The organism is Enterocloster citroniae (assembly GCF_040545455.1).
GTDB classification, from domain to species: domain Bacteria; phylum Bacillota; class Clostridia; order Lachnospirales; family Lachnospiraceae; genus Enterocloster; species Enterocloster citroniae.
In genome coordinates this window covers 1-57,671 of sequence record NZ_JBEPLZ010000026.1, presented here as the reverse complement: position 1 = coordinate 57,671, position 57,671 = coordinate 1, and the positions used below count along the sequence as shown (strand labels likewise).

Genomic DNA, 57,671 nt, shown 5'->3' with positions numbered 1-57,671 from the left:
TTCGGGACACACCAGTGTATGCTGGCTATCCGGGAGAGCGTGCTGCGGCAGTTCGGCAAAGTGCTGGACAACGCCACCATTGAGCGCGTCCTTCGCCACGGCAAGGCGGACATTGCCGACCGCTACCTGACTGCCATCCGGGAAACCGCAACGGAATATGTGTCCGGCATCTTTCGCAGGCTGCGGGAGCATGAGTACGACTCGGAGCCGATGAAGCTCTATGTGGTAGGCGGCGGGAGCTGCCTTGTGAAGAATTTCGGGGACTACGAAAAGGGGCGTGTCATCTTCAACGATGATATCTGCGCCACCGCCAAGGGCTACGAGCTGCTGGCAGAGCGCCGCATGAGAAAGGCTGGAGGCATCGTATGAGCAGGAATATCTACACGACCACGCTGCGGCTGAATCTGGACAACGCCGCAGACCGGGAAGCGTGGGAGCATCTGCAAAGACTGGACAAAAAGACGCATCGTTCTGTAAGCTGCGCTGTAATAGCCGATGTCAATGCTTACTTCGGTAGGCAGGAACAGCTTGCCGCCGATCCGTATCTGGAAACGAGAGAGAAAGAGGGCGCTTTTCTTCAGGAAATCCAAGAAACCATCCGGGAGAGCTTGCAAACAGCCGCACCCATGAACTTTGCTCCATGGATGCAGCTTATGCAGGGCGCAGTTCCGGCAGATACAGCAGAAAAACCGGAAGAATCCGAGGATATGGACGCCGCGTTGGACTTCGCGGACAGCTTTTGATAGCAGCTTTTCCTATTTTGATAGCAGCAATGACAGCAAAGACGGCTCATTTGATAGCACACACAGGAACCGAAAATATTGTACCACCAAAAACCGGCTGATTGATACCAACCGTAGTATCATTCAGCCGGTTTTCACTATCATGAGGGGAGGATTTGACCTTGACCACAATGACCGCAGAGGAAAAGAAACTGATTCAGGCACAGCATCGGCTGGAGGAAGCACAGATGCGGGCGAAGGAGAAAGCACGGAAAGCACGTACCCGCAGGCTCATTCAGGAGGGCGCGATCTTGGAGAAGGTGCTGCCGGAGGTTCAGGCTGTTGGGCTGTCTGAGCTGGAGGAATACCTGACCGGGAAGCTGGTTTGTTAACACCGGGATAAGTATTATCCAACAGGGCAATCAGGTTTGCTTTTGCGGCAACCTTCTGCTTCATAAAAAAGCTGAATTGAGAGTTTAAAGTTTTTAACTGAGTACGTGTATCGTCCATATCTGAATATTGGCGCAGTTCTGCCCAGTTGTCAAGAGTATAGCGTGCAATCTTGCGGGCATCTGCCGGGTCAGATTTGACCTTGCGCAGGGAGTTGTTGCCGAAGTTTTTGATTAGGTGAGGATTCACAACGGAAACGAATAATCCGGCTTCGTACAGAACCTTAAGCATGGGCTCATGGTATCTGCCCGTACATTCCATAACGATTTTGGATGGGCCCTCTAATGACCCAAGGTAATCTGCAAGTTCATTGAGGTTCTGGGATGTATGGGAAACATCGAAAGGTTTGCGGATTACAGTGCCGCCGGGTTGCAGAACTGCGATGGTGCTCTTGCCTTTTGAGACATCAATCCCTACTGCGTTGTACATTCTACGTACCTCCAAAAGTGAATTTGCATGGATTCCAGCATTCCTCATTGCCGATTCAATCTCCTGGGGTATCAAACGAACGTGGTGTGGTAGTTCAATCTGCATAAATCGAACGGCTGCAATGACAGGCTGGCTGACTGGCTTTCTAACGGACGCTAATGGTCCAAGGAGAACTCTGTCATACCGATGCCTAATCATTATACAGCTTAAACAATGAGAGGATTAAGTCCCAACTGGCTGTTGGGTACTGAAACCATACACTTATATATTAGGAGGAGAGTATCTATGTTTGGGGTATACAAAAAACTGCTATATTATGTACCAAAGCAGCGACCTTTGGCCTATTTTGCAATCGGCCTGACGGTGGTATCCACATTGTTCAATGTAGGTGCTTATTACTACCTCTATGAGTTTTTGAAACGATTGGTGGTAGACGAAGATATGGGGCATGCTCAATATAATGCGTTCCTGATTGCGGGGCTGTTGATTGGCGGTTCGCTCTTGTATTTTGCAGCCGTGCTTTTAACGCATATGTTGGTCTTCCGACTGGAGACCAACTTGCGCAAGCGTGGAATTGACGGCCTGACCAATGCCAGCTTCCGCTACTTTGATCTGAACTCATCGGGAAAGACACGTAAACTCATTGATGACAACGCAGCCCAAACTCATTCTATTGTAGCCCATCTGATTCCTGACAATGTCGGAGCAATTCTGACACCGCTTTTGGCGCTTGTGGTGGGCTTTTTGATCAGTCTGAGGGTAGGCATTGTTCTATTGGTTCTGTTCATGCTGAGTGGCGTGCTCCTTGTCCTGATGACCGGGGAAAAGAAGTTTATGGAAATCTACCAAAAGGCGCTGGAGACAATGAGCAGCGAGGCCGTGGAGTACATACGCGGGATACAGGTGCTCAAGATTTTTGGCATAGACGCTACATCTTTCAAGACGCTGCATCGGGCAATCACGGATTATGCACGACATGCCTTGAACTATTCTATGAGTTGCCGCACGCCATATGTGTTATTCCAGATGATCCTATTTGGCTCTATTGCCATACTCGTTTCAGTGACAGCCTTAACGCTGAATCGGATTCAAGACCCTGCCGTGTTGGCGGTGGAACTCATTATGACATTATTCCTGGGTGGAGTACTGTTTACCGCCTTTATGAAAGTGATGTATGTAGGTATGTATGCATTCATGGGGACTTCGGCGGTTGAGAAACTGGAGCAAGTGTTTTCGGATATGCAAAAGGATCGGCTTACATTTGGAAACAAGAGCACATTCAAAAACTATGACATTGAATTTGAACGGGTATGCTTTGGGTATACAGACCAGATGGTGTTGGAGGATGTTAGCTTCACTCTGAAAGAAGGCCGGAGTTATGCTCTGGTGGGATCTTCTGGAGGAGGAAAGTCCACGATTGCCAAATTGATTTCTGGTTTTTACAAAGTGGATGGAGGAGAGGTCAAGATTGGGGGAGAGCCCATCGAAGCCTATACAGAGGACGCCTTAATCCGCAATATCGCCTTTGTGTTCCAGAATGTCCGTTTGTTTCACATCAGTATTTACGAGAATGTCCGTCTGGCGAACCCAGGCGCTCAAAGAACGGAGGTCATGGAAGCGCTGCATCAGGCAGGTTGTAACAGCATTCTGAATAAGTTCAAAGATCGGGAAAATACGGTGATTGGCTCCAAAGGCGTATACCTGTCGGGCGGTGAGAAGCAGCGGATCGCAATCGCACGGGCAATGCTAAAGAATGCGAAGATCGTGATCCTTGACGAGGCCAGCGCGGCAATCGACCCGGAGAATGAGCATGAGCTGCAAAAGGCGTTTGCCCACTTAATGAAGGGGAAGACTGTCATTATGATTGCACACCGGCTGTCCAGCATTCGAAATGTGGATGAAATTCTGGTTTTGGAGGACGGGAAAATAGCAGAGCGAGGAACGGATGCGGCGTTGATGGCGACCGATACCAAGTACAGAAAATATCAAACGCTCTATGAACAGGCAAATGAATGGAGGGTTGTGAGATGAGAGAACTGTTTAAAAAGCATTTTGCCCTGACCGACAAGGGGGCCAAAGATTTGCAAAAGGCGAGCGCGGCCTCCTTCTTTGTCTATGTGATCAACTTTTTCCCCGCAATGCTGCTGCTTCTCCTGGTGGATGAGTTGCTGTTGAACAATGTCAAGGAAATGGGGCTGTATTTGTGGGGATCCGTTCTGGTTCTGGCCGCGATGTGGATTCTGCTCCGAATTGAATATGATGCACTGTATAACACCACTTACCAGGAGAGCGCGAATCTTCGCACGGAGATTGCAGATGTTCTGACCAAGTTGCCTTTATCTTACTTTTCCAGGCATGACCTTTCGGATCTGGCGCAAACCATCATGGCGGATGTGGCAGCTATTGAGCATGCTATGAGCCACGCTATGGCAAAGGCGGTGGGATTCCTGTTCTTTTTTCCGTTGCTTTCGGTTCTGCTGCTCCTTGGCAATGTTAAATTGGGGCTTGCTATCATTCTACCGATTCTGCTTGGATTCGGGCTTCTTTTATTGTCGAAAAACCTTCAGATTCGGGAGTCATTCAAACATTATCAAAAGCTCCGGGACAACTCTGAGAGTTTTCAGGAGGCCATTGAAAATCAGCAGGAAATCAAGAGTTTTGGCTTGACTCAGAAGATTCGGCAGACTCTTTATCAAAAGATGGAAGAAAGTGAGAAAATCCATCTTCGTGCAGAGATTTCAGCGGGCTTTCCTATGTTGTGTTCGAATGTCATTCTGCAATTTGCCTTTGTGATTGTAATCCTGACCGGTGTTCAAATGCTGCATACAGGAGAGATCGATATCCTGTACTTTTTGGGATATGTACTGGCCTCCATTAAGGTGAGGGAGAGTGTAGAGTCGGTCAATATGAATGTGGAAGAGTTGTATTATCTGGATTCCATGGTCAAGCGTATCCGGGAGATTCGGGAGACAAAGATACAGCAGGGCAAGGATCAGACAATCTCAAGTTATGATATTGAATTTGATAAGGTGTCTTTTTCTTACGATAAGGATACAGAAGTGCTCAAGAACGTCAGTTTCACCGCGAAGCAAAACGAAGTGACTGCCTTAGTGGGTGTGTCCGGTTGTGGGAAAACCAGTATCCTGCGTCTGATGTCAAGACTTTATGATCATGACGGCGGAAGCATCCGGATTGGCGGGCTGGATATCAAAGAGCTCTCTACAAAATCCTTGTTTGAAAAGTTATCCATCGTGTTTCAGGATGTAACGTTGTTTAATACATCTGTTCTGGAAAATATCCGCATTGGGAAAAAGACGGCCACAGACGAGGAAGTCATCCGGGCGGCACGATTGGCCAACTGCGAAGAATTTATCCGGAGGCTTCCGGAGGGGTACAAAACGATGATCGGAGAAAACGGAGCAACACTCTCCGGAGGAGAACGTCAACGGTTATCCATCGCCAGAGCCTTTTTGAAAGATTCACCTATTATCATTCTGGATGAAATTGCAGCCTCTTTGGATGTGGAAAACGAAAAAAAGATCCAGGACAGTTTGAACCGCCTCATTCTGGATAAGACTGTTATCATTATTGCCCACCGTCTCAAATCCGTTGAAAATGCAGATAAAATCGTGGTGATCAACTGCGGGAGAGTGGAAGCGTCCGGTACTCATCTTGAACTGCTCAAAACTTCTCCAACCTATAACAATTTGGTGGAGAAAGCAAAACTGACGGAAGAATTCCAATATTAGCGTAAAGGGGACAGGGTGACTGTTTTTGAACACGGCGCTTATTAGTATTTAGTTCGTTGTGGATACCATCTGCATAGTGAATGGTTTTCTAAACAGGGTGCTGTCCGTTAAAATTCTCATGTTCCTCAGTACTCCGGTTTACATGCGGATGGTTAGCGGGGAAAATAAAAGATTTGTCCTTCTGACCTATAAGACTATCCTTGGTCTCTGCTTCTTTATGTTTGGCAACTGGTTTATTGTCCCGTATTGTATGTTTATCGGGTTACTCAGTGAAACATTTTATGGAAACAGAGGCATTGTCATAATACTAAGAAATTTGATGCAACCTTTGTAGGAGGAGCGAGTAGAGAAGATACGGTTGCTATTAAAGAATATGGGGCTGTACGAATATCACATTGTACATCTGGCTATTTTGTCTGATGCATTGAAAGTGGCTAGTAGAAATGAAAAACTGTGCTCATACATGCTCCGAGGGTTATGGAAGAGCGCTGTAAATATTGTTTTTCATTCTGAGGGAAGAAAACATATCAAACAAAGAGTTAAAACCAATATAGAAAGAGGTGTTTCCATGGATATTGTGTTATGGCGTATGAGAATCAAAGATGGCAAGGAAGAAATGGCCCAGGAGTGGATTGCTTTTCTTCAAGAACATCAGGAGGAAGGAAATAAAACACTAAAAAATGAAAAAGAGCATTTGGAGATTTATTTTTTAAATCAAGAAAATGGGGCCGCATATGCCTATATGTTTGTATTGGCCGATGACTTGGACTATGCCGCTAAGACTGCAGAAAACAGCGGCAATCCATTGGATGCAAAACACATGGAATACATGAGCGTTTGTGTCGATTTGGAGGATTGTACACAATTGAGTCCTGTCTTGGCTTTGGGAGATTTTTCTGTGTTTCATTCGAAAAAATGATAAAAACAACGGATCATCCTTTTTTGCGATGGTCCGTTGTTTAATTATATGCAAAAGCTACTACGGTAATTGATGCGAAAATATCATTTAGAAGAGTTTATACCGTTGCCAGATATCCTCAGAAAAATAAATACACTCTACTCTTTGGAACATTGTAAAAGTACCTTTCAATTGCAGTTGAAGTCTGGAGATGGCATACTCATAATAATTCAAAAAAACAGTCAACAAGTTTAGCGCTCAACTTTTTTGACTCATTTTGGAGTATAGATTATGACAACTACTCATAACAAACGTGTTCTTATGCAGGAACAGATAAAACTTATTAATGAATGCCGCACTGACTGGTGTCATAAAAAAGGCATTGCGCTAAGTACTTTTTACAACTGGGTTAGCAAATGCTGTAAAGAATCCGCTGATATTCTGGAACCTAATTATGGTCATCATGAGACTTCTCTGCCTAAATAGGATGTAGCCTTGATATAGTTTCGGATGTAGTTCTGGAATCGGCTGCAGCACTTCAGTAGCAGACTCCACTGAAATTTGACAATTCACATATGATCGAGGTTATTGTAAATGGTATTATAATCTGGCTCATGAATAATACAGATCCCATTCTCCTTACACATACAATAAAGTTACTGAGGATGCTGCCGTGTTAGGAGATATCTACGGTCTGGAAAGCTCTACATTGTCTGTGTCTGCATCGACATGATGAAGTCCATTGATGGTCTCTGTGCTATTGTGCAAGAGCACAGAAAGCTGGATACAAAAAAGAGAATTGTGCTGTTCTTGGCAACCTATATAATGCTTGGAAAGTCGCATTTTTGTGAGGACCTTCTCGTAGTGCGGTATTTTCCGCTACCACGTCTTCGTACCTTTGGGCTATGAAACACTAACCCTTCTTTTAATAAACGTGGCCGACATTAGCATCGGTAATAAAAAAGCAATTGCCAACATGATTGATGGAAATACCCATATATCAGACATAAGAGACTTGATAGCACAGAGAATGAGCGCTGTGTTTGTCAATGACAGAGCTAACACAGTAAATAGAGAAACTTCAAAGAATCATACAATTGTTGTCAACCACATATAAGCAAAACTACTCGCCAGTATAAGTAAGGAGTTTTTATTGCTGCTCTGGTTTATATATTTTGCGTTGCTGAAATCAATAAAAGTAAGCAATTTTTTATATAATCTGACAACATGATAATTTCCCTTATTGAAATGCCACGTTCTTAAATGTTGCTATCCCGAGTTTTTTGGACGGTTCCAGGATTGTTTGGTAGAATTCATTCGTGCGCCGGTATATTAGATATTTGGTCAAAAACGAAATTAGGTATTGACATTTCTGGATGGAAGTGGTAAGGTCAAAGAAAGTTAGTATAAACTAACCTACGGGGGTTATATTTCGTATTCCAAGTGAGAGACTTTTTTTTAACAGAAAGGTTAGTTTAAACTAACCACTAATTGACAGAAGGAGGACTATAGATGAAAACAAGAGTACTATCTCTGTTATTGGCGTGTGTACTGGGACTATCTCTGTGTGCCTGCTCCGGTGGAGGACAGATGGAAACTTCGACAGCAGAGGATTTGTTCACTCAGACAATTGATAAAGAGGATAGGACCGTGCTAGAGAGTGATAAAATTGTGATCACTGATCAGCTGGGACGCACCATTGAATTTGATGAACCACCCCAGAGACTGGCTACAACGATCATGCCATTCCCTTATATCTTCTACGCTGTAATGGGAAATAATGATTACATGATTGGTTGTAATCCTTCTTCCGTGATTGCCTACGAAGATAGTGCGCTGCGGCATATGTATCCTACTATGGCTAAGGTTGACACAAGTTGGGTGGACACTAGCTTCGTAGTCAATATAGAGGAGTTGCTGAAGCTGGAACCCGATGTGGTTTTTCAGTGGAACTATATGACCGAAGAGATCGAAAAGATGGAAAACGTAGGTCTGAAGGTCATTGCACTCCAATATGGCACTATGGACGATCTGGAAACTTGGATTCGCATTATTTCCTCTCTGTATCAGCAGGAAGAACGCGGAGAAGAGTTGATCGATTATTTCTATGCTCAGGTGGCGGAGGTAAGTGATAGAGTTGCCACTCTGAACACTTCTGAATTCAGAAGCATCCTACAGCTTTCCGACAATCTGAAGGTTGCTGGTCAGGGATTCGGCTACTACTTATGGGACAACAGCGGTGCCATCAATCCTGCGGCAGACCTGTCTGGCGAAGAGCTGAATGTTGATATGGAGCAGATCTATTTGTGGAACCCTGAGATCATATATATCGGTAACTTTACCGATTTGCAGCCCTCCGACTTGTTGGAAAACAAGCTGGAAGGTCAGGACTGGTCCCTTGTTCGGGCTGTCAAGGATGGCGAGGTCTATAAAATTCCTATCGGTGGATACCGCTGGGATCCCCCTGGAGTTGAAACCCCTCTGACGATCAAATGGATGGCCAAAATCCAGCATCCTGAGCTTTTTGCCGATATGGATATGGAGACCGAACTGCGTGACTTTTATCAGGAGATGTACGGATTCACGCTGACAGATGAGATGGTGGCTGAGATTTTGGGTGATACTCAGAATTAAATAAAACTTACTTAAACTTTATGCAGGAAAGTGTGAATTTATGAGAAAGATTGCGTTTTACGGAAAAGGCGGTATTGGGAAGTCCACCCTAACCTCATCCATTGCCGCGGCGATTGCAGGAATGGACAAACGGGTCATGCAGATAGGTTGCGATCCCAAAGCGGATTCCACTTTAAATTTGAGAGCAGGTCAGGAACTTACCTCGGTAATGGACGTGCTGCAGGCATACGGCGGACTTTGCCCCAGTCTTGATGCGATTTCTGTCAAGGGGTATCGGGGGATCGTCTGCGTGGAAGCTGGTGGCCCCACACCTGGAAGTGGTTGTGCTGGTCGCGGCATTATCAAGACCTTTGATACTCTGGACGATTTTAATGCATTTCAGGTTTATGCCCCGGAATATGTGTTCTTCGATGTGCTTGGCGATGTGGTATGCGGTGGGTTTGCAGTTCCCATTCGACAGGGATATGCTGATGAGGTGGTGATTGTGACCTCTGGCGAGAAAATGGCGCTATATGCCGCTGCCAATATCAAGAAGGCCTTGGACAACTTCCAGGAACGCGGTTATGCTAAGCTCCGCGGAATTGTTCTTAACTGTCGAAATGTCCCCGATGAGATTGCCATCGTTGAGGATTTTGTGCAGCGGATCGGAACAGAGATCATTGGTGTTGTCCCGAGAGATTCCGACATTCAGAGAGCCGAGGAGCAAAACATGACCGTGGTCCAGATGGATTCTGAACTTCCTGTTTCTCAAACCATCATCGACATCGCCAAACGCATTATGGTACCTGTGGAGGAACAGAAGGAAGGTGCTGTATGAAAAAAGAACTATATCACCTGACAATAGCGAATCTTGACCCCGCCGCGCCGGAATTGGGCACTAAAGGCAAAGTGGTCAGTGGACCCTGCCTTCATTACAGCGCACCCAGTGCGGGAGGATGGGGAATTGTCCGAACCGCGATGCTGGTACCGGAAAGTGTATTGTTGTTCGTGGCACCGCATGGTTGTGGCCGACATGGCTCCGTTTCCAGCGTACAGCTGGGATTGCGCAGCCGCATTCGTTACATGGATATTACCGAGGAAGATTTGGTCTTGGGTAGCCATATGGACCGCATTCCTGCTGTTGTAGAAGACATTCTGAGTTGTCTACCGAAGCGTCCTCCTGCATTCTTTATCTGTGCCTCTTGTATCGATGATTTATTGGCCTCTGATTACAAAAATCTGTGTCTCCGTCTAACTGAACGGTATGGGTTGCCCTTTGTGGATTGCCACATGAATCCCATCACAGCCAATAGCAGTATGCCACCAGCTCTGAATATACAGCGCAGTCTTTATGATTTTCTCTGTAAGGAGAAGAATACGCGTGTTCCGAAAGACACGCTCAATGTGGTTGGACACTTTTCGCCTATTAATCCGAACAGTGAGTTTTTCTCCCTGATGAATGAGGTGGGGTTCGAAAAGGTGCTTCAGCTCAGCTCTTGCCAGACTTTTGAGCAGTTTATGGAAATGCGACACAGCAGTCACAATTTGCTCATCAAGCCCTTTGGTCGGGTCGCCTGCCAGGAGATGGAGCGTCATCTGGGTATTCCCTGGCATAAAGAGTTCATCCGCTACCATCCGGAAGGAATCCGCCGTGGCTATGAAGGGCTGGAGACCTTCCTGGAACGAAAAATTTCCTGGCAGTCCTGCTACGAGAGTTGCATGGATAGTATCTCTCAGTGGCGGAGGCGTTTGAAAGGCTTGCGGGTAGGCGTTGGAATTGGAGTTAACGGCTCTCCCTTTGAAATCGCCATGGCACTGGCTCTATGTGGAGTGGAGATCAGTTTCCTGCTCAGTGATGCTATTATGGAATATGAATGGGAATCGATCGCTCAGTTGAAGCGGAGTTTTCCCGATGTGCCAGTATATACCAGCTATCATCCGAGTATGTCTATGGCGGAAGCTGTCCCGGAAGAAGCAGATGTTACAATTGGTTTTTCCGCCTCCTATGTGTGCCCGTCTTCAAAATTGTTTATGTTGGACGCTGATGACCAACACTACGGTTTTGAAGCGTTTACTGCTCTCCTCCAGGGCGTGGAGGATGCTTTGAACAGTGATATTTCTGCCCGGGCTTTGCTCTACACCAAGGGACTTGTGGTGTAAAGCCATTTGTTTTCATAAACAATTGTTAGGAGGTTCTCTATGCGAGGTTTTTATTCGATTTTACCCACGCTGTCTCCGGATTTTTCTGGCGTATGTAGCACTCTGTTTGAATTGGGTGGTATTTTAGCTATTCATGATGCGGGTGGATGCACAGGCACTTACACTGGTTATGATGAACCTCGATGGTTTGACCAGCGCAGCCGGGTGTTTACATCTAATTTAGATGACGCCGAGGCAGTATTCGGAGATGATAGCATCTTTTTAAATAAACTTCTTTCTGCAGATGAATGGTTGGACAGCAAGTTTTTTGCACTGCTAGGTAGTCCTTCTCCTGCCGTGCTAGGAACGGATTATCGTGCTCTTGCCAAATTGGTTGAAAACAGAACAGGCAAGAAAGCAATGAGTTTTCCTACCAAAGGGACGGATTTTTACGATCGCGGCGTTTCAATGGCGCTTTTGAGGTTGGCTAAAACCTTTTTGCCTGAACACCGGACAGACGTGCTTCCTCGCTCGGTAAATCTCATTGGAGCCACTCCTTTGGACCTGACCCATCAGCGGAATGTGGATGTCCTTCGCAAGGTTTTGGAAGATGCAGGATTCACTGTTTGCTCTGTATGGGCTATGGGTAGCACTTTGGAGGAGATTAGCGGCAGTGTAAGCGCGGCCTGCAACATTGCTCTTACGGTTTCAGCCTTGCCCGTCTGCCGATACTTGGAGAGCAAGTATGCAATGTCCTGGCTGGCGGGAAGTTTCTCTGGCCGGAAACCCTTGCAACGGTTCCTGATTCAGTTAGAAAATCTCCTATCCGAGGTTCCAGTTCAGGAAGCAGAGGAGAAGACTGTTGAAAAATATGAAGGGCTTTGTGCATTGGTTATCGGTGAACAGCTCATGGCAAACAGTGTGCGGGAATCCCTAGAACTGGATAGAGAATTTACTTCCGTGGACGTTTGCACCCTGTTTGACGCAGACCAGCAGCTGATGCGTTCTGGAGATCAGGCTCATATCAGCGAAGCGCAGCTTGAAGAAAGAATTCGTTCTGGGCGCTATGATTTGGTTATCGGTGATGGCTTTTTCCGAGAATTGGATTGGGTCGACAGCCCCACCGGTTATGTGGAACTTCCTCATGTCGCAGTCTCCAGTCGCCTTGGATGGACCAGTCAGGTCTGCCCCTTTGGTGACAAGTTCCTGGAACTGCTGGATGCCGCTTTACAGGAGGGCGTGTGATGAGAAGTGCGCAACTGAGTCGAGCGAAACAATGTGCTATGGTATTGCTGTTGGCGATGGCATTGACCGGCGTGTTTCTGATTTTGTTATGTGTGGGGCGCTATTCGGTGCCTCCTTTGGAAGCCTTCCGAATTATGGGAGTAGCCCTCTTTCGGGATGGACAGGCATTGGAGGCGTTGAAGGCGGAGAATCCTTTTGGGGTTAGTGTTATTTTGGGCTCACGCCTTCCACGTCTGTTGATGGGGATGATTGTTGGCGCGGGGCTTTCTGTGGCGGGAGCTACATATCAGGCTATTTTCGGGAATCCGCTGGTTAGCCCGGACATTCTGGGGGTCTCCTCCGGCGCGGGTTTTGGAGCTTCTTTAGGTATTCTCCTGTCTACCAGCACCCTCATTATTCAGGGCTCCGCTTTAACGTTTGGACTGCTGGCTGTACTTATGGTTTTTCTGGTTTCAAAAGTAAATGGTCGGACGGAGTTGTTTACTCTGGTACTCTCGGGTGTTATTATTCAGGCATTGTTTGACGCACTGGTTTCCCTTATTAAATATGTTTCGGATCCCCAGGAAAAATTGCCAGCCATTACAGTTTGGTTGATGGGAAGTCTGGCCAGTTCTTCTTATAAAGATATCATCGTTTCGTGCGTGATCATCCTGCCCTGCATTGCAGTCCTTCTGACGCTGCGCTGGAAAATGAATCTTCTGTCTTTGGATGAAGAAGAGGCTCGTTCGTTGGGGGTCAACGTTCATCGTCTGCGCTCTGTTGTTATCGTGCTTTCCACACTGATGACCGGTGTGACGGTTTCTCTGTGCGGTGTGATCGGATGGATCGGTTTGGTTATTCCTCATGTTGGACGGATGCTTGTTGGCAATGACCATCGTGCATTATTGCCAGCCAGCGCGCTTCTTGGTGCGCTCTACCTGCTATTGATTGATACTATTGCCCGTACTGCCACCGCGGCGGAGATCCCGCTTTCCATTCTAACCGCGATCATTGGAGCGCCTTTTTTTGCGTGGATGCTACGAAAGACTTCAGGAGGTTCCACATGATTTTAGAGGTAAAAAACGGCTGCTTTTCCTACAACAGCCGGTCTATATTGTCCGGTATCTCCTTCGAGCTGGAAGAACATAAGGTCATGACGGTTCTGGGCCCAAACGGAGTTGGAAAAACCACGTTGCTCAAATGCATTATGGACTTTCTCCATTGGCAGCAGGGGGAAACCTTTATTGCGGGCCAACCCCTGCGGACTTATAAAGAAAAGGAACTTTGGCAAGTGATCAGCTATGTACCGCAGGCGAAGCGGAGCGTGTTTTCTTACCGTGTGCTCGACATGGTGGTAATGGGCCTGAACGCGAGCCAAAACTTTTTTAAGGTTCCTGATCAATCGCAGTACGATCAGGCAGAGGAGCTTCTGAACTTGCTAGGGTGTCAGAAACTTATTGACCGATACTGCAATCAGCTCTCGGGAGGAGAGCTTCAGATGGTGATGATCGCCAGAGCGCTAATTTCCAGACCTCAGCTTTTGGTGTTAGATGAGCCGGAATCGAATCTGGACATGAAAAACCAACTTCGCATTCTGGATGCCATTGAGCGTGCTTCGCGTGAAATGAACACCGCTTGCCTGATCAACACGCATTTTCCAAATCATGCCCTTAATATATCGGATCAGACTCTAATGCTGGGACTGGGACAGAAAAAACTGTTTGGTGCGACAAAGGATTTGCTTAACGAGGAAAATATTGAGCGATTCTTTTCTGTACGTTCCAAAATCGTTTCTTTTCAAGCAGATGGTCAGGAACACCAGACCATTTTTCCTTACCGTATTGCTTCTCACAGCAGAGGAGGTGGCATAACATGATTCCGTTTAGCTATGATATTATGCAACCAATGTATCCGCTCCTGATCCAGCAATTTCTGGACGATTACAATCTGTCTGCCGGTGTGGCTTTAGATATTGGAACAGGACCTGGAAATCTGGCGGTTGAGCTGGCAAAAGTAACAGCAATGGACCTGATTTTGGTGGACATTGACGGCGAAGCGCTTCGGACCGCACAGAGCCGCCTGTTTGAATTGGGGGTGGATAACCGAATTTCTACCCTGTGCGCTGATGTGGAAAAACTGCCTTTACGGGATAACCTGGCGGATTTTATCATGTGTCGTGGTTCTATCGGCTTTTGGCCGGTTCCCGTCCAGGGAATAACTGAAATTTATCGGGTACTGAAGCCTGGTGGATGTGCCATTGTCGGCGTGGGTGCCGGGCGGTATATGCCGGAAACCATGCGCCGCAGGATCTATGAGTCCATGTCTGCTTCAGATAGAACAACTTCCCCCCGCCAATATACTCTTGAAGATTACGATGCCTTTGCCCGTCAGGCCATGCTGTCGGATTACCGCGTCATTATCGAGGATGATATATCCAAAGGATGTTGGTTGGAAGTAAAAAAATAGAAAATTCCATCGTTTCAGGAGCACTGCCCGACACCGATGGAGTTTTTTATTTTTTTACAAGATAGGAGAGGTTGTATCAAATATCCGCGCTCATGTTCGTCAGGATAAGTGGGAACGCGCGATGGATAAATTTGTGATGACCAGTGCTGAAGATTGGCAACAAGATAAGAATACTACAGGATGTATATCTGTACCGTTAGTGTCTGTTATCAAGGTATCCAATATCATAGAAAGCTCCGTTAGCTATGCTCACACTAAACAGTGATGTTTTGGCTCCTCGTAAAATTGCTTGGAACGGTCGTTTTGTGATCCATTCCCGTAGCGCTGAAGCCACGATTAGCAAGTTCAGAAAAGAGGGAAGAACAATAACCAAAGTGGTGCAGATGAATCCAGGTAATCCTGTTACTGACCGCTTATATATCTGGCAATATTGATCACAATGGAGACGGGAGAGTTTGGCTGAGCACGATCAAATCTATTAACACAGCCTCACTGAACTATCCGTTTCCCATGATCACGTCAGTATGCTCCTTTAAAGGCAAACACTCCGATTTTTAAAATTACACGAATAGTTTCCAATAAATCATATTCTGGGGAAGCTCTGATGTTCATTTTACTTCAAAACGTTATGGCATGAAAATTGATGGAGCTGCATATGTAACGGTGGCTTCGCAGAGCGCGTATGCAATGGCTTCTCTTTGGTATTTTAAGCGAAAAAATAAGAATTAATGCAATTCGCATTGAAAAAACGCTTTTCTCGGGAATCATTTGGAGTAGGTTTTTCTGCGATGCTGATGCAGGTGACGATACTGGTATAGCAAACTGTACTTTATAATCTTGCGGCGCAGCATGGCGGAGATACATGGCAGATTATACTCGGCGTGGCATACCGGGTAGTGCCTTTTGCATTTATTCCTTTATAGGACTTTCTCAGGTATATCAGCCAGCGTTCGGAACCAATTACAATACAAAACAGTGCGACCGGGTAAAGGATATTACGAAAGTATTTGCAATCACAGCAATTTTATTAGTGTTTATTTGCTAACTGACGATTATGTTAGTACCGAAGACAATTCTCTCTATGTTTATTACAACGCCGTCCGTAGTGGAACTGGGTGTAGGGGATTTCCGTCTGTTTCTACTGTAATATATTTTATTGGGAGTCTGAACTGTGATTCTGCCTCTGATGCAGTCTCTTGGCAGAGCTACGCGAGTGTTCTGGTTATTTTTCGCCAAATAGCCATCTACAACCTGCGGCCTATCATCATGCCTTATATTGCCGGATTTGGTGTATATAGCGTATTTTCCATAACGCTTATTATTGATATGACAGTTTTTATTGTTGTGGATGGTATGATGCTAACTGAATTTAGAAGAATGGATGTTTTAAAATCTATTGGAAGATAAAAAAATTTATGGAATCATTTATACAACGTTACGAATTTTTATGGTCGAAACAAGTACATAAAAAGGATGATTGTTTTATGTGCGGAATAAAAGGTTTTAGATGATTTGGAGAGCAAGTGTAGTGCTGGTTTGGTCAATGTACAAGGAGTATTATCCCATAATAGTAGGGAAGGTTATACTGTTTTTCTTGATAATTACCAGGTTGCTCTACAAAAATTATTTTTATCTATGAAGACATTGGTATGAGTAAAAAGGTTGATATATACATAATTTTGAGATTTTATACATTTATATATTGCGCAACAAATATTATTATTAAGTATAATGATTTATAAGCGCCTTGCTTAACAAAATACTATTTTGCCACTCCATAGCCAGAGAAAGTTTCTGGGCTGGAAATGTATCTGGAATGATTCTAAAATAAAAAATTATAATTACGTATTTGCATTTAGCTTTGGGAATGCAGGATAAAATAATCCGTATAATAACTACAGACCTTATCAAATTTTTAAAAGAGCAATTGTTAAATAAAAGACTATCCTCTACAGGGATAATGAAAGGTACACTACCCTCCAATAACCCATTAGATGGTGAGTAGGCATTAAGAAAAGACTTAAAAAGCTCCGTGATAAAACTAAATTTTTGTTATATGAGGTTGTAGGCCCCTTCACTTTTTCCTTTATAGGAGTGAAGGGGCTTGTTTAGTTCCTGTTGTTCCTTGAAAACTTTATATTCAACGATTTCACTACGTTAGCTGTCTAGCGCGAATACGGCAATTGGTATAGAAAAAAAGACTTCTCTGTCAGCTTACAGGAGCTATGGTGTCCTGTTACTCTATTTATATGTGTAGATTGAGACAGAATAATTTCACTACGAAAAGTTATGCCATTTGTTAAAAAGTAATATGAAAATATAGAATTCGTCATCTTATTATGAAGATTATATAGTAGTTTGCAGAGATGCATTATTTGTTAATATTTAGTCTGAGCGATCGTTATACCGTTATTCAAGTTTTATAAATAACAGATTAGAGTAAAAAACAGGTTTTTTAAATGTTAATGAATGTGATTTTGACATATAAAAGAATCGATAATAAGTAGGAAATATAATTAGGTAGGTGGCTTATTTATATAGTAGTTAAAAAAGTTTAATTTGAGCTCCTTACCTTATTTGTAATGATTGGTCATTTTTCATACATTGGATTTAGTAGATAAAAAACATGAAGAACAGGTTTTACTGACATGGTCATAAAGAACAGATCTCCTTGAGTACAGCTGATGTACGGGAAGTTTGATATGTTGGTTTTTCGCTGCTTCTGTTAGATATAGAGATGTCTAATGTTTGAAAATTGAATGTATTTAAAACAGACAAAAGATAAGAAAAAAAGGCAGGAATCCAGGGCTGATAATTTACTCAATCAGCATTTTCTTTGCATTTTTGCTCAAAATACCAGGTGTCGTTCACCTCCGGATTTGTTCTTCATTTCATATTTTAAGAATTGGAGGACAAGCCCTATGGCGGAAGAAAGGAATTATACCATTATTGTACAGAGAGAACGTGTGGAAGTGAGCAGAGAAGTTTATTATGCCTATCATAAAGCCCGTGAGGCGGAACGATATCAGAATCGTGTCATCCGGCAGATCGAGATGTCGCTGGAACGGTTCCAGGAGGAAGGGGTGAACACGGAATACCGTGTGGTCCGTTCGGCTCCGGGAATTGAGGAGGAAATGATCCGGGCCGAAGATAACCGCAGACTGTATCAGGCGCTGGAAGAACTGAACGTAGAAGAACGGCTGTTGATTGATGCTTTGTTCTTTTCTGGGATTACGGAAGGCGAACTGGCAGCCCGTCTCGGAGTTACCCAGCAGGCAGTGAGTAAGCGGAAGAAACGGCTTCTGAGAAAGCTCCGTGAAAAAATAGAATAAATTTTTTGTTTTCTGAGGTTGTGGGCCCCTTCACTTTTTCCTTTATAGGAGTGAAGGGGCTTATTCAGTCCCCGTTGTTCTTTGAAAACTTTATATCCAGCGATTACGATACGTTAGTTGTCCAGCGCGAAAGCGAAAGCGGCATAGAAAGATACGCCACGACCACCTGCAGGATCTCTAGTGTCCTGTTAATCTTATCATATCGAAGGTGCAGAGCGGTTTTTTCTGTTCTTTAAATGGCCCGTGGCCGGGCCATACCGCCATGACCTGGGCAGCCTATGATGATACTTCCGTCTAGTCACAGCCCCTCTTGACCGAGGGATCACGCAATGAGGGCGGCAGCCGGAGATCCCGGCTGAGGCAGCAAAAGAAGCTGTGCCTATGACGGCCTTGCCAGGGCTGGTTGTAATCGACTGCCAGGCTCCGGGGAGGTGTGCCGAATAGGAGCATAAAGTATTTAATAAAAATGAAATGAAGAACAAGTACGTTTTTATATTGTGTGGCGGCAGCTGTATCTTAAGCGCCGCCATCAGATATATTTTTACTGAAACGCTGAATCTTTGTCAGATTGGCAAAGCGTACTTATTAGATATGGTGATAGCTGTTTTATGATAAGCCAGATATGATGTGGTACAGAAAGAATAGACCATCAGAGGAGGAAGCGATCATGAGAAATGATAGCAAAAAGACAGTAGCAATGTATATCCGATTTGGGAGAGCAGAATCGGTCCATCACAACCCTTGCAAGCATGACAGCATCGACTGGAAACAGCAGTGAGAGGATTACCAAAAGGAGCAGGAAAACTATCCCTTGAGTAAAGTCTGGTTTTAAAAGAGAACGGGATAAAACTACATAGAGTTTCATCCCCTTGCTAAATACAAGTGAGGGGATTTTTTGTTTTCAGAAAAACAGACATGAGAGAGGATAACCAAAGTGAATATTTTAAGAGGCGATTTATACTATGCAGACCTGACACCGGTAACCGGCAGCGAACAGGGCGGCATAAGGCCGGTGCTGATGATCCAGAATGACATGGGCAACCGGTTCAGCCCAACCGTGATCGTAGCGGCCGTAACTAGCAGACAGGACAAGCATCCGCTGCCGACTCATGTCCTAATCAGTCCAAGCCACTGCGGCCTGAAAGAACATTCCGTTGTACTGTTAGAGCAGATCCGGACCATTGACCGTGTCCGCCTGAGAGAGTGCATAGGCCGGTTACCGGAAGAGGATATGGAGCAGGTAGATCATGCGCTGCGGATCAGCATCGGCCTTAGTTAGACGGAAAACAACGAAACCACAGAAAGAGCCGAGCCGTATATATATTTAAAGTTCGATTGAACGTTGTAGTCCAGAATAGGAGGGAGAGGATCTTATGAACGAAAAGCAAAAAGCATGGGTATATACCCGGATCGATGCACCGGAGGACCGGTATGGGAGCTTGAAGCGGCAGGACCAGAAGCTAACCGAATATGCCTCCCGCATGGGGTGGGAGGTAGTCGGTCATTCCCAGGACATTGGTTCCTGCCGGGATATGAACCGGCTCGGACTCCAGGCATTGACCGATGCGGTATCACAAGGGGGTGTGAATATCCTGGTGGTGAGCGGTCCCGACCGTCTGAGTCGCAATGCAAAGGACATCATTGTCTATGCAGAGTTTTTACAGAACTTTGGTGTGGAGGCTTATTCGCCGAAACAGGGGAAGATTGAAGTGCTTTGCACTTCTGTGTTAAAGGACTCGGCATTAGCGGTACCGGAAGATAGTCCGAATTTATCCATTCATTAGGAGGCAGGCCATGGAACAGAAGAAAGAAACGAACGAGGTCCGGTATAGTGTGGCCCGGAAATGCTTTGCACTTCTGTGCTAAAGGATTCGGCATTAGCGATACCGGAATACGGTCTGAATTTATCCATTCATTAGGAGGCAGACCCATGGGACAGAAGAAAGAAACAAACGAAGTCCGGTACAGTATAGCACGGAAACTGCTGAATTTGATGCTGGAAAATGGCTTTATTTCAGAGGAGGAATACAAAAAAATCGATGCCTTGAATCGGGAAACATTTTCTCCGGAATTGTCGAAAGTATATGGGTAAAAACACTGGATATATCTGAAAACTTGTGGTATTGTGTGGTGCTAACAGGAGAACAAAGAAAGGAAGGAGAGAAGCCTATGGAGAAGAAGGTTGTAAAGAAAATCATAAAAATCGAGCCTGTTAGCAGCGGTTCCGCCGCCAATGCGGTGGAAGTCAAACGTGTCTGCGCCTACTGCCGCGTCAGTACGAACTCAGCGGACCAAAAGAATTCCTTTGAAGCCCAGGTAGACTATTATACCCGGCTGATTGGAGAGAAGGAGGGCTGGGTGCTGGCCGGTATCTATGCAGACGAAGCCAGGACCGGCACAAAGCTGTACCGGAGAGATGACTTCCAGCAGATGATGGAGGACTGCCGGCAGGGAAAAATTGATTTGATCCTGACAAAATCCGTGACCCGGTTTGCCAGAAACACGTTGGACAGCATCAAAGCTATCCGGGAACTGAAGGCCCTTGGGATAGGCGTTTACTTTGAGAAGGAGAGGGTCAACACCCTTATGGAAAAGAGCGAACAGATGATAACCATCTTGAGCTCTATCGCCCAGGGAGAATCCGAGAGTATTTCCACCAATAATAAGTGGTCGGTAGTACGGAGATTCCGAAATGGTACATTCATTATAAGCAGTCCACCGTATGGTTATGAGAATAATGAGTATGGAGAGCTGGTTATCAAAAAAGAAGAGGCAGAGATCGTGCGCTGGATTTTTGATGAATACCTGGGAGGAAAAGGGTCCTACACCATTGCCGCAGAACTGGAAACAGCAGGGATTCCCACGATCCGTGGAGCAAAGGAATGGCTGGACAGTGTGGTAAAGGGGATTCTTCAGAACTGTGCATATGAAGGGGATCTGCTGCTTCAGAAAACCTATACGACCGATGGAGTCCCATTCACTCGCAAAAACAATCGGGGAGAATTGCCCCAGTATCTGATAGCGGATGACCATGAGCCCATCATTACCAGAGAGGAGGCTGCGGCTATCCGCCAGATTTATGAGTATCGGAGGGAACAGCAGTGTGTGGAGGATACCAGTGTATATCAGAAGCGGTATGCATTCAGCAGCCGGATTCTCTGCGGGGAGTGTGGGACAAAATTTCGCAGGCAGAAAATCTACATCGGAAAGCCATATGAAAAAATCCAGTGGTGTTGCTACCAGCATATTAAAGACAGTAAGAAATGCAGCCAGAAGGCAGTCCGTGAGGACGTCATCCAGGCTGCATTTCTTAGGCTCTGGAACCGGCTAGCCAGCAATTATGAGGAGATCCTGATCCCCATGCTGGCGGCGTTGAAGGCAATCCAGGGCAACCCAGAGCAAGACAGGGAAATGCAGGAGATAGAACAGAATATTCAGGAACTAAAACGGCAGGGCTATAGGCTGGGCAGGGTATTAACCGAAGGCAGCATAAGCTCTGCCATTTTTATTGAGAGACAGAACCAGATTGAGGCACAGCTGGAAGCGGACCGGAGGCGGCTGCGGCAGCTGCAGGGGCAGAAAGCCTTTGAATGGGAGATATCCCAGACCGAATATCTGATAAGCGTCTTCCGCAACCGTCCTGCCATCCTGGAAGCGTATGACGAGGAACTCTTCCTACTGCTGGTGGAACGTATCACAGTGCTGCCCGGACGCCGGCTGGTATTCCGTCTGAAGAATGGTCTGGAACTGGAAGAAAATGAACAGGAGGTGAGCTAAGTATGAGACAACGCCATATGCCGCTGGGGTATCGGATGGCGGAAGGAAAAATAGTAATTGATCCAGAAACGGCAGAGATTATAAATCGAATCTTCCAGGAGTATTCAGAAGGAGCTTCCCTGTACCAGCTTGCGAGAAAACTTACAGAACAGGGGGCACTCAATGCAAACCATAAGCCGGTGTGGAATCATGGGACGGTTGGAAAAATCCTGGAGAATCGAAAGTATCTGGGAGACGAATTTTATCCAACAATGATAGAACTAGAACTGTTCACCCAGGTACAGGAGCGCAGGAAAGAAAAGAGCAGGGAGCTGGGGCGTGTCATGCAGCCTAACAGCTTCGGGAATCGCTCTATGTTCGCAGGCAGTCTGATCTGCGGAGTCTGCGGGCAGCCCTACCGCCGGTACGTGGAGCACTGCGGACAGCCGGGAGAAAAAATCGTCTGGAAATGTAAGCACTACATAAATGAAAACAGGGTGTGCTGCCGGAACATATTCCTGGTAGACAGCCAGATCATCCAAGCATTTATGGAACTGATGAGAGGGGTGAAGGAGGGGAGGTTCCAGATAGAGCCGGAAACCATCGTGCAGGGCCTGCCATATAGCCGTGAGGCGGCAGAACTGACCAGAAAGCTGCAGGAATTGGAGGAAAAGCCGGAGTATCCATCCGAGGAGATGGTACGGCTGATTTATGAGCGGGCCAGATTACAGTACCGGGTGTCCAGAATTCAGGACCAGAATTACCAGACAGAAAAACTGAAAACAGTCCTGGAAGAAAATCCACTCCAAAAAGAATTTAATAGTGAACTTTTTAAGGCAACGATACATCGGATTACCGTTCACAAGGACAGACGGTTCGAATATGAATTAATGAATGGTGTAAAAATTGAGCTTCCTATCCAGGAAGCAGCAGAAGGGAGGAAACCGGATGAGACGGGCCAGAACAGCAACCGTTGTAAAGAAAAACATCTCTGTAATTCCAGCCAATCCGGAATTCAGCCGTGATACAAGGGCTCAATATAAGCGGCTGCGGGTAGCCGCCTACTGCCGGGTCAGTACCTTGCAGGAACAGCAGGAGACCAGCTATGAAGCACAGGTGAATTATTATACAGAAAAAATCAACAGCAACCCGGAATGGGTGTTTGCAGGAATCTATGCAGATGACGGGAAGAGCGCCACCATGACCCGTAAGCGGAATGACTTTCAAGCAATGATTGATGACTGTATGGCAGGGAAAATTGATATGGTCATCACAAAATCCATCAGCCGCTTTGCCAGGAACACGGTAGACTCCCTTACCCATATCCGAAAATTAAAGGCAAAGAATATTGCCGTGTATTTCGAGAAGGAGAACATCAATACCCTGGGGGATGGCGGGGAAATGCTGATTACCATCCTTAGCAGCCAGGCCCAGGAGGAAAGCCGGAACTTAAGTGAAAATGTCCACTGGGGGTATGTGAGGCAGTTTGAAAACGGAGTGGTGTATGTAAATCACAATAAATTTCTGGGATACACCAAGGATGAAGAAGGAAATCTGGTCATCGTGCCGGATGAGGCAAAGCTGGTCCGCAGAATCTTCCGATTATACCTGGAAGGAAACAGCATTAACAAAATTGCAGAGACGCTTACAAAGGAAGGAATTCGGACTGTGACAGGAAACACCGTGTGGCATGCCACGGTGATTTCCAAAATGCTGATGAATGAAAAATATATGGGGGATGCGCTGCTGCAAAAAACCTATACCGTGGATTTCCTGGAAAAGAAGAGGGCGGTCAATAAAGGAATCGTACCGCAGTATTACATCGAGGGCAACCATGAAGCGATTATCCCTCGGGAACTGTTTTACCAGGTACAGGAGGAACGGGCCCGCCGGGCGAATGTTTACCGCCCGGCAAAAAAGAAGGGAACCACCATCCGGGGAAAATACAGTTCCAAGTATGTGCTGGCCGACATCATGTACTGCAAAGAGTGCGGACAGCCTTACCGCAGGCAGGTATGGGTGAACGGCGGTACAAAGAAGCCGGTGTGGCGCTGTTACAGCCGCTTGAAGAGCGGAACCAAGAAGTGTAAACATTCCCCCAGCCTGGAAGAAAAAGCGCTCCACGAAGCGATTATGGAGGCCATCAACTCCGTGGTAAAGGATGAAGGGGAGTTCATCGATGCCTTCCGGGATAATGTCATCCGGATCCTGGGCAGCTACTCGGACAACGTGGAGCCAACCGAATATGATGAGAAGATCGATGCACTGCAGAAACAGATGCTGGCCCTAATCGAGGATAGTGCTAAAACGGAGAGCGCCGATGAGGAGTTCGACCGGGCGTATCGGGAGATCACGGACCAGATCCGGGCCTTCAAGAAAAAGAGGACAGAGCTGAGCCGGGAAAAGCAGCTGGCCGAAGCCTACGACCAGAGAGTGGAAGGTATGGGTCAGTACATCCAAAAGACCAACTACCTAAAACGCCAGTTTGATGACGAACTGGTCAGGCGACTGATTAAGGCCATCATGGTAATCAGCGAAGATAAGATTGAAATACAGTTCCACTCAGGGATTGTGATGACCCAGAGAATCAATGAATATGACTAAGACCGGCGGCAGAATCAACGGATTCCTGCCTGCCGGGATCCTGACAGTGGCAAGAATAAAGTCCCCAGACACCGTGTGATATCCTTATCACAGCTGGGGGTTTTATTGTTGGTATTACAGGGAGGAGTAAGAACGATAGACGGGGAGGAACAGCGGAATGATATCGGAAGAGCTGAAAAAGATGTTTGAAGGGCGGATTGCGATGCAGGATATGCATTATGTGGGGAAAGCCTGTTATGGGAGACTGGAGGAGAATCTCAGAGGGAAGATTGAGCTGGGACAGGGCTTTATGGACAGTGGGTATACCAGGCTTACCGTCTCAGTGCTGGAGCGGACCAATGGGCTGGTGGATCAGATGAAGTTTTTGATCAGTGATGTGACTGGTCTGAAACAAGAAACGGAAGGGGAACGGATGGCAGGGCCAGAACTGAGATCGTATAAAGATTCTGTCTGGTGGAATTGTGAGATGGAAGAGGAGGACTACCAGAAGATAGCGGAGGTGGTCAATGGATATCTGTCTCTGTTTCAGTCGGAAGAACTGGTTCAGGGACAGAAGGAGGACGAGTCTCAGGGGCAGGAAGTACAGTCGGGAGCGCTGCCGGGTAATATCCTTACTTAAATCATCGGAACCATGTTTAATATAGAAGGAATAAGGAAGGGAGCGGGGCTTAAATGGAAGTGTTTGTGAAGCGTGAAAACTGGGATGGCGGAATTTGGATGAAGCTGCCGGCTTCGGAGGAACAGGCAGAACAGGTCCAGGAGGAACTGGCCGGGTACCATCCTTCCAGGATGATTCCATTCATAGGAGATGTGAAAGCGCCGGTGTCCGGTCTGGCACATCTGTTAATTGGAGAATTTGTGTTTCAGGATTCAAACCTTGGACAGTTAAACTACCTTGCCGCAAAGATTGGTTCCTGGACGGAACAGGAGCGGGCTGTCTTCGAGACTGTGCTGCAGAATGAAAAGCCGGATTCTTTGATACGGATTGTGGAGGTAATGGAGCATTTAGACCAGTACGAATGCCATCCAGAGATAAAATCCCTAGAACAGTATGGACATGATCTGTTTGAGCGGGAAGGGAGAACGCTGCCGGTGGAACTGACCGGCTATTTTGATTATGAGGCGTATGGCCGTTTCCATATGAAAGCCAGTGAGAGGTTGACAGATGAGGGGCTTATTACAAGAATCAAGGCACCAAAACCGGAAGTAGGAAAGACGCAGAATCCAGAAGTGGTGCAGCCTGGGACAGCAGTATTCCGGGTGTATCTGGTATTTGATAAGAAGTATCCGGAAAAGAACTGTTATTATTTCCCTATGACGGAGAAACAGCTGGAGGCCCTTGAGGAGAAATGCAGAATATATGACGTTTATGAGGTGGCAGACTATCTCAGCAATATCTGGGAGTTGGATCAGTTCTTACCTCCACGGCTCACATTTAGGGAGCTGAACCAGATTGCAATGGAGATACAGAACTTGGCGGATAAAACCACTGTGTCGAGAAAGAAACTTCTGGCTTCACTAGAAGCTGAGGTTCCAAGGGATGCAGATGCAGCAAGTCAGATTATTCGTAATTATAAGGACTATGAATTCCTCCCGGTTCAGGAGTTGTCAGCGGAGTGCTATGCAAAGTATCTGCTGAATTTACATCAGATTTATATCGAGAAGGAACTGGAACCATATGTCCGTCTCGAAGAATTTGGTTTGCAGAAAATGAAAGCGAATGGGCCGGTGGAGACAACATTTGGCACGCTCATCTATAAGGGACATCCGATACAGGAACTGAGTCCGTCTGTTCATGAATTCCGCCTATACAATTCATTGGCTGTAACCGCCTATTGGAGTGGAAGTGAATCCTTTGTGCCGGAGCTTTTAAGAGGGAAGGAACTTCTCTCGTATGAAAACATGATCCGGGAAAAGATTCAGGCCAGCTTAAAAAGCTACCCCGAGAAAGGTCTGGCGGAATATCTGTTTTCTGAACTGCTTAAAAAACGGGTTGCATCTATGACGCCAGATGTAGAGGCATATGCCGGCAGCCTTTGGGGTGTGCTTACAGTAAGAACATACGGAGAATTAAATGACCGGGAGTTGGCGGCTGTGATGGAAGAGTGGAAGGCGATGGCAGATAGCGGCTGGGGAGAAGAACTGTTTTACCGGCCTATTCAGACGGAGAAGGGTGAGATTTATATTGGGTTCTGGGATACAGACAATAATGACAACCTGTTTATAAAAACAGAGGAGGAGTTTCGGCGGGACTACCTGGGCGGAAGTCAGATTGGGCAGGAGCTGCAGCTTTAAAAGTAAGTCTTTGAATACAAGTTTTCAATGCAAGCCCAGAACAGTGGTTAAGCACGAAAAGAACAAATGTTCTGAAAACATATTGCGCTATCATGTCTGCTCCTGTATAATAGCAGTAGAACGAGGAGGCGTCAGATTAGATGATTCGGTTATTTGAGTTTCGGGATTTGGATAGGATTATGGAGATTTGGCTGGAGGGAAACTTAAATGCTCATCCATTTATAAAAGAGGAGTATTGGAGACAGAATTTCGAGACAGTCCGCTCCGTGCTGCCAAATGCAGAGGTGTATGTGTTTGAGGAAGACGGGGAGGTCCAAGGCTTCATTGGCATGGACGCAGAGTATATTGCCGGAATATTTGTAGCGGAGGGACACCGGGGGCAGGGGATCGGCCATCAGCTGATTTCAGAGGTAAAGAGGAAAAAGCGCCTGTCATTGCATGTATATGAGAAGAATACAGGCGCTGTGGCATTTTATCAGGCGGAAGGATTCCGTGTTGAAAACAGCATGACAGAGAAAGGAACTGGGGAGCAGGAGTACCTGATGGTGTTTCATGAGGACAGCGAATTAAATGAGGGAACATAGCTTGATAAGGTGGATGAAATAACTTTTTGGGCAGTTACTTATAAATTGTCATTTATTATGAAGGAGGAGTTACAAAATGTCTAAATATAATTTCTACTATGATGAGTCTGAGCATAGTCGAAAAATCAACTATCAGACAGTAAGTGCCTCTAATTATTATGATAATTTCGTAACCATGATTGTAGGATGGTCAGCCGAGAAGGATGATATTCTGCAACGGCATGCTTCTTTTGAGGCTAAGTACGCAGATAGAAAAGATCGTAATGGTGAAATCAAAAGTACGATGTTTCAGCAAAAACAATTTAAGTATGGTTTTGCCTCCCTTAATAAGCAGAATGCTCAGTTTATAAATGATTTTCTGTCGCTTTTTGACGAGGAAATTCATATTTACTTTTCTGTTTCCAGCAAGATCGAATACCTTATGTTGCAGGTTTTTCAAGGGTACGAGAACAGTTTTCTCTTTGATGCAGACTTTATGAAGTATTCCATTACAAAGGCTCTCGTTATATATCACCCGAGGGAAATCATTAAATGCCTCTACGAATCACCCAAAGACTTTTTAGAGGAACTAAAGAAGTTTTTCCGAGATAGGATTGAATTTAATAAAAACGATTTGGAATTGAAACAAGCAGAGACGACGGCATTTCAAGAAATTTTACTCGTATTAGATGAAATTTCAGATGCTCCAGAGCTTGATTGGGATTATCATATGCCTTTTGATGGGGTCTATAAGTATCTACAGGAGAAAAATTTACAGAACTATTCACTTATTATTGATAAAGAAGGTAAAGCGGAGGAAGAAAGCAAAACTCTAAAGTCTGCCCGTGAAATAGGACTGGATAATTCAGATGAAGCCGGTTCTATGGAACATTCAGGTCTTCGTATGGCAGATATGATGGCGGGAATAATTTCTAAGCTGTTGAAGGGGTTATGCGATTCCTTACGATACCAATCTCTTGATGAAAGCACCAACAAAAAGATTCTGGACGTAGGTTGGTTTTGCTTGAGTGAAGTTCAATTAGAGCTTTACAAAAAGCTATATCGTCTTATTTGCGAATGGCAACCAGCTTGGTACAAATCGTACTCTGGCATTTATTCTGATAATTTGGTTGTATTCAATGCTTTGCTTAATTTTATGAACCATTTTGAATCTGTCGAACAGATCCGGGCTGATATAGATATGCAGGGCGAATACTTTAATGCGTTTGCTTGTGAGCAGTTGGCAAGGTATTTTGAGCGGAGAAGATGCAAACTGCCCATTGAGCCTGTAATTCCCTTTGATGAAGAATCATATTTGAACTCAAGGGGTGGGAAGGTATATTTTGATTCGGTGAACCAACTTCTTTTGCCGTTGCATGAAGGTTCTCAGACTTTTGATGTATTATCGGTTGGGGTGGATCAGAAATTCACTCCAATAATAACAATTCTAAAAGATGGAGAATCTGAGTGCTTTCGACTTCCAAATGAACTAAGTGAGTGGGTTTGTAGTGTTGTTGGAATGGCTGCCAGGGGAATGAACCTTTTCCCTACCAAAGTGACTTTTTCTAATATTAATGGAAGATATTATGTGGATATACTTTGAATATAAGGCAAAAAAAGAAGAAAAGAAAAAAGCAAAGGAAGATAATGAAAAGAAATTCTATAACTTCCAGTTATAGAAAAGGGAGATGTTATCGGATCAACCATTTTTGAAACATACCATAAGGCTTCTAAATATGCGGGAGGTGGCATTATGGCAACCTGGAATCCATGGCACGGATGTAGAAAAGTAAGTTCGGGGTGTCTGAACTGCTATGTGTACCGCAGAGACGCCGAATTTGGAAAAGACAGCAGCATCATAGCCAGGACATCCAGCTTTGCTCTGCCGGTAAAGCGGAATCGAAAAGGTATATATAAATTACAGCCGGACGAGGGGGCCGTGTATACTTGCATGACCTCAGACTTTTTTGTAGAAGAAGCGGATGAATGGCGGCCTGAAGCATGGAAGATGATTCGGGAGAGGGATGACCTGCATTTTGTAATCATTACAAAACGAATCCATCGATTCCAGGTTGGACTTCCAAAAGACTGGGGAGAAGGATATGACAATGTAACAATCTGCTGTACCTGTGAGAATCAGAATATGGCCGACTATCGGCTCCCCATTTTTCTGAATTTACCAATCAGACACCGGACGATTATTCATGAACCAATGCTGGAATGGATTGAGATTCGTAGGTATCTGGCAACCGGATTAATTGAACAAGTTACTTGTGGCGGGGAGTCTGGCCCAGAGGCCAGGATTTGTGATTACGCATGGATCTTAGAAATCATGCAGCAGTGTGTGGAGTATGATATTCCTTTCTGGTTCAAACAGACAGGTGCTAAATTCAAAAAAGGAAACCGTATCTATCATATTGAGCGGAAAGACCAGATGCACCAAGCGGAAAAGGCTGGGGTGAATTACAGATACGAAAGAAATAATTAAATAAGAGATACAAGCTTGCATAAATTTAAGGAGTAATTAAGCATCATAATACATAATAAAAATGACCGATAAAATTGGACTTGACTGGTCATTTTTGTTAATTACAAGCTAGAAGGCTGTTATGATAGGGCGTTGGTTAGTAAACGTTGTTTATCGTAATAGCCTTTATTTTATTTGTTCGAAAAAAACGATTAAGAAAAAATGGCGGAGGTGGTTGATAAATATGCAGACTTGGTTCAAGAGCTAGAAACCTTACAGGGGCCGCGGATTAAATTGTAAAAAGGGACAGAGGAGGTTAAATGGTGAATTTTTTACGAATGGAGTTAAAAAAGGTGCTTGGTGTGACCCGATACAGCGAAGATGCAACATATATCGGAAGCTGTGGCTATGTGAGAGTAAATGAGGAAGTTCGTATGCGTCTGGAGTTTTCCAGATCCTCTACTACAACATATGACGGAATCGTTATGACAATGTTTAACCGAAAAGAGGGAATGATTGATACCAATGCGTTGAAATTCCGGGATATTTGGGGCAGGAAGGCGGTCAGCAATCCCAATTTCAAGGAAGGGATTATCCCGCATATTTGGGAAAACAAGGAGAAGGAGTGGTATGTCTATAAGCCGAACCAGAAGGATTACCAGATATTGGCGGATGAGATTAGTCAATATGTCGGACTGTTTCAGGAGGCAGAAATAACTCAGGGACCGCAAATTAATATGTAAATCCAGGAATATGGTGGGGCTTTGCTGTAAAGGAGGTGATGGTGTTCACTGTGTAAATAGAAAAGAGCAGATTGTTATGACAGGGAGAGACTGATGAAAATCAGTGTCTTTTTTCTTTTGCAAGAGAGACAAAAAGAAGGAGGCAGAGTTCCGGCCGGGAAAAGATATCTGACTCTTTTTTGAATGGATTTAGAACAGAAAGCGATAGAAAGGGTGAAGATGGCGTCCGAGATGTCCTTAAGACTATACGGACGCCCCTTGGTTGTAACAGACAGTGGAGGGAAAGACAGCGCAGTATGTAGGGAAATTGTCAGACGTGCCAGGATACCATTTGAGATTCATCACAACCTGACTACAGCAGATGAACCTCAGACCATTTACTATGTGAGAGATATTTTTCGCAAGTTGGAACTGGAGGGGATTACCTGCTGTGTGAATTATCCGATTTACAAAGGCCAGAGAGTTACCATGTGGTCTCTGATCCCTATGAAAAAATTCCCACCGACAAGGCTGCAGAGATATTGCTGCCAAATTTGTAAAGAGAACTCCTGCCAGGATCGCTTTATTACTACCGGTGTGCGATGGGCGGAGAGTGCGAAGAGGAAGACTAGCCGGGGAGTTTTTGAGAACTTTGTCTCGGATCCCAGTAAGAAGATTATCCTGAATAATGACAATGATGAGCAACGGATGCTGTTTGAGAACTGCACATTAAAAGGGAAAAGAACCTGCAACCCGATTGTGGACTGGCGGGACTCAGATGTGTGGGAATATATACGCAGCGAGCGTCTGGAGATTAATCCGCTTTATGATATGGGATTCTACCGAGTCGGCTGTTTGGGATGCCCTATGGCAGGGAAGAACCGTTGGACAGAGTTTCGGCTATTCCCGACCTACCAGCGGGCATATATAAGATCCTTTGGAAAAATGCTTGATGTAATTCATGCTGGCGGGGGCAAGACAAAGTGGAAGACGGCGGAGGATGTTTTTTCGTGGTGGATGGAGGAGGAGACCATCAAGGGTCAGATGAGTTTGTTTGATATTACGGAATGGAAAAATGTAAATGAAACATAGAATGAGATAACAGGAGTTGCAGCAGTCAACCTTGGGGCATGGGAATTGACACCAGCTAGACAGTAAGGTTGAAGAAATATCTGTCCCTGCATGTATACGAAAGAAACACTGGAGCAGTATCATTTTATCGAGCAGAGGGTTTTAAGGTTCAACAGAGCATGACGGAAAAAGAGATAGGTGAGAAAGAATTCCTGATGGTCTACGGAGAATCGAAACAGACAGCAGTATCATAACAAAAACGTCCAGCTTTCATATGCTCGTCAAACGCAGCCAAAGCACTGAGTATGAACTCCAACCAGTAGGAGGAGAATGGGTTTATAATGAGATGATATGAATTTATAAAGCTTTGTGGGAAAATAATCCATTCCATGTTATAATAACCTTAATATAGTTAAGTGGATTATATGCAAATCTAGTAGGTTAAAAAAGAGTAGTTTACTGGGCTACTCACCCTATATTTATGAAGGCGTTGTTTGGTAGCTTACTGTCCTCGAAGGAGATTTGCTTATTTCTATTTGACATTTACAAATCCTTTGTACACCTTTAATTTTGCTTAGCAATTTGCTTTGGAGTAGCCCCTGATATATAAATGATATATGTAGATATATGTTCCTAATGGTAGTCAAAGGACATTTGCGAATGCTACAAGAACAGGTTGTTAAAATGAATAAAAGATTATATTGAATCTGATGGTAGGCTTTAAGTTGAAATGGTACTATCAGAATATAATTATGTATGTATAGCTTTGCAATGGTGTAAGTGTTTTAAATCAATATTTATTGCTATTAAAAAGGTGGATGGAAGGAGTAAACTATGGCGAAATATACGGATGATGAGATACGTGGTATATCGAAAATAACTTGCAAGATTGCTGGTGAATATTTGGGGATATCATCAATGGCAGTAAGCATTGGTATGAGAAATGGTGTTTTGCCAATTGGTTTTGCCATTCATAATGAGGAGCGTGACAGAAGATACTCAGAAAGTTGGTCATATCATATTATTGCTGAACGGTTAATTGCATATAATCATGGAAAAATAAATGAAATCCAGGTTCAGAATATCGAAAAGAACCTGACCACAATAATTGAAAAGTTTGAAGAAATGAAACAAGACCTGCTTTTTATATTAAGCGAAGACGCAGAACCGAAGAAATAGAGCTGTTTGAGTACGCGTTTTCGCTGTCCAAGTATAAAGATGAAGAGAAAAAATACGAAGGGGGGAGGAGTTGGCATGAAAGGTAAGGAAGTGATTTCCTTAACGAGGCAACAGCTTTATGATGAAGTTTGGAAACAGTCACTTGTAAAGGTTGCCCAAAAATATAATCTACACTATGGACGGTTAATTAGCAGTTTAAAACAGGCGAACGTCCCATATCCTCCTTCTGGATATTGGACAAGAGTGGATTTTGGAAAGGATGTATCAACAGATTTAGTACCTTTATCAGGTGATGTAGATGTGTCTGTAGAGTTGACGCTGGCAGGTGCTGTAGTAACCAGAAAACGGAAGAAAAGCTTTGTAGAGGAAGAAAAAGTTGAAAAAGCAGTACAGCCAGAAGAGAGATGTATAGAAGCGATGGAGAGGCTTAAAGAGGAAGCGCCAACTGTGATACCATTTTCTACAAATTTAGATATACCGGATACGGTTTTATACTTTTTAACGACTGATGAAAAAGCGAAGGTAATTGAAGCAATCAATAGTTTGGAAATTAAACAAAATGCTCACCTACATAAGAATTTAGTTGTATATAAGAGAGCAATAAAAGAGTATAAGGATTATCTCAAGGAACATAATTTCTCAGCAAGGAATCGAAATTATTATGATAGAGGAAAAACAGTTGAGCCACCTCGATTTATAAATGATGTTTCTGAGGATGGATTAAGCCGGGCTATTTTAATTATGGATGTCATATTTAAAACAGTAGAAAAACTGGGAGGAGAGGTGCAGCAAGACTTGTCTGTAAAGATACGACAAGATGTTGTGCATTTTAAGTTTGCAGAGGCCCAGGATAAGGTACCCCATGAAATAACAAAGCAGGAGGCAAAAGAATTACTGGAGTATAAAGAGGCCAAACGATATAAAAGATATGCAAGCGAACCTAAAATAAAAAAATACGATAATGTATACAATGGTAAGCTTCGTATTGTGTTTGACGACAGCTCGTATATTAAAGATAGTGTAGAGTTAAAATTAGAGGAGCACTTGGATGAAATAATAATTCGTCTTTATGAAATTTCCAATGTACACAGAATCGAACGGGAAAAGAGAGAAGAGCAGCATCGTTTATATTTGGAGGCGAAACTCCGTGAAGAGGAAGTGAAAGAAAGACGGCAGCAGGAAGCGGTAAAAACGCAGGCACTGGAGAATATAGCAAAAGATTATCGGATTACTTGTGAGATTAGAAATTACATAACTGCAATACTGAATAAAGGAGAGCTGACCGAAGCTGATTTTGAATGGATTGAATGGGCGAAGAAGAAGGCTGATTGGTATGATCCAATTGTCGCTAGGGAAGATGAGTATTTGGGGAAAAGGGACCATTCACGGTCAGATGAAGATAAGATGATAATCAAGAAAAAACAGAGCAGTATTTATGGTTGGTAAATGTGTCATCTACTAATATTAATAATTAAAGATAATGTGAAGATTGTTAGTTATATAATAGTATCATAATGTGAAATATTATTTATAATTTTTTGAGAGAGAAGGAACAGAGATATATGGACTATATTTTAGAGTTTGATGAATTTATTCGTTCTATTAAACAAAATATAGATACAAAGTATTCATTTTTGTTGGGTGCTGGTGCATCAGTTGAATCAGGGATACCTTGTGCTAGCGAATGTATTTGGGAATGGAAAAGAGATATATTCATTTCTCAAAATCCTACATTGGCAGAAATGCATAATAATATCAAATCACAAAATATAAAACGGTCAATCCAAAATTGGTTAGATAATCAGGGTACATATCCTAAAGAAGGCGAAGATATTGAATACTCTTATTATATTGAGAAAGCATTTAGAATTCCAGACGATAGAAGAAAATATTTTGAACGAAACATAACAGGAAAGACGCCAAGTTTGGGATATCATATATTATGTTTGTTAGCAGAGCGAGAGATAATTAAAAGTGTTTGGACTACCAATTTTGATGGCTTAATTATTAAAGCTGCGCATAAATATCAACTAGTTCCTATTGAGGTTACGTTGGAATCACAAGACAGGATATATCGTACTGATGCTAATAAGGAGTTGCTATGTATTGCTCTACATGGCGATTACAAATATGGTCCTCTAAAAAACAGTAAAGAGGAATTAGATAGCCAGAGTGATATTTTTGTTAATGCCTTATCATTTGAAGCATCAAAACGTTATTTTGTTGTAATGGGGTATAGCGGAAGAGATAAATCACTAATGCAAGCAATAGAGCGTAGCTTTTGTAGAAGTGGTGCTGGAAGGCTTTATTGGTGTGGATATGGTAGGAATATTGCACCAGAAGTGAGAGTTCTGATTGAGAAACTCAATTTGTATGGGCGAGAGGCGTTTTATATACCTACAGATGGTTTTGATAAAACAATGCTTAATATTGCGCATATGTGTTTTGAAGACAAGGAACTACAAGAAGAAGTTGAAAAATTAAAAGCTGATCTGGGTGCTGGGTATGAGTGTAGAACAACAACGTTTTCACCGTATAAGGAGGGTGTAAACAAAATTGTAGATACAAATGTTTATCCAATTAAATTTCCAGATAAATGTTACCAATTTGAGGTGAAAAACAGTTCAGTTATGAACCTATGGGATTATTGCAAGCAGCTGATTGATTATAACATAGTTGCAGTACCTTATAATGGAATGATTTATGCTTGGGGAAATCGAAATTCGATTAGTAACATGTGTGGCCCTAACGTTAATGGAACGATAGAACTAGTACCATTGACAAGAAAAATTTTTTTTGACAATGGCACTTTAAAAAGTATGCTTTTAAAAACATTGCTTATTGTTATTGGAAAGCATAGCAATTGTAAATATAATAGAAACAAAATATGGAGAGAGTCAAAAAAAATAAACTACACTATAAACGGAAAAAATATTGAAGCATATCAGGGCATACGGTTTTCATTATTCATGGATTGGAAGTACTCATATTTGACACTAACGCCTGCTTTTTATTATAAAGATCGAAATAATGTTAGCAAGGAAGAAAATAAAGAATTTTCGGATAGATTTATGGAACAAATATGTAAAATGCAAGCGAATAAGAATTATGCGGCTTATATTAAACATTGGATAAATATAATTTTTCCAGATGGTAAATCGATTATTTCAATGTATCCATGTAATTCTGAATCAGGGTTCGAGTTTACAATTGTCAATAAAAGTCTACTTGTTGGGTTGAGATCAAGACAGGCATTACACAATCCTGATGATGATATGAAAAAAAGAATATGCATTGGAGGCGCAGAACTTGCAGATACAGAATTAAAATTTTATAATCCTGCCCAGAATGCGATGCATACAGATTTTCATCCTATGCGAGGGTTGATTAATAATAAACCGTATGATTTCTATATGAATAATAGATTGTTTAAATCAAACATATCTTTAGGAGTGATAAGCCCAGTAGGATCCGAAAAAAAATTAGAGGATTTTTTGGATCGACTTAATAAAAAACACAAAGTTAATTATAATGTTGATTACGTTATTGATTATCCTGGATTTCAGTCCGTCTATGGGGTTGGACTCAGTGTTCCGCTAATTGCGGAATGGGCTCTATTAGATGATAAAATGCTAAATAAAGCCAACTTATATCAGTCATGCTTGAATTTTGGTGATCAGATTAAGAAGAAGATTGAATATCTAAAATCACGTGATAGTGTAGATGTTATTATTATTTATATTCCCAAAGAGTATGAGTTATTTACTTTTTTTAATGATGGAAATATTCATTATGATTTGCATGATTATGTAAAAGCTTTTTCTGTTCAAAGACATATCTCGACACAGTTTATTAGAGAAAAAACAATTGATAGTGAGTTGGATTGTCAAATTGCCTGGGCTTTATCTCTTGCAATTTATGTAAAAGCTGGAAGAACACCTTGGATTTTAAGTGGCTTAAGAACTGACACCGCGTTCGCGGGAATAGGTTACAGTGTTGATCATATTAAAACGGATAACCAAACACTTATAGGGTGTAGTCATATTTATGGAGCAGACGGCCAAGGGCTCCGATATAAATTATCAAAAATTAAGGATGTAACATTTGATTCAAAAAATAATCCATATTTATCAGAAAATGAAGCTTATCAGTTGGGCTTAAATATTAAAGAACTATTTTTTGATTCATTTAAAACGCTTCCTCAAAGAGTGGTTATACATAAAAGGTTCCCATTCCAGAAACAAGAGATTGATGGATTAACAAAATGTTTAGGAAGTGCTGGGGTTAAAGACATTGATTTAATAGAGATAACTCTTGAAGATAGATTTCGATGTTTTGAATATGATAGAAGATTACAAATTGATGGGTACCCAGTAAGAAGAGGCGTGTGTTTTGCTATTAATGAAAATACGGCATATCTCTATACTCATGGAATAGCCCCTTCGGTAAAAAACGCTAACCTGCGATATATTCAAGGTGGAAAAAGTATACCGGCTCCTTTAAAAATTGTTAAACATTATGGTAATGGTGATCTGGCTCAAATAGCAACAGAAATATTGGGGTTATCAAAAATGAATTGGAATAGTTTTGGATTGTATTCAAAGTTACCATGTACAATTCAGTCATCCAATGCTATAGCAAGAGTTGGCTGGCTATTATCGCAGTATGAAGGTGTGGTATATGATTATAGGAATTTCATGTAGAGATTATAGTTAGTATTTGATATTTCAAAAAATTATGATATAGTTATTACATAGGAGAATTTATATTCGTTAGTGTTACTGCAACGATGTACTATAATGTTAGGGGGATATCCCTCTGACTATCTCACTTTACTATATGTGAATTATAATAATCACAATGTGGGCATGGATAAGGTAGAATTCTCCTATTTTATTTGGAGGAAGTTATGCTTGAAGAACCTAATATGGTAAGAGAAAAATTCTTTAATATGAAAAGCCGCGAAGATGTGGCTGACATATTGGGTATAAAAGAAAAAAGTTTAAGATATTTTTTATATAGCATAAAACCAGATAATATGTATGTCGAGTTTTCAATCTCAAAAAAGAATGGCGGGGAAAGAGTTATTTGTGCGCCAAATGATAAACTCAAAGCTATTCAAAGGAAATTAGCAGTTATATTGAATATGGTATATAAAACGAAGCCAGCAGCTCATGGATTTGTTTTGGACAAAAATGTGGCGACTAATGCCAAAGGACATGTAAAAAAGAAGTATGTTTTCAACATTGATTTGGAAAATTTCTTTGACCAAATTCATTTTGGTAGAGTCAGAGGTATGCTAATGAAGCCGCCATATAATTTGGGTGAAGAAGCTGCCTTAGTTATTTCGCAAATTGCTTGTTATAAAGGAAAACTTCCTCAAGGAGCCCCTACATCACCAATTTTAACAAATATGGTATGTGCACCGTTAGATACTCAATTGACTAAGCTGGCAAAGAAATATAATTTGCAATATAGTAGATATGCAGACGATATTACATTTTCAACATATAAAGCTGATTTTCCAGTGGAAATTGCTTATGTGGATTTTAATGGGGTTCATGTGGGCACTGTCTTGGAAGAACTTATTAAAAAAAATAATTTTTTGATAAATTACAATAAGGTTAGAATATCTGATTATCGACAGAGACAGATAGTAACCGGTTTAGTTGTTAATCAATTTGTTAATTTGAGACGAGATTATATAAAGGAAATTAGGGCATTATTATATAGCTGTAAAGTTAAAGGTCTTTTAGAGTCTGCGAAGCTATATGTTGAGAAAGGAAAATGCAAAAATCCTAAAATTATTGAAGCGGTCAATTCAGGAAAGAGTGAAAAAGAAGATGAGATTATTAATTGGTTTTTACAAGTATTAAAAGGGAAAATTGAATATATAAAAAGTATTAGGGGAGATAATAATCCTACCTATCTTAAATATGCTTCTGAGTTGAATCGAGTTTCGGGCAAAATATTCTTTCGTGTAGATGAATACTTGGATTTTATAAAGCAGATAGAAAAATCTGTATTCATAATTGAAATTAATGCTCTTGATGATTACATACAAGGCAGTGGTTTTTTGCTTGATCCGGACTTACTTCTTACTAATCACCATGTAACAAAAAAAGAAGGCTTCTATAAGGTAACAACTTTTAAAGAAGACCAAATAGGCATTATATCTAATGATATTAAGTTCCTAAAAAGAAATGAGAATATAGATTATGCTTGTTATAATGGGTTTGGTAGAGAAGATTTAATTCCATGGGAGTTGGGGGATTCGGATGATATAAAAATAGGTAGTAAAATTATTATGATTGGCTATCCCGATTATAATTTAGGAAATACACCAGATGTTCAAACTGTATATGTTACTGGAGAGCGAACTTTTATGGGACAAAAGTTAATAACAGTAAGTGGCAGAATTGTGCATGGCGCAAGTGGGGGTGTTGTATTAAACGAAGAGCATAAGGTGATTGGAATGATAAGGTGTGGTGTTGTGTCTTATTGTGAAACTGATACAACTAATAACCACGGTTTTATACCTATAAATGACATTATGAAAGATATAAAGAGTTAATAATGATGCGGAATTGTGGTTCGGAAGGGAAATAGAGGGATTTAACCACAAGATATAGTGGTTTTGGCGAAAAATCGAGAAAAAAATCGGGCAAAAAATGGCCGATTTTGACCCCGATTTTTTGGCCTTTTCATAGATGTGAGATGGGGAAAAGAGGATATGAGGTAAAATTTCAGGTCAGCCAGATAAAAATGGCGGGCCTCTTTTAACTTTATAGGAAACTTCTCAAATCAGCGAAGATGGTGTATAATAGATTGGAAATAAAAAAGGCATAGCAAAAGAGCGAAGGTGTGACTTCGCCATGACGTTGTCTATGTATTTTTTGTTTTTGGTTTAGGCTGCACTATCTGACGGTAGAGAAAGAATAGGGCATATGGAACTATCCATATCCCATAACCTTTCGATAGCGTTCAAATAGTGCAGTTTTTTTGTGGTAAACTTCTAAAACCAACATAGAAGTGCCACACTCCGGGCATCTGAGCGGATCATAGCCAAAGGTCAGAAGAATCAAATTCCGCCAATCTAGGAGCTTAGAAAGATAATGCTGCTTCTGCTTGGATAAACATTTCCGGAGATTTTTTTCCTGTTTGTGGTGCTTTGCATAAATGCCGTAGTAGCGGACCATTTTAAAATGCTTGTCAGGGATATGCGGGATCAGGCGTTTGATAAAGTCAATGGCGGGGATGCATTCTGTGATCGTTTTATGGTCCTCATGTCGCTGATAATGGAACGTCACAGAATCCCCGTCATAGGCATCCATCCTGGAAGTGGCAATGACAGGCCGTCCAAGGTATCTGCTGATGTATTTAATGGTGATATCAGGAGAACACAAATTAGGTTTGGCTCTCACATAAAAGCCTTCGGGATGGTCTTTGTAGATTTGATTTTTAAGCTTCTTAAAAGGCGGTCCCAGTTTAAGAGAGAGCTGATCCAAAAGGACTTTCCGAAAAGCCAGGCGCAGGAAATCATAATCAAAATGGGGATTGGGTCGCCAGGGAGTAATGTTGCCAGCACCGCCTTCCGAAATCAGGGCATGGATGTGAGGATTCCACTTTAAATCTCTACCGAAGGTATGAAGGACGCAGATAAAACCAGGAGTAAAGAGTTCGGACTTATTCATCTTGAAGAACATGCGTAGGACGACATCCCTGACAGAATGGAACAGGCAGTTAAGGAGTGAGTGGTCCTTAAGAAAGAAGATGCGCAGTTCCTCAGGAATGGTAAAGACACAGTGTCTGTGGATACAGGAAACGAGTTTACAAGACATACGAAAAGCACGTTTCTGGTTATAGACGTTGCCGCATGAGGGACAGAACCGGCTTTTACAGGAAAAGGGAACAAATTTAAGGTTACCACAATGAGGACAGCCAAAGAAAGCTCCGCCATAAGAAGGATCATGGCAGAGGATCATCCGGTTGATGTTATCCAAAACATTTTTATCAGGTCGAATAACATATTGGATATATTCAAAGTGGTCAGAAAAAATAGTTTGGAGGATGTTCTTATGCATAAGAACATTTTACAATAAAGCAGCAAAAAAGGAAATCCCCTAAAACCCCTCATGAGTGAGGGGCAGGGGAGTTGAGAGTGCCGAAGGCACTTTGTTCTAGAGTATCAAAAATAGAAACGGCTATATGTGAAAGGACAGAGAGGGGAATTTAGATGTTTAAGATTTATTTGAGCCGGACAGTGAGCCCTGGTGTAGGTATCAGTCTGCCGGCTACAATCGAAGAAATGAGAGAAGCCTATTCTCTTCTGAATGGAACGGATACAGTTCCGTTGGAAACAGCTACCACCTATGTAGAATCATCCATTCCAAATCTGCGCCAGTACCTGTATGAGGTCCCAGTGTCAGAAAAAAGATTGGAGGAACTGAACTACCTGGCCTATCGTGTGAAATGGATGGACAGCCAGGACGAGGCGGTATTCGGAACCGAGACGGAGATTGTGACAACAAAATCTGGGAAATTATGTTTGAATATGATTAGAGTTAGTATTATAAAATGTCGAATATATTTTTAAATAGGTGTTAAGAGCAAGACATTTTACACAAAATTTGATATAATGAGGAAAGTGGTTGAGGTTGAGAACAAAGTAGTAAAAGGTCTTAAAAGTAAATTAATATCCAGGGAATGCAAATTTTCGTTGTGTCGAATGGAAGTTATAATGACTATATTTCTTTAACTGATATTGCAAAATAAATAGGTGAAGATTCGGCCGCCACAATCCATAACTGAATGCGAAGCCGTTACATCATTGAATTTTTAGCACTATGGGAGACGTTACATAATCCGGATTTTTTCAATAAAAATAAAAAAGTAAACTTTGAACTATCTATCAAAGATTTAGGAGAAAAGTATATGTGGAATGATATTGAAACTACTACAGACTATTTGCATTTCTCAGTTGTATCTAAGACGGTTGCAGATTTAATAATTGAGTCAGGGGATAATCCAATATCTATAGGAATATCTGGAAGCTGGGGGGCCGGGAAATCCTCCATGGTAAAAATGATTGGTAAAGATTTGAATGACCAGTCCAGTGATAACAAATATATTTTTCTTGAATTCAATGCATGGTTATATCAGGGATATGAAGATGCGAAATCCGCCTTGCTCCAGTCGGTGACGATGAAATTGACTGAAGAAATGAAAAAACAAGGAATTGATGAAGATGGTGAGCTTGGAAAGAAATTCAAGAAATTCCTGAAACGTATTAATTGGTTTCAGGTATCAAAACTGGCATTACCTTTGTTGGCTGGCTTTATTCCAGGAGCAGCGCCTGTCGGCGTGATTGCAAATTTTGCAAATGTCATAAAAAGCAGTTGGAATAATCGTGATAAAAAGTCTGAGAACAGTGAAGCGATAGATACTGCGATTGAAGGACTGACTCCAGAATTGGAAAATCTTTTAAATGATAATGAAGAGATGTCAGAGCCGGCAACAAAGCAGATTGAGGAAATTAGGAAGGAATTTGAAGAAATACTTAAACAGCTAAAAGTGAAACTTGTTGTTTTGGTAGATGATTTAGATCGGTGCTTACCTGAAACAGCGATTTCGACTCTTGAAGCAATGAGATTATTATTATTTGTAGAGCGAACAGCCTTTATCATCGCAGCAGATGAACAGATGATAAGAAATGGAGTACGTGCCCATTTTAATGGAGTTGAATTGTCAGATGAGTTAGTTACAAGTTATTTCGATAAGTTGATTCAAGTTCCAATAAAAATACCGCATTTGGGGATTGCAGAAGTAAAAGTGTACATAGTTCTCTTGTTCATGGAATTAGAAGTTAAAAGAAACGGAGTGAGACAAGAAGCATTTTTAGAGGCGCAAAATAAATTAAGCAAGCTTTTGAATAAAGCATGGGAAGATGATGTGACAGCAGAAAAAATAGAAGGGGTTTTTGATGATGATACAGAAAGAACCATGAAGGAATATGTAGCAATTGCAGATCAATTAGCAGGTATTCTTGTAAGTGCGGATAATATTAAAGGTAATCCTAGATTAATAAAACGGTTATTAAATGCTCTTGAGATAAGAAAAAAAGTTGCAAAAATTAATGGAATGATGTTAGATTCCGGTGTGTTAATAAAGATGTTATTGTTTGAGAGATGTGCATCAGAAGGGGCATTTGATTATCTGGCTAAAGAAGTTGCAAACGCAGAGGAAGGAAAACCGGAATTTATACAAAAGTTAGAAGATAGCTTAATAAGTGGTGAAAAATATGAATTTCCAGATGTTACATGGAACAATGATTTTGTACAGAAATGGGTATTAATTGAACCGAAACTAGGTGGACTTGATTTGCGTCCACTTTTGTATCTTAGCAGAGATAAGGCGCTTTCGTTTGCTGCATATGACGAACTTTCTATTAAAGGCAAAGAATTGTTAACTGCGTTAAAGAAAGTAAAGAATGGTACATACCTTAGGGAACTTGTTGAATCAATTAAATCTCTAGGAATAAGAGAGGCTGAGAAATTGTTGAAAAGAATAATTAGTTTGGGACGTAATGAACAATGGAATGTAAATGCTTTATTTGCAGCAGTACATATTACGGAAGCTTTTCCCGAATTAGGTCGTAATTTAGCTTTGGCTTTGTGTGAGATACCGGCAAAATCTAGAAAAGCTCCCATTATTCCTGTTATTGCTGAAAAGGAATGGGCTAAAGATATGTTGAAACAATGGGCTGACGATTCAGAAACACCAGATAGTGTAAAAAGGGCCATAACACAAAATACACAAAAGAAGTAGGGGTGAAAACATATGGGAACATCAGCTTCAAGTATGGGACCAGGTGCAGGGGTTTCACTAGATCCGGAGTGGTTAGATGACATTAAGTTGCCTAATCAAGATAATGAGCAACCGGATTGTCAAAATGATGACGATAGTGAAAATGATAATCAATCTGATGAAAAAGAACCGGATGATGATGAAAAACTTGTTATTGCACCCAAATTCCGTTTTGCAAGTGCTAGACGAGGAATGGGTGAATACGTTCATTCTGGGAGTAAAGACTCTTTGAGAAAATCGCTGGGGCATTATTCTAAAACAGGAATGGGCGGAGCGAAAAATCTCTCCAAACGCATGCGTACTTCAACCAAAGCAGCTGCGAATTTCTTCCAGACATTTCAGTCCTTAAGGGATAACGAGAATTTCCCATTGGGTAAAATTTTATCAGAATTGCAAGGACGAGGTGCTAATGCGAATGAAATTATTGATACAATAATTGATAATGTATGCCCAACTGGTGGAAGCTTAGACGAAGTATCTTGTAGAGATTCAGGAAGATTTGCATTGAGCGAGTTTATGAGTCAAAATCCTGATACAGATATTAGTAAATTGACTGATGATCAGATATGGTCTCTCACCGGTACATTTCTTGGCAATGAGGCATTTAGTCGTATCCAATTGGACATAGGACAAGCTTTTGAAAAACAAGAAGTATCAGCTGTAGAACGTGTTAATCGTATGAACGAAATGAAAGATTATTTACAATCAGAAATATCATCGCAGTTAAATAGGCTTAGAAACTCTGGTAGTAAGACGATTGATATGCAGAAATTATTTCAAACAGCTATAAAAAACACGTTTGAAGTGTATGAGGTTGAAGTATGAATAAAGTGATTTGTTATCCACGATGCTGTACCCCAAAGTATTATAGTGATGATGATTATTATTTTGAAATGTTTACAGTTCCTGAACAGAAAATAAACAATGTAGGGCATGTGGGAGTACAACTATTTAAAGAATTGAGAAAATCAAAAATAGCTCCAACAGTAGAGGCATTGGATTTTACAATTATTGCTATGGCTGTAGTTGCAGCAGATAAAGCAGTATTGAGGAAAAAGAGTGCTGATGGTTGGACAAGAAAAATTGAGCTTTGCATATATTTGCATGATGCGCCTAAATGGAGACAGGAAAAAAGGAAGTTAGAGGAAATGCTTCGTTTCCTCAGCGGAGATTTTTGGGTTTTAAATATAAATGCTTTACCAGAATCGCTGGTTCCGCAGAAAAAATATGATTTAAGGCAGCAGGATTGTATTTGTTTGTTGTCAGGAGGTATGGACAGTTTAGTGGGAGCAATTGATTTGCATGAAGAAGGAAGAAATCCTTTATTTGTATCTCAAACAGTTAGGGGAGATGCTGAACATCAAAGAGAATATGCCATGCAGTTTGGAATAAATAATTTGTGCCAATGGAGCAATAATATAAAGAAAAAAGGAGAATCGGAAATTTCGACCAGAGCAAGATCAATGGTCTTTTTTGCTTTTGCATTATTGGCATCTTGTGGCATTGATTGCAATGCTCAAGGCAGGAAAGAATTATTCGTACCTGAAAATGGATATATTAGTTTGAATATGCCATTAGATCCACTTAGAACAGGTAGTCTTAGTACAAAAACAACCCATCCTGTATATATGAAAGCAATGCAGGAAATTTGGAATGATGTGGGAATAAATATTGATTTTGTATTACCATACAAATATAAAACAAAAGGTGAAGTTTTGATGGATTGTAAGAATCAGGATTTGATGAAAAAACTTATTTTTGGTTCGACAAGTTGTGGAAAATATCAACGGAAATTACAGCACTGTGGGGTCTGTGTTCCTTGTTTAGTAAGGAGAGCAGCTTTTTTGAAAAATAATTTGTGTGATGTTACAGAAGGCGGGTATTTTAAAGAAAATTTACAATGTTCGTATTCAAAAGATGTAGCAGCTGCAGCATTGGCTGTTGTTCAATTGAAAAAAAATGGCATTGAAAGTCTTGTGAAAGGTATGTTGTCTTTTGCAAAAGGAGAAGAACGAAATTTATATTTAGGTGTTATTGAACGTGGGGTGCTAGAAATAGGAGCATTGTTAAGGGAGCATAGTGTTATATGATAGATTTCCATTGTCATTTGGATTTATACAAGAATCCGTTAGCAGTATTTGATGAAGTCAAGCAAAGAAATGTAAAGGTGTTAGCGGTTACGACAAGTCCGCGCGCCTATCTAAAAACATCCCAGTATTTTAATAATACAGATAATGTGAGAGTTGCGTTAGGATTTCATCCGGAATTAGTGGCAGATAGAAGGAATGAAATTGATCTATTTATGGAACAAATTTCAAAGTCCAGATATATTGGAGAAGTAGGTATAGATGGTACTAGCAGAAATAGGCATTCATATTCTGTACAAAAAACCTTTTTCTATGGTGCATTAAGTGAAGCTGAGAAGCACCATGGAAGAATAATCAGTATACATTCAAGATGTGCAGTTAAAGATGTATTAGAATGTATAGAAAAAACTTTAGATAAGAATGTGCCTATAATGCATTGGTTTACCGGAAATATAAAAGAACTTCAAAAGGCTTTATCGTTAGGTTGTTGGTTTAGTATAAATCCTAAAATGTGTTATTCAAAAGCAGGAAGAGATATAATCATGCAAATGCCATTAAATAAAATATTGCCAGAAACAGATGCACCGTTTACTGAAAAGAATGGAATGTTGTATATGCCATGGGATATGGATGTGATAGAGTTTTTAGCTGTACAATATGGGAGGTCTATAATTGAAATTAAAAAACAGATGGAAAACAATTTATTAGAAGTAATCAATGGTACGACAGCATTAAAAAAAGTCTAAGAAAAATTCTAGTAAAAACAACGATTTTACTATTTAGTCAAGTGCTTACTATACTGTTTTTTGAAAGAGTCTTGGTGTAAGAATATTATGACGATAACAAAGCGGCTTTGGACAAATAATAGTTTTAAAGTCGCTTTAAACAAAAAATATTTTTTGTAATGGGATTGACATGAGGGTGATTGAGATGATGAAATCGGAGACACTCCAAGATATCATAAATCTTTCCTGCAGACTTTTCTTCACACACTCGATATTCCAGAACTATTAGTAGTAACGATGGTTGCAACGATAACATTTTTATGGATATCAAGTCCACAGCAGATGGGGGAGATGAGCCTCATCATAAGTATCACCACCTTAACTAAAGATAGGAATAGCAACATTGACTGTCATCTTACGACTAAATAAACATGGTTTATTACCCGTGATAAGAGTCCGGGTTCAAAGTCCCACTTGTTTGTGCTTGTAAGGATGACGGCACATATAAATATACGGGGCCGAATAAACTTCGCCACTCCTCCTCCCATGCTCTGTAGTGTATTGCTATTCCATAATAACATTTTAAAACTAAAAGAGGAGGGGGACAAGACTTTTCATGACTTGTTCGTGCCTGAGCGAAGCGAAAGGAATGACTAAAAATATGAATAAAATATCTGAGGTAACAAGACAAGATATTATAGATATTATCAGAGAGGGGTTTACAGTAATACTCGATGAAGAAGAATATGATGATAAGTCTGACGAGTATGTTACAGAGCGTACTATAAAAATGCCGTACTATGGACGTCTTGATGAAATTGATTTCCTTTCAAGAGTATACAATCTAAAGGAATTACCATCTCATGATAGTCGTTATAAAAATGCTCTTGATGATATTAGTTGCCATCTTAGATGGGACGATTATGAAGAGGAATGCTGGTTTTTTCAAGATGAGCGATTCAAGCTGCAACAAAAAGATGGAGATGAACCTTTACTGCGATTTATATGTGAGATGGTTCATCCGGCGGTACGGAGAGAAAAATCGCCTTGGAAACAGTATTTAGATAAATTTAATGAGTTGCTTCGAGTAGATGGCTATGAATTATATCCGGCACATCATATTTCTGGTCGTGATATTTATAAAGCTAGAGAATATAGCGTGCCGGATAAACCGTTATTACCAGATAATTTATTTTCAGAGCGATATAAAGACCTTATTGATTATGGCCATGGAGAAGCAGTTGATAATATTAGCAATAATATTGATTATAGGGCTAAAAAGCATATCTGTAGAATTATGCAGAATTTCAGAGAGCCTATACAGTATCAACCCAACCGATATCATAATTGGACAGAAAAAACAGATGCATTAGATGTTGCAATTAACAGACTAAATGAATTTATGGATACTCCTGTCATTGATTTAAAAAGCGCAATGTTCTCTTTATCTTCTGAGGAAGAAATATTTGCAAATTATTTTACACCGTTTATTTTTGATGTAATAGAATTTCAGTATGATGAATTATCTGAAGGTGAAAAATGTGGATTTCAAGAAGAAATTAATGCATCGTTGCAGAAAGACAATGTATCTTTTCGCCTTATCGATAGAGGGCTTATTGAGCAATTGCCAGATCATGAGGTGTTGACTTCAGAACTCATATCAATGACTGAACAAATAAAAGAACCTGGTTTAAGAGAATTGTTTGATATAGCAGTAGAGAAACATATGCAGCCAAGTTCACAATCTCATAAGGATGCGGTTGAAAAAATTTGGGGTGTATTGGAACGCTTGAAAACATATTATACTGGTTTGGATAAGAAGAAATCAGTGGAGAGAATTATTAATGACATGGCGGGCGGACAAGAAGATTTTGTAAAGCTATTTGATACGGAATTTAAGGCACTTACAGATATTGGAAATAGCTTCCGAATTCGTCATCATGAAACGGATCGAACAGATATTACAGACATCCGCTATTACGATTATTTTTTTAACCGTTGCCTGTCTTTAATTGCGCTTGCTATTCAATATTTGGAGTGAAAAATACAGTGTTAAGAATAAAGCTCTTGAGAGACTAAAACTCGAGGGCTTTATTGTTGGCAGTTTTTTTACCAACGATAACATTTCTTTTTAGGCATTTCTTAATATTATTCGTGAATGTATTAGCATATCAAAATTTTGGAATTTGTAGTATAATCTTAGTATTGTTATAGGTGGCTTGAAAAATGTCTATAGAGGCCATGGACAGAAACGGGTGTAATAGTGTTTACGCCAAGGGGAAAACATACCTTTCTGCCATCATTATTATCCCCACAACAAATGTGGAAAGTATTTGCTTACTTGAAAAAATGAGATAAATGGTATTTAAGGTGGAAAATGAATATTTTATTTTGGAATACACATAATAATATGTCTTTGGATGATACTTTAATTGATTTGGTTCTAGAAAGAAATTGTACTTTGTTGGTTTTGGCAGAGTATGAGAATGATATAAATGAATTGTGTAAAAAAATGAATTTGAGATCTAAAACTGATTATAAAATAATTCCAAGTTATGGTGGGTGTACTAAAATAAAGGCAATTATTGCAAAGAAATATAATGTGGAAATAGTAAGAGAGCAAAATAGATATCAGATTATAAAGATAGAGACCTCATATTATAAAATGTTAGTAGCTATGATACATAATATAAGCAAATATCGTGCAACGGAAGAAGAACAAAGTGAAAACTTGAGACAACTTCATGAAGATGTGATAATTGCAGAAAACGAACAAGGAACTAGGAATGCAGTGGTTATAGGGGATTTAAATGTTAATCCATTTGAAAAAGCATGTGTAGCAGCAAATACAATGCACGCAATTCCATATGCCTCAGAGGTAAGCAGTGCAGGTAGATTGGTTCAACAAAGAATGTACAGAGAGTTTTACAATCCTATGTGGGGATTATTAGGCAAACGAAATAGTCCGCAGGGGACAATGTTTTATAATAATGGTGGAATAATTAATTATTTTTGGCATATTGTTGATCAGTTTCTTGTGAGGCCAGAGATGATTGATGCGCTAAATGAAGATTCAATTGAGATTGTTATTGGGACAAAAACCGAAAATTTTCTAAAAAAAAATGGACGACCAGACCCAAAACGATATAGTGATCACTTACCAATTTATGTTCAAATTAAGGAGGATTTAATTAAATGAAAAATTTATGGAAAGTTGATTTTAAGGCTGAAGAAATTACAGGTGATGCCTATAGTATTATACTGGAACAAAACGATTATTTAAATAAAATGACTGATGGAAAAATAATTGCAAAAATCGTGGAATATGCTGGACCAACACATTCTTATACAGTTGATAATGCTTTTGTGCAGACTGCAAAAATATTGGAACCAAAAAAGATTAATATTCAAGATAATTTAGGAGAAATGGAAGATAGCAAGTTTGTATATGAACTTTTTATCACTTCCAGTGTGACGCCTAATTATAAGTACAGGGTTATGTTTGTTGAATATGGAATTGCTCTTTATCCAGTGTATGTAACTTTGGACGAGGACATCGCAGCAGAGATTGAAGAGCAAGAAGAGATTATATGTGAAACACAACAAGAATTCGAAAGTAAGCTAGAGAAAATATTAAATTCTTCAAAATTAGAAAAAATCATATCAAATTTATTGGGATTAGCAAAAAATGAGGAAAAGAGATTTGTCTTTTGAATTATCAATTGAGGAAAAGAAAGTATGGCGAACAATAAAAAAGGGATTACAATACACAGTTCAGCCGCAGAGTATCTAACATATGTGGCATCTACGGGTAGTAACTCAGATAGTTTTGAGATGCGCTATGAAGACGAGAACATCTGGCTAACACAGAAAATGATGGCTACCTTGTATGATGTTTCGGTTTCGGCAATCAATCAGCATCTTAAAAGAATTTTTGAGGATAATGAATTGATAGAAGAATCAGTTATTAAGAAATACTTAATAACTGCCTCGGATGGTAAATCCTACAGTACAAAGCATTATAACTTACAGGCAATCATTGCAGTTGGCTTTAAAGTTAACAATGAGCGCGCTGTAAGATTCCGTAAATGGGCAGGGCAGATTGTCAAGGATTATACGATTCAAGGTTGGACGATGGACAAAGAACGCCTGAAAAAAGGGCATATGTTCACCGATGAATATTTTGAACGGCAGTTGGAGAATATTCGAGAGATACGTCTGTCCGAACGCAAGTTTTATCAAAAGGTTACGGATCTTTATGCTACAGCGTTTGATTATGACAAAGATGCCAAGACTACACGGCAGTTTTTCAAAATGGTGCAGAATAAGATGCACTGGGCCGTACATCGGCATACAGCAGCGGAATTGATTGTAGAGCGTGCAAATGCTGAAAAAGAGCATATGGGCCTGACAACATGGGAATCAGCGCCAGATGGGAAAATTGTCAAAGCAGATGTTACTATTGCTAAGAACTACCTGAGCGAAAAGGAAATGTCCTATTTGGAAAGAATCGTTTCACTGTATCTTGACTATGCGGAGTTACAGGCGGAACGAAGAATACCAATGAGTATGGAGGACTGGGCAAAGCGCCTTGATGGTTTTCTAGAGTTTAACGGGAATGAACTGCTGATGGGACCGGGAAAAGTCAGTGCAGAACAGGCGAAGCTTCATGCAGAGACTGAGTTCGAAAAATATCGTATTGTTCAGGATCGGTTATTTATGTCAGACTATGATAAGTATTTGCTAGAATTAGAATATCAAGCGGAGCAAAGTGAGGCATAAAGATGATTATATTGTTTCCGCTTGGGGAGAATTACGCCCTTCTGCCATCATTATTATCCACTCAACAAATGTCGAGGTGGTAATAATGATGCGGAATTGTGGCTTGGAAGGAAAGTAGAGAAGATGAACCACAAGATGTAGCGGATTTTGGCGAAAAATGGCCTTGAAACACCGAGAAAATGGCTGTACTTTGACCTTCGGAAATAATTGTTTTATTGATATCATCTGGATGATAGTTATGTTAAATGAGAATCCTAATCCCCCAGCTATGCTGAGGAGAATCGTTTAAGTGGAAACGAGGAGGATATCAATAGAGATCCTCCTATGCTAAAATGAGAATAGTGTTGTAAGCCAAACTTAAGCATAGGAGGAGGTCCAAATGGACAATAAAAGTTTATCACATAGTCGCTGGAAATGCCAATAAGACAGGGCTTAAAGTATCTTAATTAGATATAGCACAAGTTAAAATAGAATATAGGCTGATAGAAAGAATCAATTTGAGCGTGTCTGAAAAATATTTAAGATAATTTTGAGTAACAAGATGATTTCAAAGAGTAGAGGTGTTGATTATGGCTAATATCGAAAGCATTAAACAGAGAATTCTCCAATTGGATGCAGGGTCATTTCAAAATCTTTGTGATTCTTATTTATATAAAATTGGCTATTCTAATATAGTATCTCTTGGTGGAGAAGCAGGTACACGAAAGACCACTCCAGGGACACCAGATACTTATTTTATTGCATTAAATGGAAAGTATATTTTTGTAGAATATACGACTCAACAGTCGGGCTTATTTGCAAAAATTAAGGATGACCTTGAAAAATGTCTTAATACATCAAAGACAGGCGTTCCGCATAATAAAATCTCCGAAATCATTTATTGCCATACTTCATCAAATCTTACACCCTCTCAAGATAGTGAGATAAAAGCTTTATGCGAAGATGTTGGAATCAAGCTAATGGTTATTGGAATTGATAAACTTGCAGAAGATATATATCTTTTCCACCATAATCTTTCACGTGACTTTTTAGGAATATCAATAAGCACTGATCAAATTCAATCGTGTGAGGATTTTATTAAACGTTATAACTCGAATAGAATGGCGGCTCCAATTGATACTAAATTTTTATTTAGAGAAAAAGAATGTAAAGATATTGGCGATGCTTATCTGAAAGTGGATGTTGTTATACTCAGTGGTTCAGCAGGTACAGGAAAAACTCGCTTAGCTTTCCATTATGTGAGAAATTACCGAGACGCTAACAATGAAAAGATCTATTGCATTCACAGTAATGCCTTACCAATATACGAGGATTTGAAACTTTTTATAGACAGCCCTGGTAACTATTTTCTTTTTATTGATGATGCAAATCAATTATCAGGGTTGCAGCATATTATTCGTTATGTAACTATGAAATCAGAGGGATATAACGTAAAAATACTTATTACAGTGCGGGATTATGCACTTCAAAAAGTGATAAATGATGTTCGAGAAATTGCTTCATATGAAACCATAAATATAAATGTATTTAAGGATGATGAGATTAAAACATTGCTTGAAACTTCATTGGGTATTTTAAATCAAGATTATCATGAAAGAATTGTAAGAATTGCAGAGGGAAATGCTCGTATTGCTATACTTGCAGGGAAAGTAGCGTTTAATTCAAATCGTTTAGATTCTATTAATGATGTGTCACAATTATATGAAGATTATTATGGATCATCTTTAGAGGATAATCAAATGCTTGCCAACAATAACGTGTGCATAACAGCTGGTATAGTAGCTTTTTTAGAAGCAATCCATTTAGACCATATTGATCCATTTTTGCCGATTTTACAGGAAAAAGGGTTAAATCGAGATGCGTTTATTGAAAATATCTACATGCTTCACGAGCGGGAAATTGTCGATATTTGCAATGATAAAGCCGTTCGCTTTTCGGAGCAATGCCTATCTAATTATTTGCTTAAATATGTTTTCTTTGATAAGAAACTACTCAGTCTGTCGGAAATGATTAAAGCTTGTTTTCAAAGTTATAGAGAGCGAACAATCTCTTCTGTTAATACATTACTTAATATCTTTAGAAATATAACTCTTTACAATTTTGTTGAGAAAGAAATAAAAATATTATGGGATGAATTATCAACAGAACAATCCCCGATTTTCTTTGAATTTATCAAAGTGTTTTTTCGTATAAATCCTACTGAAACACTTCTGATTTTGCAAAATGAAATTGAATTAGAAGAAGGTGTGATTAGTGAAAGGCGTGACATTGATACTGAGAAAGGGAAAAACTATCAGAATGTAACAAACGATATAATCAAAATTCTTGGTGGTTTTGCAGATATGACGGATTTGCCAACAGCCTGTGATTTGTTTTTTCAGTACTATTTAAAGCGACCAGATTTATATATGGAATTTTATCATGCAATTAATATATATTTCGGCATTAATAAAGATTCTGAGCGCTATGATTTTTACACACAAATAATTTTTTTAGAGAAGATAAAGGAATATTCGGATGACTGGAAACAAGAATCAGTCGTTATTCTTTTTTTAGAAATAGCAAAAGAGTTTTTAAAATTGCATTTTACTCCGGCAGAGGAAGGCCGAAAGAACACATTTACTATTTATCAAATTTCATTAGCTAAATCTGAAGGTGTTGAAAAATACCGAAAGCTAATTTGGGAATCCTTATACGATTTATGTGAAATTGAAACGTACAGAGCAAAAATTAGAGAAATTCTTAGTTCATATGGTGGTACTATCGAGGATATAAGCATTCCCGTTTTACAATTTGATTTAAAATACATCAATTCCATTTTAAGGTCAAATTATCCTCCAGGTGAGTTAGAAAACTGCCTTTTAGCGAATAAAATAGTTTGCGTTTTCAATGGGATGAACCTCTCTTGTGAAGCGTTATTTGATGAATATTTTGAGGGAGAATACTTTCAACTATTTTCTTTTCTTAAAGGACCAGATTATAAAAAAGAAGTTAATTATAGAGAACGTAAGGAACTAAAACGGAAAATAATTGATCAATATGTCTCTAATTGTGATTATAAAATGTTCAAGAAATTAATTGACGTTTGTTATGAAATCCCAGAATTGGATGGACATACATCTTGGGAGGTTGGAGAAGGATTAGAAATTGCCTTCGATGCTATTGCTCTTAGAAAAGATTGCTTCGTTAATGCAATTAAGTATTACATAGAGAAAGATACGCCAAACAATTTACACCCATCGCACTTTCTGAGCACTCTCTTTTCTCTATTGTCCGATTCAGAAGTGAATCAAATTATTATTGGTAGAGATTATAGTCAGAAAAATGCTTGGCTGTATGCCTATTATCATGAATTACCGCAAGAGTTAATTACTGAAAATCATTTATATGGGCTTTATGACTTTTTGAAAGATACTTCTGACAGAGATATTACTTCATCATCAATGCGTGATGTAGACTTTCTGGAGAAGTATAATATAATAGATGAGCTGGCATTGATAAAGGGCTGTAAAATTCTTTTAGCCAAGATGGGGTATTCACCTTTTATAGTGCATATTTATTTTGGTTTGTTGTTTAATGACTATCATAATACGCCGCAGGAAGTAATCCGAAAATTTAATGGTAATATGGAATTGCTTGAAGAAATTTATTATGCCATGCTATCGTATGATAAAGACCACGATTATAACGGACAGTTCTTGAAAGAAATATATTTGGTTAAGCCTTCTATATTGGATAAGTATATAGGTCATTTAATAAATAATGACTCTTTTAGTGACCATAAAGAAAGGCCTCGTTGTTTTTTTGATTTAGATAATTTCATAGAAATATATAATAAAATTTTTGAGCAGCTAATAAGGAATTGTCAGTTTGCCAAGATATCAGTGGCATATTTTTTAGAGTCTTTATTATTACCAATTCAAAATGAGCAAAATCTGTGGAAAAAACAAGACGAGTGGATTCGGCAATGCATTACACTGTTTTCCAATGATCAAACGAAAATGTATTGCCTATTTTCAGTTATATCAAAATTAGAAATCGAAAGAAAAAAGGAATATATTTTGCTGTTCCTTAAGAATAATCCATTGTTTGAAGATTTTGATAGGATACCATTAACACCTACTTCTTGGAGTTGGTCAGGTAGTGCAGTACCTATGTATTCAGCTTGGATTGAATATCTTGAATTATTGCTTCCAAACTTTATAGGTTTAAAATGGATAAAGCATAAAAAATATATCGAAACACAAATTAGTTATTTGAAAAGGCAAATTGAATCGGAACAAATTGATGAAATCTTAAGAGGGTGATTTACAAACACAAGAAATGATAGAGAATAGAAGGTGGGCTTGTCGGGAAATAGCCATTTTTCGGCACCTTAATCTCAAAAAAGACATCTATAAGGCTTTAAGTTTTTTTGGTAAATTTGTTGAAGTTGCTTATACTGTGAATGATATTAAATGGTGATAAAGGCAGGTGAATGAATGGAGAATCAAGGTGAAATTATTATTTATCAAACAGAAGATGGCCTAACGCGCATAGAGGTGAAAATTGAGGATGAAACCGTCTGGTTGAGTCAACAGCAAATGGCAGACTTGTTCCAAACCTCCAGAACTAATGTGGTTGAGCATATAAAACATATTTACGAAGAGGGTGAACTGGACGAGCAGTCAACCTGTCGGAATTTCCGACAGGTTCGTCAAGAGGGGAGTAGAGAGGTTGCTAGGAATATACCATTTTATAATCTTGACATGATTATATCGTTGGGATATAGAGTAAAATCATCAGTTGCCACGAGATTTCGGCGTTGGGCGACAGAACGTTTAAAGGAATACATGATTAAAGGTTTTACTATGGATGATGAAAGGTTGAAAGGCAATGGCGGTGGTAATTATTGGCGCGAATTGCTTGAACGCATTAGAGATATCCGCTCATCCGAAAAGGTATTGTATCGACAAGTGCTCGATTTATATGCCACAAGTGTAGACTATGATCCTCGTAGTGAAGATTCAATAGAGTTCTTTAAGATAGTGCAGAACAAGCTGCATTTTGCGGCTCATGGCCATACAGCGGCAGAAGCGATATACGAACGTGCAGATTCAGAAAAACCGTTTATGGGGCTTACTACATTTTCGGGAGAACTTCCGGCATTAAAGGATATTAGTATTGCAAAAAATTATCTGAATGAGGAAGAATTAAAAATTTTAAATAATCTTGTTTCTGGTTATTTTGATTTGGCTGAAATTAATGCAATAGAGCATAAGCCAATGTACATGAAAGATTATGTTGACCAGTTGGATGCTATTTTATTATCAGGTAATAGAAAGCTGCTTGCGGGATATGGAAAAGTGAGTCATCATCAGGCAGTGAAAAAGGCAGAGGCAGAGTATAGAAAATACCAAAAAAATATACTTTCACCGGTGGAGCAAGCATATATGGAAACTATTAAGGACGTTGGTGAGAATGCGAAAAAGAGAGTAAGAAAAGAAAGAGGAAACAGAAGGTAAATATTGAGCCGCTTATGCAATGGCTTGCGGTGTATTTGAGCGGGTAGTTACTATTGGAAATCCGCCAAGGGACGATTCTACCCTTTCGACATCATTATTGTACACTCAACAAATGTCGAAGTGGTTATAATGATGTCACTTGTGGAATAATATAAAAAACAGGAGAAAAGCCACAAGATGTTGTGGACTTGAGACGAAAAATGGCATGATGGATTGATGAGTGGTATGATAGATCATTTCACGGCCGGAAAAGCGATGACAATGAATTGATTTTAGACTATAAATTTGAGGGCAAAAGACGCAAAAGTGTAGATGGCATCCTCTGGTTTGGGATATTGAACCAGGGGATTTTCCGTTTATTGAAGTAGTTTTATAAACCTAAATTGAAGAATAGTATGAACAGGACGTGGATGATATGAAATGTAAAATGTTTTATTTTGTTGGTTATCACCCTGATAACTATAAAATTGAGTTTTTATTTCCAGTTTTTAAGGTATGCCATCTGGTAGGGATACAACATTATGGGTTATAAAAATTAAATTTCTGGGTATCAGATTGATGTTATTAAAAATATTTAATTCAGCGACAACCTATAAACAAGCATTCTTAATAAGCTCGCCTTTTGGCGGGCTTTTCACTTGCCTATGATAATAGCAGGGAGAAGTTATTTTGGCTGAATCATTACATCTACCCCTAACTTTTCTAACGAACGAAGATTTCTCTTGATTCTTTACACTATAATAATCTGCACCTAATTCGTAATAAGGAACTTTTTCTTTTAGCATATGATAGATGGCTATTAGTATGGTGTGCGCTATGGCTATCAGCGCTCGTTTCCCCCCTCTGCGTGCAGCAATTCGTTGGTATCGTGAATAGAAATAGCTTTGTTTTTTTCTTATTGCAGCACGGGCACATTCTACCAAACATGCTTTTAAATATTTATTTCCTTTTCGTATTCGACTACTCATCTTTTTACCAGCGCTTTCTTTACATTCCGGTACCAGACCCGCCCACGAACTAAACCGCGA

At 40.6% G+C, this 57,671-nt stretch carries 45 protein-coding genes and 1 pseudogene (1 of these 46 running past the window's edge); 43 read left to right on the top strand and 3 right to left on the bottom strand.

Annotation, left to right across the window (positions count from 1 at the left end; all coding sequences use genetic code 11):
- From ABID13_RS23865 to ABID13_RS28685, 3 genes are all read left to right on the top strand, one after another.
- A protein-coding gene (locus ABID13_RS23865) for a ParM/StbA family protein (protein ID WP_242849325.1) crosses the window boundary here: on the top strand, positions 1 to 369 show its 3' portion. 180 nt of this gene lie to the left of the window's left edge; 369 of the gene's 549 nt are visible here — the last part of the coding sequence; the start codon falls outside the window, past its left edge; its stop codon occupies positions 367 to 369.
- Positions 366 to 743 carry a hypothetical protein gene (locus ABID13_RS23860; RefSeq protein ID WP_048931289.1) on the top strand — a complete coding sequence of 126 codons (378 nt, stop codon included), beginning with the start codon at positions 366 to 368 and terminating at the stop codon, positions 741 to 743. The genes ABID13_RS23865 and ABID13_RS23860 overlap by 4 nt, the downstream gene beginning before the upstream one ends.
- 170 nt (positions 744 to 913) lie before the next feature.
- Positions 914 to 1,114 carry a DUF3847 domain-containing protein gene (locus ABID13_RS28685; protein WP_048931318.1) on the top strand — a complete coding sequence of 67 codons (201 nt, stop codon included), beginning with the start codon at positions 914 to 916 and terminating at the stop codon, positions 1,112 to 1,114.
- Here ABID13_RS28685 and ABID13_RS23850 read toward each other — a convergent pair.
- Positions 1,107 to 1,601 (bottom strand): annotated as a pseudogene (locus tag ABID13_RS23850) (IS110 family transposase); the annotation flags it as partial. The gene ABID13_RS28685 and the pseudogene ABID13_RS23850 sit on opposite strands and share 8 nt — an antisense overlap.
- Positions 1,602 to 1,886: 285 nt before the next feature.
- On the opposite strand from ABID13_RS23850, the gene ABID13_RS23845 reads away from it, so the two are divergent.
- From ABID13_RS23845 to ABID13_RS23705, 29 genes are all read left to right on the top strand, one after another.
- On the top strand, positions 1,887 to 3,632 hold the full coding sequence (locus ABID13_RS23845; protein ID WP_048931288.1) for an ABC transporter ATP-binding protein: 1,746 nt from the start codon (positions 1,887 to 1,889) through the stop codon (positions 3,630 to 3,632).
- Positions 3,629 to 5,350, top strand: coding sequence for an ABC transporter ATP-binding protein (locus ABID13_RS23840; RefSeq protein WP_048931287.1), 1,722 nt, complete (start codon positions 3,629 to 3,631; stop codon positions 5,348 to 5,350). The genes ABID13_RS23845 and ABID13_RS23840 overlap by 4 nt, the downstream gene beginning before the upstream one ends.
- Positions 5,351 to 5,408: 58 nt before the next feature.
- Positions 5,409 to 5,684: an MptD family putative ECF transporter S component gene (locus tag ABID13_RS23835; protein WP_334291757.1), complete on the top strand. Its 276-nt coding sequence runs from the start codon at positions 5,409 to 5,411 to the stop codon at positions 5,682 to 5,684.
- 24 nt (positions 5,685 to 5,708) lie between these two features.
- Positions 5,709 to 6,269, top strand: a complete 561-nt coding sequence (locus ABID13_RS23830; RefSeq protein ID WP_242849324.1) for a DUF6176 family protein — start codon at positions 5,709 to 5,711, stop codon at positions 6,267 to 6,269.
- Positions 6,270 to 7,760: 1,491 nt separating this feature from the next.
- Complete coding sequence (locus ABID13_RS23825; RefSeq protein ID WP_048931286.1) at positions 7,761 to 8,882, top strand: ABC transporter substrate-binding protein; 1,122 nt, start codon at positions 7,761 to 7,763, stop codon at positions 8,880 to 8,882.
- A gap of 40 nt (positions 8,883 to 8,922) precedes the next feature.
- Entirely contained in the window at positions 8,923 to 9,699 is a 777-nt protein-coding gene (locus ABID13_RS23820) for a nucleotide-binding protein (RefSeq protein WP_048931285.1), read from the top strand.
- A complete protein-coding gene (locus ABID13_RS23815; protein ID WP_048931284.1) occupies positions 9,696 to 11,021 on the top strand; it encodes a nitrogenase component 1 in 1,326 nt (441 codons plus the stop codon). Before ABID13_RS23820 ends, ABID13_RS23815 begins: the two co-directional genes overlap by 4 nt.
- Positions 11,022 to 11,060: 39 nt before the next feature.
- Positions 11,061 to 12,245: a nitrogenase component 1 gene (locus ABID13_RS23810; protein ID WP_002565658.1), complete on the top strand. Its 1,185-nt coding sequence runs from the start codon at positions 11,061 to 11,063 to the stop codon at positions 12,243 to 12,245.
- Positions 12,245 to 13,291: a FecCD family ABC transporter permease gene (locus tag ABID13_RS23805; RefSeq protein ID WP_002565657.1), complete on the top strand. Its 1,047-nt coding sequence runs from the start codon at positions 12,245 to 12,247 to the stop codon at positions 13,289 to 13,291. Before ABID13_RS23810 ends, ABID13_RS23805 begins: the two co-directional genes overlap by 1 nt.
- Positions 13,288 to 14,100: an ABC transporter ATP-binding protein gene (locus ABID13_RS23800; RefSeq protein ID WP_002565656.1), complete on the top strand. Its 813-nt coding sequence runs from the start codon at positions 13,288 to 13,290 to the stop codon at positions 14,098 to 14,100. Before ABID13_RS23805 ends, ABID13_RS23800 begins: the two co-directional genes overlap by 4 nt.
- Positions 14,097 to 14,690: a class I SAM-dependent methyltransferase gene (locus ABID13_RS23795; RefSeq protein ID WP_002565655.1), complete on the top strand. Its 594-nt coding sequence runs from the start codon at positions 14,097 to 14,099 to the stop codon at positions 14,688 to 14,690. Before ABID13_RS23800 ends, ABID13_RS23795 begins: the two co-directional genes overlap by 4 nt.
- Before the next feature lie 2,921 nt (positions 14,691 to 17,611).
- Positions 17,612 to 18,022 (top strand): sigma-70 family RNA polymerase sigma factor, encoded by a 411-nt coding sequence (locus tag ABID13_RS23790; protein WP_048931283.1) that lies wholly within the window; start codon positions 17,612 to 17,614, stop codon positions 18,020 to 18,022.
- A gap of 934 nt (positions 18,023 to 18,956) precedes the next feature.
- Entirely contained in the window at positions 18,957 to 19,301 is a 345-nt protein-coding gene (locus tag ABID13_RS23785) for a type II toxin-antitoxin system PemK/MazF family toxin (protein WP_048931282.1), read from the top strand.
- A 94-nt stretch (positions 19,302 to 19,395) separates the two neighbouring features.
- Complete coding sequence (locus tag ABID13_RS23780) at positions 19,396 to 19,806, top strand: recombinase family protein (protein ID WP_048931281.1); 411 nt, start codon at positions 19,396 to 19,398, stop codon at positions 19,804 to 19,806.
- Between the two features lie 146 nt (positions 19,807 to 19,952).
- Positions 19,953 to 20,114 (top strand): SHOCT domain-containing protein, encoded by a 162-nt coding sequence (locus ABID13_RS23775; RefSeq protein ID WP_181988625.1) that lies wholly within the window; start codon positions 19,953 to 19,955, stop codon positions 20,112 to 20,114.
- Between the two features lie 77 nt (positions 20,115 to 20,191).
- Positions 20,192 to 21,799 carry a recombinase family protein gene (locus ABID13_RS23770; RefSeq protein WP_048931280.1) on the top strand — a complete coding sequence of 536 codons (1,608 nt, stop codon included), beginning with the start codon at positions 20,192 to 20,194 and terminating at the stop codon, positions 21,797 to 21,799.
- 2 nt (positions 21,800 to 21,801) lie between these two features.
- Positions 21,802 to 22,803: a recombinase family protein gene (locus ABID13_RS23765; RefSeq protein ID WP_048931279.1), complete on the top strand. Its 1,002-nt coding sequence runs from the start codon at positions 21,802 to 21,804 to the stop codon at positions 22,801 to 22,803.
- Positions 22,727 to 24,382 (top strand): recombinase family protein, encoded by a 1,656-nt coding sequence (locus tag ABID13_RS23760; protein ID WP_048931278.1) that lies wholly within the window; start codon positions 22,727 to 22,729, stop codon positions 24,380 to 24,382. The genes ABID13_RS23765 and ABID13_RS23760 overlap by 77 nt, the downstream gene beginning before the upstream one ends.
- 157 nt (positions 24,383 to 24,539) lie before the next feature.
- Positions 24,540 to 25,001, top strand: coding sequence for a hypothetical protein (locus tag ABID13_RS23755; protein WP_048931277.1), 462 nt, complete (start codon positions 24,540 to 24,542; stop codon positions 24,999 to 25,001).
- Positions 25,002 to 25,054: 53 nt separating this feature from the next.
- Positions 25,055 to 26,677 carry an antirestriction protein ArdA gene (locus tag ABID13_RS23750; protein WP_048931276.1) on the top strand — a complete coding sequence of 541 codons (1,623 nt, stop codon included), beginning with the start codon at positions 25,055 to 25,057 and terminating at the stop codon, positions 26,675 to 26,677.
- A 140-nt stretch (positions 26,678 to 26,817) separates the two neighbouring features.
- Positions 26,818 to 27,261 carry an N-acetyltransferase gene (locus ABID13_RS23745; protein ID WP_048931275.1) on the top strand — a complete coding sequence of 148 codons (444 nt, stop codon included), beginning with the start codon at positions 26,818 to 26,820 and terminating at the stop codon, positions 27,259 to 27,261.
- A 76-nt stretch (positions 27,262 to 27,337) separates the two neighbouring features.
- Positions 27,338 to 28,843 (top strand): hypothetical protein, encoded by a 1,506-nt coding sequence (locus ABID13_RS23740; RefSeq protein WP_048931274.1) that lies wholly within the window; start codon positions 27,338 to 27,340, stop codon positions 28,841 to 28,843.
- A gap of 150 nt (positions 28,844 to 28,993) precedes the next feature.
- Positions 28,994 to 29,728 (top strand): DUF5131 family protein, encoded by a 735-nt coding sequence (locus ABID13_RS23735; RefSeq protein WP_048931273.1) that lies wholly within the window; start codon positions 28,994 to 28,996, stop codon positions 29,726 to 29,728.
- Between the two features lie 299 nt (positions 29,729 to 30,027).
- A complete protein-coding gene (locus tag ABID13_RS23730; protein ID WP_048931272.1) occupies positions 30,028 to 30,450 on the top strand; it encodes a hypothetical protein in 423 nt (140 codons plus the stop codon).
- Positions 30,451 to 30,669: 219 nt separating this feature from the next.
- Positions 30,670 to 31,521, top strand: coding sequence for a phosphoadenosine phosphosulfate reductase domain-containing protein (locus ABID13_RS23725; RefSeq protein WP_082174022.1), 852 nt, complete (start codon positions 30,670 to 30,672; stop codon positions 31,519 to 31,521).
- Positions 31,522 to 32,334: 813 nt separating this feature from the next.
- The gene (locus ABID13_RS23720) at positions 32,335 to 32,679 is read left to right on the top strand and encodes a hypothetical protein (RefSeq protein WP_002566037.1); all 345 of its coding nucleotides are present in this window, start codon (positions 32,335 to 32,337) and stop codon (positions 32,677 to 32,679) included.
- Positions 32,680 to 32,754: 75 nt separating this feature from the next.
- The gene (locus ABID13_RS23715; protein WP_048931270.1) at positions 32,755 to 34,125 is read left to right on the top strand and encodes a hypothetical protein; all 1,371 of its coding nucleotides are present in this window, start codon (positions 32,755 to 32,757) and stop codon (positions 34,123 to 34,125) included.
- A gap of 116 nt (positions 34,126 to 34,241) precedes the next feature.
- Entirely contained in the window at positions 34,242 to 37,382 is a 3,141-nt protein-coding gene (locus tag ABID13_RS23710) for an SIR2 family protein (RefSeq protein ID WP_048931269.1), read from the top strand.
- 206 nt (positions 37,383 to 37,588) lie between these two features.
- Positions 37,589 to 39,253, top strand: coding sequence for a trypsin-like peptidase domain-containing protein (locus ABID13_RS23705; RefSeq protein ID WP_048931268.1), 1,665 nt, complete (start codon positions 37,589 to 37,591; stop codon positions 39,251 to 39,253).
- A gap of 379 nt (positions 39,254 to 39,632) precedes the next feature.
- On the opposite strand, the gene ABID13_RS23700 is transcribed toward ABID13_RS23705, so the two are convergent.
- The gene (locus tag ABID13_RS23700; protein WP_082174016.1) at positions 39,633 to 40,763 is read right to left on the bottom strand and encodes an IS91 family transposase; all 1,131 of its coding nucleotides are present in this window, start codon (positions 40,761 to 40,763) and stop codon (positions 39,633 to 39,635) included.
- 152 nt (positions 40,764 to 40,915) lie between these two features.
- Here ABID13_RS23700 and ABID13_RS23690 point away from each other — a divergent pair, with 152 nt between their 5' ends.
- The 11 genes from ABID13_RS23690 (at position 40,916) to ABID13_RS23640 (ending at position 56,643) form a co-directional block, all read left to right on the top strand.
- Positions 40,916 to 41,275, top strand: a complete 360-nt coding sequence (locus tag ABID13_RS23690) for a hypothetical protein (protein WP_240305388.1) — start codon at positions 40,916 to 40,918, stop codon at positions 41,273 to 41,275.
- A 338-nt stretch (positions 41,276 to 41,613) separates the two neighbouring features.
- On the top strand, positions 41,614 to 43,506 hold the full coding sequence (locus ABID13_RS23685; RefSeq protein WP_048931266.1) for a KAP family P-loop NTPase fold protein: 1,893 nt from the start codon (positions 41,614 to 41,616) through the stop codon (positions 43,504 to 43,506).
- A 12-nt stretch (positions 43,507 to 43,518) separates the two neighbouring features.
- Positions 43,519 to 44,370, top strand: a complete 852-nt coding sequence (gene qatB, locus ABID13_RS23680; protein WP_048931265.1) for a Qat anti-phage system associated protein QatB — start codon at positions 43,519 to 43,521, stop codon at positions 44,368 to 44,370.
- Entirely contained in the window at positions 44,367 to 45,635 is a 1,269-nt protein-coding gene (qatC, locus tag ABID13_RS23675; protein WP_048931264.1) for a Qat anti-phage system QueC-like protein QatC, read from the top strand. Before qatB ends, qatC begins: the two co-directional genes overlap by 4 nt.
- Positions 45,632 to 46,378, top strand: a complete 747-nt coding sequence (gene qatD / locus ABID13_RS23670; RefSeq protein WP_048931263.1) for a Qat anti-phage system TatD family nuclease QatD — start codon at positions 45,632 to 45,634, stop codon at positions 46,376 to 46,378. Before qatC ends, qatD begins: the two co-directional genes overlap by 4 nt.
- A 595-nt stretch (positions 46,379 to 46,973) precedes the next feature.
- On the top strand, positions 46,974 to 48,398 hold the full coding sequence (locus tag ABID13_RS23665) for an AbiJ-related protein (RefSeq protein ID WP_048931262.1): 1,425 nt from the start codon (positions 46,974 to 46,976) through the stop codon (positions 48,396 to 48,398).
- Between the two features lie 336 nt (positions 48,399 to 48,734).
- A complete protein-coding gene (locus ABID13_RS23660) occupies positions 48,735 to 49,556 on the top strand; it encodes a hypothetical protein (protein WP_048931261.1) in 822 nt (273 codons plus the stop codon).
- On the top strand, positions 49,553 to 50,071 hold the full coding sequence (locus ABID13_RS23655; protein WP_048931260.1) for a hypothetical protein: 519 nt from the start codon (positions 49,553 to 49,555) through the stop codon (positions 50,069 to 50,071). Before ABID13_RS23660 ends, ABID13_RS23655 begins: the two co-directional genes overlap by 4 nt.
- A gap of 24 nt (positions 50,072 to 50,095) precedes the next feature.
- Entirely contained in the window at positions 50,096 to 51,139 is a 1,044-nt protein-coding gene (locus ABID13_RS23650) for a virulence RhuM family protein (RefSeq protein ID WP_048931259.1), read from the top strand.
- A gap of 569 nt (positions 51,140 to 51,708) precedes the next feature.
- Complete coding sequence (locus ABID13_RS23645) at positions 51,709 to 55,446, top strand: nSTAND3 domain-containing NTPase (protein WP_048931258.1); 3,738 nt, start codon at positions 51,709 to 51,711, stop codon at positions 55,444 to 55,446.
- A 174-nt stretch (positions 55,447 to 55,620) separates the two neighbouring features.
- Positions 55,621 to 56,643 (top strand): virulence RhuM family protein, encoded by a 1,023-nt coding sequence (locus ABID13_RS23640; protein WP_048931257.1) that lies wholly within the window; start codon positions 55,621 to 55,623, stop codon positions 56,641 to 56,643.
- A 590-nt stretch (positions 56,644 to 57,233) separates the two neighbouring features.
- On the opposite strand, the gene ABID13_RS23635 is transcribed toward ABID13_RS23640, so the two are convergent.
- A partial coding sequence (locus tag ABID13_RS23635; RefSeq protein WP_354021271.1) for a transposase occupies positions 57,234 to 57,671 on the bottom strand: 438 nt, incomplete at its 5' end.

Excerpts from the sequence above, each read along its gene's own strand:
- ABID13_RS23860 (WP_048931289.1), top strand. The coding sequence starts at position 366 with ATGAGCAGGAATATCTACACGACCACGCTGCGGCTGAATCTGGACAAC.
- ABID13_RS28685 (WP_048931318.1), top strand. The coding sequence starts at position 914 with ATGACCGCAGAGGAAAAGAAACTGATTCAGGCACAGCATCGGCTGGAG.
- ABID13_RS23845 (WP_048931288.1), top strand. The coding sequence starts at position 1,887 with ATGTTTGGGGTATACAAAAAACTGCTATATTATGTACCAAAGCAGCGA.
- ABID13_RS23840 (WP_048931287.1), top strand. The coding sequence starts at position 3,629 with ATGAGAGAACTGTTTAAAAAGCATTTTGCCCTGACCGACAAGGGGGCC.
- ABID13_RS23825 (WP_048931286.1), top strand. The coding sequence starts at position 7,761 with ATGAAAACAAGAGTACTATCTCTGTTATTGGCGTGTGTACTGGGACTA.
- ABID13_RS23820 (WP_048931285.1), top strand. The coding sequence starts at position 8,923 with ATGAGAAAGATTGCGTTTTACGGAAAAGGCGGTATTGGGAAGTCCACC.
- ABID13_RS23815 (WP_048931284.1), top strand. The coding sequence starts at position 9,696 with ATGAAAAAAGAACTATATCACCTGACAATAGCGAATCTTGACCCCGCC.
- ABID13_RS23810 (WP_002565658.1), top strand. The coding sequence starts at position 11,061 with ATGCGAGGTTTTTATTCGATTTTACCCACGCTGTCTCCGGATTTTTCT.
- ABID13_RS23805 (WP_002565657.1), top strand. The coding sequence starts at position 12,245 with ATGAGAAGTGCGCAACTGAGTCGAGCGAAACAATGTGCTATGGTATTG.
- ABID13_RS23800 (WP_002565656.1), top strand. The coding sequence starts at position 13,288 with ATGATTTTAGAGGTAAAAAACGGCTGCTTTTCCTACAACAGCCGGTCT.
- ABID13_RS23795 (WP_002565655.1), top strand. The coding sequence starts at position 14,097 with ATGATTCCGTTTAGCTATGATATTATGCAACCAATGTATCCGCTCCTG.
- ABID13_RS23790 (WP_048931283.1), top strand. The coding sequence starts at position 17,612 with ATGGCGGAAGAAAGGAATTATACCATTATTGTACAGAGAGAACGTGTG.
- ABID13_RS23780 (WP_048931281.1), top strand. The coding sequence starts at position 19,396 with ATGAACGAAAAGCAAAAAGCATGGGTATATACCCGGATCGATGCACCG.
- ABID13_RS23775 (WP_181988625.1), top strand. The coding sequence starts at position 19,953 with ATGGGACAGAAGAAAGAAACAAACGAAGTCCGGTACAGTATAGCACGG.
- ABID13_RS23770 (WP_048931280.1), top strand. The coding sequence starts at position 20,192 with ATGGAGAAGAAGGTTGTAAAGAAAATCATAAAAATCGAGCCTGTTAGC.
- ABID13_RS23765 (WP_048931279.1), top strand. The coding sequence starts at position 21,802 with ATGAGACAACGCCATATGCCGCTGGGGTATCGGATGGCGGAAGGAAAA.
- ABID13_RS23760 (WP_048931278.1), top strand. The coding sequence starts at position 22,727 with ATGAGACGGGCCAGAACAGCAACCGTTGTAAAGAAAAACATCTCTGTA.
- ABID13_RS23755 (WP_048931277.1), top strand. The coding sequence starts at position 24,540 with ATGATATCGGAAGAGCTGAAAAAGATGTTTGAAGGGCGGATTGCGATG.
- ABID13_RS23750 (WP_048931276.1), top strand. The coding sequence starts at position 25,055 with ATGGAAGTGTTTGTGAAGCGTGAAAACTGGGATGGCGGAATTTGGATG.
- ABID13_RS23745 (WP_048931275.1), top strand. The coding sequence starts at position 26,818 with ATGATTCGGTTATTTGAGTTTCGGGATTTGGATAGGATTATGGAGATT.
- ABID13_RS23740 (WP_048931274.1), top strand. The coding sequence starts at position 27,338 with ATGTCTAAATATAATTTCTACTATGATGAGTCTGAGCATAGTCGAAAA.
- ABID13_RS23735 (WP_048931273.1), top strand. The coding sequence starts at position 28,994 with ATGGCAACCTGGAATCCATGGCACGGATGTAGAAAAGTAAGTTCGGGG.
- ABID13_RS23730 (WP_048931272.1), top strand. The coding sequence starts at position 30,028 with ATGGTGAATTTTTTACGAATGGAGTTAAAAAAGGTGCTTGGTGTGACC.
- ABID13_RS23725 (WP_082174022.1), top strand. The coding sequence starts at position 30,670 with ATGGCGTCCGAGATGTCCTTAAGACTATACGGACGCCCCTTGGTTGTA.
- ABID13_RS23720 (WP_002566037.1), top strand. The coding sequence starts at position 32,335 with ATGGCGAAATATACGGATGATGAGATACGTGGTATATCGAAAATAACT.
- ABID13_RS23715 (WP_048931270.1), top strand. The coding sequence starts at position 32,755 with ATGAAAGGTAAGGAAGTGATTTCCTTAACGAGGCAACAGCTTTATGAT.
- ABID13_RS23710 (WP_048931269.1), top strand. The coding sequence starts at position 34,242 with ATGGACTATATTTTAGAGTTTGATGAATTTATTCGTTCTATTAAACAA.
- ABID13_RS23705 (WP_048931268.1), top strand. The coding sequence starts at position 37,589 with ATGCTTGAAGAACCTAATATGGTAAGAGAAAAATTCTTTAATATGAAA.
- ABID13_RS23700 (WP_082174016.1), bottom strand. The coding sequence starts at position 40,763 with ATGCATAAGAACATCCTCCAAACTATTTTTTCTGACCACTTTGAATAT.
- ABID13_RS23690 (WP_240305388.1), top strand. The coding sequence starts at position 40,916 with ATGTTTAAGATTTATTTGAGCCGGACAGTGAGCCCTGGTGTAGGTATC.
- ABID13_RS23685 (WP_048931266.1), top strand. The coding sequence starts at position 41,614 with ATGTGGAATGATATTGAAACTACTACAGACTATTTGCATTTCTCAGTT.
- qatB (WP_048931265.1), top strand. The coding sequence starts at position 43,519 with ATGGGAACATCAGCTTCAAGTATGGGACCAGGTGCAGGGGTTTCACTA.
- qatC (WP_048931264.1), top strand. The coding sequence starts at position 44,367 with ATGAATAAAGTGATTTGTTATCCACGATGCTGTACCCCAAAGTATTAT.
- qatD (WP_048931263.1), top strand. The coding sequence starts at position 45,632 with ATGATAGATTTCCATTGTCATTTGGATTTATACAAGAATCCGTTAGCA.
- ABID13_RS23665 (WP_048931262.1), top strand. The coding sequence starts at position 46,974 with ATGACTTGTTCGTGCCTGAGCGAAGCGAAAGGAATGACTAAAAATATG.
- ABID13_RS23660 (WP_048931261.1), top strand. The coding sequence starts at position 48,735 with ATGAATATTTTATTTTGGAATACACATAATAATATGTCTTTGGATGAT.
- ABID13_RS23655 (WP_048931260.1), top strand. The coding sequence starts at position 49,553 with ATGAAAAATTTATGGAAAGTTGATTTTAAGGCTGAAGAAATTACAGGT.
- ABID13_RS23650 (WP_048931259.1), top strand. The coding sequence starts at position 50,096 with ATGGCGAACAATAAAAAAGGGATTACAATACACAGTTCAGCCGCAGAG.
- ABID13_RS23645 (WP_048931258.1), top strand. The coding sequence starts at position 51,709 with ATGGCTAATATCGAAAGCATTAAACAGAGAATTCTCCAATTGGATGCA.
- ABID13_RS23640 (WP_048931257.1), top strand. The coding sequence starts at position 55,621 with ATGGAGAATCAAGGTGAAATTATTATTTATCAAACAGAAGATGGCCTA.